52 protein-coding genes and 1 tRNA gene (2 of these 53 cut by a window edge) are annotated in these 56,706 nt (G+C 64.3%); 24 read left to right on the forward strand and 29 right to left on the reverse strand.

From position 1 onward, the window contains the following. On the reverse strand, window positions 1-150 hold the 5' portion of the coding sequence (gene rpsT, locus BM190_RS01365; RefSeq protein ID WP_018319466.1) for a 30S ribosomal protein S20. Its footprint begins 117 nt before the window's first position; 150 of the gene's 267 nt are visible here — the first part of the coding sequence; its start codon is at window positions 148-150; its stop codon lies off the left edge, out of view. 378 nt (window positions 151-528) lie between these two features. Here rpsT and BM190_RS01370 point away from each other — a divergent pair, with 378 nt between their 5' ends. From BM190_RS01370 to BM190_RS01380, 3 genes are all read left to right on the forward strand, one after another. Then, window positions 529-846, forward strand: a complete 318-nt coding sequence (locus BM190_RS01370; RefSeq protein WP_018319467.1) for a hypothetical protein — start codon at window positions 529-531, stop codon at window positions 844-846. A 175-nt stretch (window positions 847-1,021) separates the two neighbouring features. Then, window positions 1,022-1,678: a peptide-methionine (S)-S-oxide reductase MsrA gene (msrA, locus tag BM190_RS01375; protein ID WP_091962113.1), complete on the forward strand. Its 657-nt coding sequence runs from the start codon at window positions 1,022-1,024 to the stop codon at window positions 1,676-1,678. A gap of 266 nt (window positions 1,679-1,944) precedes the next feature. Next, window positions 1,945-2,688: a polysaccharide biosynthesis/export family protein gene (locus tag BM190_RS01380; RefSeq protein ID WP_018319469.1), complete on the forward strand. Its 744-nt coding sequence runs from the start codon at window positions 1,945-1,947 to the stop codon at window positions 2,686-2,688. A gap of 1 nt (window position 2,689) precedes the next feature. Here the strand turns inward: BM190_RS01380 and BM190_RS01385 are convergent, their stop codons facing one another. From BM190_RS01385 to BM190_RS01400, 4 genes are all read right to left on the reverse strand, one after another. Then, window positions 2,690-3,172, reverse strand: a complete 483-nt coding sequence (locus BM190_RS01385) for a hypothetical protein (protein WP_092251527.1) — start codon at window positions 3,170-3,172, stop codon at window positions 2,690-2,692. Between the two features lie 123 nt (window positions 3,173-3,295). Next, a complete protein-coding gene (locus BM190_RS01390; protein WP_092251528.1) occupies window positions 3,296-3,967 on the reverse strand; it encodes a dienelactone hydrolase family protein in 672 nt (223 codons plus the stop codon). 166 nt (window positions 3,968-4,133) lie between these two features. Next, window positions 4,134-4,472: a hypothetical protein gene (locus tag BM190_RS01395; RefSeq protein ID WP_092251926.1), complete on the reverse strand. Its 339-nt coding sequence runs from the start codon at window positions 4,470-4,472 to the stop codon at window positions 4,134-4,136. 23 nt (window positions 4,473-4,495) lie between these two features. Next, window positions 4,496-5,260, reverse strand: coding sequence for an alpha/beta fold hydrolase (locus BM190_RS01400; protein ID WP_092251529.1), 765 nt, complete (start codon window positions 5,258-5,260; stop codon window positions 4,496-4,498). Window positions 5,261-5,624: 364 nt separating this feature from the next. Between BM190_RS01400 and BM190_RS01405 the strand changes: the two genes are divergently transcribed. The 3 genes from BM190_RS01405 (at window position 5,625) to BM190_RS01415 (ending at window position 9,966) form a co-directional block, all read left to right on the forward strand. Further along, a complete protein-coding gene (locus tag BM190_RS01405; protein WP_018319474.1) occupies window positions 5,625-6,116 on the forward strand; it encodes a (2Fe-2S)-binding protein in 492 nt (163 codons plus the stop codon). Continuing rightward, window positions 6,113-8,407, forward strand: a complete 2,295-nt coding sequence (locus BM190_RS01410; RefSeq protein ID WP_092251530.1) for a xanthine dehydrogenase family protein molybdopterin-binding subunit — start codon at window positions 6,113-6,115, stop codon at window positions 8,405-8,407. The genes BM190_RS01405 and BM190_RS01410 overlap by 4 nt, the downstream gene beginning before the upstream one ends. 464 nt (window positions 8,408-8,871) lie before the next feature. Then, window positions 8,872-9,966 (forward strand): HD-GYP domain-containing protein, encoded by a 1,095-nt coding sequence (locus tag BM190_RS01415; protein ID WP_092251531.1) that lies wholly within the window; start codon window positions 8,872-8,874, stop codon window positions 9,964-9,966. 134 nt (window positions 9,967-10,100) lie between these two features. On the opposite strand, the gene BM190_RS01420 is transcribed toward BM190_RS01415, so the two are convergent. After that, on the reverse strand, window positions 10,101-11,681 hold the full coding sequence (locus BM190_RS01420; RefSeq protein ID WP_092251928.1) for an AMP-binding protein: 1,581 nt from the start codon (window positions 11,679-11,681) through the stop codon (window positions 10,101-10,103). Between the two features lie 131 nt (window positions 11,682-11,812). Then, the gene (locus tag BM190_RS01425) at window positions 11,813-12,223 is read right to left on the reverse strand and encodes a VOC family protein (RefSeq protein ID WP_092251532.1); all 411 of its coding nucleotides are present in this window, start codon (window positions 12,221-12,223) and stop codon (window positions 11,813-11,815) included. Between the two features lie 125 nt (window positions 12,224-12,348). On the opposite strand from BM190_RS01425, the gene BM190_RS01430 reads away from it, so the two are divergent. Next, window positions 12,349-13,323, forward strand: a complete 975-nt coding sequence (locus BM190_RS01430; protein WP_018319479.1) for a Bug family tripartite tricarboxylate transporter substrate binding protein — start codon at window positions 12,349-12,351, stop codon at window positions 13,321-13,323. A 149-nt stretch (window positions 13,324-13,472) separates the two neighbouring features. Next, window positions 13,473-13,751 (forward strand): DUF3551 domain-containing protein, encoded by a 279-nt coding sequence (locus tag BM190_RS01435; protein WP_018319480.1) that lies wholly within the window; start codon window positions 13,473-13,475, stop codon window positions 13,749-13,751. Between the two features lie 12 nt (window positions 13,752-13,763). Here BM190_RS01435 and BM190_RS01440 read toward each other — a convergent pair whose 3' ends face one another. After that, window positions 13,764-15,011: a S1C family serine protease gene (locus tag BM190_RS01440; protein WP_092251533.1), complete on the reverse strand. Its 1,248-nt coding sequence runs from the start codon at window positions 15,009-15,011 to the stop codon at window positions 13,764-13,766. A gap of 194 nt (window positions 15,012-15,205) precedes the next feature. On the opposite strand from BM190_RS01440, the gene BM190_RS01445 reads away from it, so the two are divergent. From BM190_RS01445 to BM190_RS01465, 5 genes are all read left to right on the forward strand, one after another. After that, a complete protein-coding gene (locus tag BM190_RS01445; RefSeq protein ID WP_092251534.1) occupies window positions 15,206-15,823 on the forward strand; it encodes a hypothetical protein in 618 nt (205 codons plus the stop codon). Further along, window positions 15,810-16,184 carry a winged helix-turn-helix domain-containing protein gene (locus BM190_RS01450; RefSeq protein WP_026202187.1) on the forward strand — a complete coding sequence of 125 codons (375 nt, stop codon included), beginning with the start codon at window positions 15,810-15,812 and terminating at the stop codon, window positions 16,182-16,184. The genes BM190_RS01445 and BM190_RS01450 overlap by 14 nt, the downstream gene beginning before the upstream one ends. 29 nt (window positions 16,185-16,213) lie before the next feature. Next, the gene (locus BM190_RS01455) at window positions 16,214-16,954 is read left to right on the forward strand and encodes a di-trans,poly-cis-decaprenylcistransferase (protein ID WP_092251535.1); all 741 of its coding nucleotides are present in this window, start codon (window positions 16,214-16,216) and stop codon (window positions 16,952-16,954) included. A gap of 122 nt (window positions 16,955-17,076) precedes the next feature. After that, window positions 17,077-17,613 carry a GNAT family N-acetyltransferase gene (locus BM190_RS01460; RefSeq protein WP_018319485.1) on the forward strand — a complete coding sequence of 179 codons (537 nt, stop codon included), beginning with the start codon at window positions 17,077-17,079 and terminating at the stop codon, window positions 17,611-17,613. Between the two features lie 79 nt (window positions 17,614-17,692). After that, entirely contained in the window at window positions 17,693-18,178 is a 486-nt protein-coding gene (locus tag BM190_RS01465) for a Crp/Fnr family transcriptional regulator (protein WP_018319486.1), read from the forward strand. Here the strand turns inward: BM190_RS01465 and BM190_RS01470 are convergent. Beyond that, window positions 18,117-18,944, reverse strand: a complete 828-nt coding sequence (locus BM190_RS01470; protein ID WP_092251536.1) for a metallophosphoesterase family protein — start codon at window positions 18,942-18,944, stop codon at window positions 18,117-18,119. The genes BM190_RS01465 and BM190_RS01470 overlap by 62 nt on opposite strands. A gap of 202 nt (window positions 18,945-19,146) precedes the next feature. On the opposite strand from BM190_RS01470, the gene BM190_RS01475 reads away from it, so the two are divergent. Beyond that, the gene (locus tag BM190_RS01475) at window positions 19,147-19,833 is read left to right on the forward strand and encodes a DNA-3-methyladenine glycosylase I (RefSeq protein WP_092251537.1); all 687 of its coding nucleotides are present in this window, start codon (window positions 19,147-19,149) and stop codon (window positions 19,831-19,833) included. A 200-nt stretch (window positions 19,834-20,033) separates the two neighbouring features. Continuing rightward, complete coding sequence (locus tag BM190_RS01480) at window positions 20,034-20,327, forward strand: hypothetical protein (protein WP_018319488.1); 294 nt, start codon at window positions 20,034-20,036, stop codon at window positions 20,325-20,327. Between the two features lie 99 nt (window positions 20,328-20,426). Here the strand turns inward: BM190_RS01480 and BM190_RS01485 are convergent, their stop codons facing one another. Both BM190_RS01485 and dinB read right to left on the reverse strand, forming a co-directional pair. Next, entirely contained in the window at window positions 20,427-21,839 is a 1,413-nt protein-coding gene (locus tag BM190_RS01485; protein ID WP_092251538.1) for a sensor histidine kinase, read from the reverse strand. 104 nt (window positions 21,840-21,943) lie between these two features. Then, entirely contained in the window at window positions 21,944-23,044 is a 1,101-nt protein-coding gene (gene dinB, locus BM190_RS01490; RefSeq protein WP_092251539.1) for a DNA polymerase IV, read from the reverse strand. A 43-nt stretch (window positions 23,045-23,087) separates the two neighbouring features. On the opposite strand from dinB, the gene BM190_RS01495 reads away from it, so the two are divergent. The 4 genes from BM190_RS01495 to BM190_RS01510 all read left to right on the forward strand — a co-directional run bounded on the left by BM190_RS01495 (window position 23,088) and on the right by BM190_RS01510 (window position 26,980). Next, window positions 23,088-23,531 carry a TspO/MBR family protein gene (locus BM190_RS01495; protein WP_092251540.1) on the forward strand — a complete coding sequence of 148 codons (444 nt, stop codon included), beginning with the start codon at window positions 23,088-23,090 and terminating at the stop codon, window positions 23,529-23,531. A gap of 94 nt (window positions 23,532-23,625) precedes the next feature. Next, window positions 23,626-23,835, forward strand: coding sequence for a hypothetical protein (locus BM190_RS01500; RefSeq protein WP_038949391.1), 210 nt, complete (start codon window positions 23,626-23,628; stop codon window positions 23,833-23,835). 488 nt (window positions 23,836-24,323) lie between these two features. Then, the gene (locus tag BM190_RS01505) at window positions 24,324-26,801 is read left to right on the forward strand and encodes a polyamine aminopropyltransferase (protein ID WP_244550562.1); all 2,478 of its coding nucleotides are present in this window, start codon (window positions 24,324-24,326) and stop codon (window positions 26,799-26,801) included. Further along, a complete protein-coding gene (locus BM190_RS01510; protein WP_092251542.1) occupies window positions 26,798-26,980 on the forward strand; it encodes a hypothetical protein in 183 nt (60 codons plus the stop codon). The genes BM190_RS01505 and BM190_RS01510 overlap by 4 nt, the downstream gene beginning before the upstream one ends. Here BM190_RS01510 and BM190_RS01515 read toward each other — a convergent pair. The 13 genes from BM190_RS01515 to BM190_RS01575 all read right to left on the reverse strand — a co-directional run bounded on the left by BM190_RS01515 (window position 26,951) and on the right by BM190_RS01575 (window position 44,815). Next, window positions 26,951-27,027 (reverse strand) — tRNA-Arg (locus BM190_RS01515). The genes BM190_RS01510 and BM190_RS01515 overlap by 30 nt on opposite strands. Before the next feature lie 60 nt (window positions 27,028-27,087). After that, a complete protein-coding gene (locus BM190_RS01520) occupies window positions 27,088-28,077 on the reverse strand; it encodes a sensor domain-containing diguanylate cyclase (RefSeq protein ID WP_244550574.1) in 990 nt (329 codons plus the stop codon). A 113-nt stretch (window positions 28,078-28,190) separates the two neighbouring features. After that, the gene (locus BM190_RS01525; RefSeq protein ID WP_177236846.1) at window positions 28,191-31,313 is read right to left on the reverse strand and encodes a bifunctional diguanylate cyclase/phosphodiesterase; all 3,123 of its coding nucleotides are present in this window, start codon (window positions 31,311-31,313) and stop codon (window positions 28,191-28,193) included. Window positions 31,314-31,487: 174 nt separating this feature from the next. Beyond that, the gene (locus tag BM190_RS01530; protein ID WP_177236847.1) at window positions 31,488-32,573 is read right to left on the reverse strand and encodes a branched-chain amino acid ABC transporter permease; all 1,086 of its coding nucleotides are present in this window, start codon (window positions 32,571-32,573) and stop codon (window positions 31,488-31,490) included. Beyond that, window positions 32,570-33,580 carry a branched-chain amino acid ABC transporter permease gene (locus BM190_RS01535; RefSeq protein ID WP_018319497.1) on the reverse strand — a complete coding sequence of 337 codons (1,011 nt, stop codon included), beginning with the start codon at window positions 33,578-33,580 and terminating at the stop codon, window positions 32,570-32,572. The genes BM190_RS01530 and BM190_RS01535 overlap by 4 nt, the downstream gene beginning before the upstream one ends. Then, window positions 33,577-34,299: a branched-chain amino acid ABC transporter ATP-binding protein gene (locus BM190_RS01540; RefSeq protein WP_092251545.1), complete on the reverse strand. Its 723-nt coding sequence runs from the start codon at window positions 34,297-34,299 to the stop codon at window positions 33,577-33,579. Before BM190_RS01540 ends, BM190_RS01535 begins: the two co-directional genes overlap by 4 nt. Then, entirely contained in the window at window positions 34,296-35,072 is a 777-nt protein-coding gene (locus BM190_RS01545; protein WP_092251546.1) for an ABC transporter ATP-binding protein, read from the reverse strand. Before BM190_RS01545 ends, BM190_RS01540 begins: the two co-directional genes overlap by 4 nt. A gap of 165 nt (window positions 35,073-35,237) precedes the next feature. Continuing rightward, window positions 35,238-36,422 carry a substrate-binding domain-containing protein gene (locus BM190_RS01550; protein ID WP_177236848.1) on the reverse strand — a complete coding sequence of 395 codons (1,185 nt, stop codon included), beginning with the start codon at window positions 36,420-36,422 and terminating at the stop codon, window positions 35,238-35,240. A 106-nt stretch (window positions 36,423-36,528) separates the two neighbouring features. After that, window positions 36,529-38,556, reverse strand: a complete 2,028-nt coding sequence (locus BM190_RS01555) for an acyl CoA:acetate/3-ketoacid CoA transferase (RefSeq protein WP_092251548.1) — start codon at window positions 38,554-38,556, stop codon at window positions 36,529-36,531. A gap of 122 nt (window positions 38,557-38,678) precedes the next feature. Then, a complete protein-coding gene (locus BM190_RS01560) occupies window positions 38,679-39,989 on the reverse strand; it encodes an MFS transporter (RefSeq protein WP_177236849.1) in 1,311 nt (436 codons plus the stop codon). A 199-nt stretch (window positions 39,990-40,188) separates the two neighbouring features. Further along, window positions 40,189-41,631 carry a sigma-54 interaction domain-containing protein gene (locus BM190_RS01565; protein ID WP_092251549.1) on the reverse strand — a complete coding sequence of 481 codons (1,443 nt, stop codon included), beginning with the start codon at window positions 41,629-41,631 and terminating at the stop codon, window positions 40,189-40,191. Between the two features lie 259 nt (window positions 41,632-41,890). Further along, entirely contained in the window at window positions 41,891-43,627 is a 1,737-nt protein-coding gene (locus BM190_RS01570; protein WP_177236885.1) for a putative bifunctional diguanylate cyclase/phosphodiesterase, read from the reverse strand. Window positions 43,628-43,849: 222 nt separating this feature from the next. After that, on the reverse strand, window positions 43,850-44,815 hold the full coding sequence (locus BM190_RS01575) for a sensor histidine kinase (RefSeq protein WP_092251551.1): 966 nt from the start codon (window positions 44,813-44,815) through the stop codon (window positions 43,850-43,852). Between the two features lie 179 nt (window positions 44,816-44,994). Between BM190_RS01575 and BM190_RS01580 the strand changes: the two genes are divergently transcribed. Next, window positions 44,995-45,834 (forward strand): SDR family NAD(P)-dependent oxidoreductase, encoded by an 840-nt coding sequence (locus BM190_RS01580; RefSeq protein WP_018319506.1) that lies wholly within the window; start codon window positions 44,995-44,997, stop codon window positions 45,832-45,834. Between the two features lie 270 nt (window positions 45,835-46,104). Here the strand turns inward: BM190_RS01580 and BM190_RS01585 are convergent, their stop codons facing one another. Together BM190_RS01585 and BM190_RS01590 are read right to left on the reverse strand one after the other, a co-directional pair. Continuing rightward, entirely contained in the window at window positions 46,105-47,481 is a 1,377-nt protein-coding gene (locus BM190_RS01585) for a cytochrome P450 (protein WP_092251552.1), read from the reverse strand. A gap of 148 nt (window positions 47,482-47,629) precedes the next feature. Next, window positions 47,630-48,865: an LLM class flavin-dependent oxidoreductase gene (locus tag BM190_RS01590; protein ID WP_092251553.1), complete on the reverse strand. Its 1,236-nt coding sequence runs from the start codon at window positions 48,863-48,865 to the stop codon at window positions 47,630-47,632. A 361-nt stretch (window positions 48,866-49,226) separates the two neighbouring features. Here BM190_RS01590 and BM190_RS01595 point away from each other — a divergent pair, with 361 nt between their 5' ends. Together BM190_RS01595 and BM190_RS01600 are read left to right on the forward strand one after the other, a co-directional pair. Further along, on the forward strand, window positions 49,227-50,633 hold the full coding sequence (locus BM190_RS01595) for an MFS transporter (protein ID WP_092251554.1): 1,407 nt from the start codon (window positions 49,227-49,229) through the stop codon (window positions 50,631-50,633). A gap of 146 nt (window positions 50,634-50,779) precedes the next feature. Further along, window positions 50,780-51,973: an extracellular catalytic domain type 1 short-chain-length polyhydroxyalkanoate depolymerase gene (locus BM190_RS01600; RefSeq protein ID WP_092251934.1), complete on the forward strand. Its 1,194-nt coding sequence runs from the start codon at window positions 50,780-50,782 to the stop codon at window positions 51,971-51,973. A 1-nt stretch (window position 51,974) separates the two neighbouring features. Here the strand turns inward: BM190_RS01600 and BM190_RS01605 are convergent, their stop codons facing one another. Then, the gene (locus BM190_RS01605; protein WP_244550563.1) at window positions 51,975-52,277 is read right to left on the reverse strand and encodes a hypothetical protein; all 303 of its coding nucleotides are present in this window, start codon (window positions 52,275-52,277) and stop codon (window positions 51,975-51,977) included. 137 nt (window positions 52,278-52,414) lie between these two features. On the opposite strand from BM190_RS01605, the gene BM190_RS01610 reads away from it, so the two are divergent. After that, window positions 52,415-52,783 (forward strand): winged helix-turn-helix transcriptional regulator, encoded by a 369-nt coding sequence (locus tag BM190_RS01610; protein ID WP_092251556.1) that lies wholly within the window; start codon window positions 52,415-52,417, stop codon window positions 52,781-52,783. Between the two features lie 3 nt (window positions 52,784-52,786). Here the strand turns inward: BM190_RS01610 and BM190_RS01615 are convergent, their stop codons facing one another. Continuing rightward, the gene (locus BM190_RS01615) at window positions 52,787-53,467 is read right to left on the reverse strand and encodes an MBL fold metallo-hydrolase (RefSeq protein WP_018319513.1); all 681 of its coding nucleotides are present in this window, start codon (window positions 53,465-53,467) and stop codon (window positions 52,787-52,789) included. A 162-nt stretch (window positions 53,468-53,629) separates the two neighbouring features. Here BM190_RS01615 and BM190_RS01620 point away from each other — a divergent pair, with 162 nt between their 5' ends. After that, window positions 53,630-55,228, forward strand: a complete 1,599-nt coding sequence (locus tag BM190_RS01620) for an alpha-amylase family glycosyl hydrolase (protein ID WP_092251557.1) — start codon at window positions 53,630-53,632, stop codon at window positions 55,226-55,228. Window positions 55,229-55,407: 179 nt separating this feature from the next. On the opposite strand, the gene BM190_RS01625 is transcribed toward BM190_RS01620, so the two are convergent. Then, window positions 55,408-56,706 carry the 3' portion of an alpha-amylase family protein gene (locus tag BM190_RS01625; protein WP_092251558.1) on the reverse strand. The gene runs 402 nt beyond the window's last position, so only the last 1,299 of its 1,701 coding nucleotides appear in the window; its start codon lies beyond the right edge, outside the window; its stop codon occupies window positions 55,408-55,410.

Below are 56,706 nucleotides of genomic sequence, written 5' to 3' on the forward strand. Positions count from 1 at the left end.
CGCCTTCACGGCAGCGGCGCGGTCGCCGGTCGCGATGGCTTCTTCGACGTTACGCACGGCACCGCGCATCTGCGTGCGGCGCGACTTGTTGACGGCGGTGCGGCGGGCGATCTTGCGCGTCGCTTTCTTGGCGGAAGTGGTATTGGCCATGGTCTCAATATCCTTTGCGGGTACCGGTCGCGTCTTGGTCGGGTAGCGCCGGCTTGCTTGACCGCGGAATCGACGCTCGGATTTAGGGTGTTCGGTTGCTGGGCTGTCCCCGGAACATGAGGCCGCAAAGAGCTCTAAGCTCAAGGAGCCTGCAACTGCTCAAAGAACAGCGGCGGCAGGATTGCGCCCGCCGCCAGTTGGCGCCCTTATAGAGAGGGTCTTCGGCACCGTCAACGCTTTCCAGGCTGGAAAAGCGGCCTCCGGGGCCGTCCAGGGGCGTCGTAACGCCCTGAAGAGGTTGAATTTCTGCCGTCTCCCGGCTATTGGCTGGCGGCGTTTTGTCGGCTCCTCCGATCGGACGACCATATAAGGTGAGGCATGATCCGCGGTTTTTTCCGACTGATTGGGCTGTTGCTGCTCGCTGGCGGGTTCATCTTCATGGTCTATGACGGTGCCCGCTGGGTGGCCGACCAGACCCTCAGATTCACCCGGTTCGGCCAGTTCTGGAACGACATCAATCAGGCCAGCCAAGCGGCATTCCGCACCTGGGTCGAGGCCAAGGCGCCCTGGCTCTGGACCTCGGTGATCCGCCTGCTGCTGGATCAGCCGGTGTTCGCCGTCCTCGGCATTCTCGGCATCCTGCTGATGATCCTGTTCCGGCCGCGGAAACCGCTGATCGGCTATTCCCGGGATTGATCTTCAATCCCCCGGGATTGATCCTCAATTCCCGCCGGGATTGAGTGCTCGCCAGCCGCGCGGCGTAACAAGGCTGCCCACGCCAGCGTAGATCCCTATATTCCCACCTGATCGCGAGCACGCCGCCTGAACATCTGGCTCGGGCGACGGACGGCTCGTCTGCGGAGATCCAATCATGCTGTTCATGCGCAAGACCACCGCGTTGCCGAGCGCAGCCGAGGCGCTGCCCGGCCGTGCGCAAGCCATTCCGACCGCGACCTTCCATTTCGTCAACGGCAGCAAGCTCAAGCCGCCTTATCCCGCCGGCCTCGAGCAGGCCGTGTTCGGGCTCGGCTGCTTCTGGGGCGCCGAGCGCAAGTTCTGGCAGCTCGGCGATGGCATCTACACCACCGCCGTCGGCTATGCCGGCGGCCACACGCCGAACCCGACCTATGAAGAGACCTGCTCGGGACGCACCGGTCACACCGAAGTGGTGCTGGTCGTGTTCGATCCGAACAGGATTTCTTACGAGACGCTGCTGAAGACGTTCTGGGAGAGCCACAACCCGACGCAGGGCATGCGTCAGGGCAACGATGTCGGCACGCAATATCGTAGCGCGATCTATACCTATTCCGATGCGCAGAAGAAGGCGGCCGATGAGTCGAAGGCGCTCTATCAGAAGGCGCTCGCAGCCAAGGGCCTCGGTGCCATCACCACCGAGATCGCGCCATCAGGCGAATTCTATTTCGCCGAGGACTATCATCAGCAATATCTGGCGAAGAATCCCGCCGGCTATTGCGGCTTAGGGGGCACCGGCGTGTCCTGCCCGATCGGCGTCGGTGTGAGCGCGTAAGCGAGACGACACATCTTGCTTACCCTCCCCTGGAGGGGGAGGGTCGCTACGCATGCAGCGAAGCGGAATGCGTAGCGGGGTGGGGTGACAGTCTCTCCACATCCAACAGCGCGCCAGTGGAGAGATCGCCCCACCCCGCTCGCGCTGCGCGCGATCGACCCTCCCCCTCCAGGGGAGGGTGCGACGGTCACAGCCGCCCCGCTCAACGCTTTATTAACCATAACCGGTGCATCACTTAAGCCGTCTCGTTTCGAGGGATTGGTCCGGTGCCGGTTGCACGCGCGTTTCGATGGTCGATCTTGGCAGCGTCCCTGGCAGCGTCCGCCGCGCTGACCCTTGGCGGCTGCATGCAGACCGCCGGCCCCGTCGCGGTGATGCAGCCCCGCGCCGATCTCGATTCCATGGCCTATGGCCAGCCCTACAATGCGCCGCAACCGGTTGTCGTCGCCGACGGCGGCGGCGCCATCGGCGCGCTGCGCAATTCCTTTGCCTCTTCGCCCGCACCCATGCCGGTCGGTTACGCCGCGCCGATGGCGCCGGTGCGCTACGACGCCTCCTACCATCTCGACGCCGGCGACAAGCTCCGCGTCGTGGTCTACGGCCAGGAAGGTCTCACCAACAGCTACGCCATCGATGCGGGCGGCTCCATCACCATGCCGCTGATCGGCGCGGTGCCAGCCCGCGGCCGCACCACGGCGGGCCTTGCCGGCGAGATCGCCGCGCGCTTGCGCAATGGTTACATCCGCGAGCCCTCGGTCGCGGTCGAGATCGAGGCCTATCGCCCGTTCTTCATTCTCGGCGAAGTCACCGCGCCCGGCCAATATCCGTACGTGCCGAACATGACGGTCGAGAGCGCGGTCGCGATCGCCGGCGGCTTCTCGCCTCGCGCCAAACGCGACGTGGTCACCATCACGCACACCGAGAACGGCGGCTCCATGCGCGCCGTGGTGCCGCTCGGCACTCCCTTGAATCCCGGCGACACCGTGTTCGTCGGCGAGCGCTGGTTCTAGCTCACCGCCTGAAATCCAGCCGCCCCTCCGGAAAGCATCCGTCGATCCTGTTAGCGTCGACCACGCGCCCGACCCATGGCCGTGTGATCGCCGGCGTGGTCAGGTTGATATATTTTCCGACCAGCCGATCCGCGCCCTCGCGCGCGGCCTCGATCAGACCGTGCCGGCGGCCATTGTCCCAGTCGAAGCGCAGATAGATCCGGCTGCCCGTGATGCGCACTTCCGCGCGCCCTTGTTTCCACTTCTCCGCGGTGTCGCCGGCGATGGTCGGATCGGCGCCGCCATTCCAGCGGCTCGCCCAGCTGCCTTCGAGCGGATCGGATGGCGCCGCGATCGCTGTCCAGGCCGCCGCATTGCCGTCCGCGGCGTCGCCAGCCAGCCTGGCCGTCGCGGCATAATCCATCACCTCGGAATCATCGGGTGAGGGGACATCCATGGTTCCGAACGGATTGCGGATGACGAGGTGCGTGATGGCTTGCTGCATGGCAATCTCCCGGCGTGAGCTGGCTTGATTGGCCAGCTCTATCGCCGGGCGGCAGGATCCGGCCACCCGATTTCCGCGAGAGGACGCAGCGTGGTTGTCTCTCCTTGTGGAGAGAGTTCGTCCCTATTTCAAATGCTTCGCGAAAAAGTCCATGCTGCGCGGCCAGGCGATGTCGGCGCTGGCCTTGTCGTAGCTCGCGCGCTCGTCGCAATGGAAGCCGTGCTGGGCGCCCGGATAGACGAACACCTCCACGTCCGGCCGCTTCGACTTGATGGTCTCGACGTCGGTCAAGGGGATGCCCGCATCCTTCTCGCCGAAATGCATTTGCGTCGGCACCTTCGGCGTCTCGTCGGCGAAGCGCACGACCGCGCCGCCGTAATAGCCGATCGCAGCCTTCAGTCCCGACAGCCGCGTCGCCGCGACAAAGGCGATGCTGCCGCCCAAGCAAAAGCCGATGATGCCCACCGGGCCCACGCTCTTCACCGCATCGATCGCGGCCTGGGTGTCGCGCAGCATCGCGGCCCAATCGGGGCTGGCGACGAACTTGCGCGCTTCGGCGACCTCATCGGGCGAATAGCCCGACTGGAAGCCCGGCGCGGTCCGGTCGAAGATCGAGGGCGCGATCGCGACATAGCCTTCCCCGGCGAGGCGGTCGCAGACCGAGCGGATGTGGTGATTGACGCCAAAGATCTCCTGGATCACCACCACCGCGCCCTTCGGCGTGCCATCGGGATCGGCGCGATAGGCGCCAAACTGGAAATTGTCGGAGGCCGTCAGCTTGATGTCTTGTCCCACGCGGGTTGTCCTTCTTGGTTGTCACGGAATTCACTCTCTTCCCTCATCCTGAGGAGCGCGCTCTTCGCGCGCGTCTCGAAGGATGCAAGGCCGGGATGCAGCGGCGGGGGGCCTTTCATCCTTCGAGACGCTTGCTGCGCAAGCTCCTCAGGATGAGGGGCGGTACCTATTCCCACATCCAGTTCTCGCCGTAATCCTCCTTCCATCCTGCCAACCGTCCATGACGGAATTGCAGGAACAGGCGGTGGCGGTAGGGGATCAAGCCGCTGCCGCCGATGTTGCGAAGCGCGAGATAGATCTCGTTGCCGGGAGGCCCGCGCACATATTGCAGCGGCTGCCCAAGGGCGCGCGCGGTCTGCTCGGCATCCATGCCGAAGGCGAGCGGCGTGTTATTCGACAAGGTCGTGACGAAGGGCTGGCGCGGCGGCACTGTGCCGAACGGTTCGGCCTGCGCTGCCGACAACAGCGCCGCCATTGCGCCCGCCGCGAAGATCGCTCGCATCATGGTCGCCGTCCTCATTGCCTAGCCTAGGCCGGCAAGTTCTTCAGGAAAGGCACGACCGCGTCAACAAAAGCCTTGGGCTGATCGATGTTGACGGCGTGGCCGGCCGCGGGGATCACGACCTTTTGTGCGCCCGGGATTTTTGCGGCCATGTAATCGGACGCGGCGAGGAACGGCGTGTCGTCGGCGCCGACCACGATCAGGCAGGGCACCTTGATGTCGGGCAGCAGCTCGATCACGCGCGCATCCCGCTGGGTCAGCATGCCGCGTGCGGCGAGCGCCAACCCCCTGGCGTTGCGATGGCTGGCGGTAGCGCGTTCGCGCGTCGCCGATTTCAGCATGTCGAGACCTTCGCGATCGAGCTTGTCGGCCGTGCCAAGCGCCCGCGCGTTCCAGGCCTCGCGGGCGTCGTCCTTCTTGAAGCCGGGCCCGGTATCGATGATCAGCAGCGCACGGGCGGCTTGCGGATAGGTGCGATAGAACGCGAGCGACATGTAGCCGCCGAGCGAGAGGCCGCCGATGATGGCACGCTCAGCGCCGACCGCGTCGAGGATCGCCGCCATGTCGTCGACGGTCAGAGTTTCGCTGTAGGCGTTGGGATCATCGGGATAATCGGACTGGCCGTGGCCGCGCATGTCCCACAGGATCAGCGTGTGATCCTTCGCGAGCGCATCGACCTGCCCATGCCACATCGCCGACGTCGAGGAATAGCCGTGGGTGAGCAGCAATGGCGGACCGTTGCCGTGGACCTCGTAATAGATGTTGACACCGTCCCGATTGATCTTTGGCATTGCTTCCGCCTCTTTCTTTTTGTTTTAGCCGTGATCTCAGTGTTTCATCCTCCCCTGGAGGGGAGGGTAAGGTTCGTGGTTGGCTGCATTCTACGTCGCCAAGTTACCTGGAAGAAACTGCCTGAACGCGATGGCACGCATGTCTGACGCACGCGCTATTGTGTCCAGTCGCTGCGTCGGCGTCGTTGGCGCGGCGCACAACGAGCAAGTCTAGAAGCGGTTTTTTCGACTCGTTCCAAATTGCATTTGCCACGGCACCCGAACCCGATCATGCTCGCGGCCAAGGCTGACGCCAGCCCGGTGGGCGTCCGCCATTCAAGTTGCCGCCGTAAGCGGCTTCATGCACCGGCAGGGGAAGACGCCTATGCCAACTCTCACCATCAACGGGCGGAGTCTGTCCGTGGATGCGGCGAACGACACGCCGCTCCTCTGGGCAATCCGCGAGCAATTGCAGATGACCGGCACCAAGTTCGGCTGCGGTGCCGGGTTGTGCGGGGCTTGCACCGTGCACGTCAACGGCGAAGCCGTGCGCTCGTGCCAGACCATGCTCAGTGATGTCGCCGGCAAGAAGATCACCACCATCGAAGGCCTCTCCGCCAAGGGCGATCATCCCTTGCAGAAGGCGTGGGTTGCCGAGCAGGTGCCGCAATGCGGCTACTGCCAGTCCGGGCAGATCATGCAGGCGGCCTCGCTGCTGTCGAAGAATCCCAATCCGACCAAGGAAGAGGTCGTCGCGCATATGGACGGCAATCTCTGCCGCTGCATGACCTATTCGCGGATCCAGAAGGCGATCATGCGCGCCGCATCCGAGATGCGCACCGCATCCGCCACCTCCACCGAACGGAGGCCCACATGAATCGGCACGTCAAGAACGTCACCCCCGCGACGACCGATCTCAGCCGCCGCTCCTTCCTCGTCGGCACCGCCGCAAGCGGCCTCGTGCTCGGCTATGCCGGCGTGCCCGGCATCGATTCAGCCTCGGCCGCGGCTCCCGCGAATTTCGAGCCGAGCGTCTGGTACGCGATCGCGCCGGATGGTCTCGTCACCGTGACCTGCGGCAAGGCCGACATGGGCCAGCACATCGCCTCCACCATGGCCCAGATCGTCTGCGAGGAGTTGGGCGCGAAATGGAGCGACATGCGCGTGCAGCTCGCCTCCAACGATCCGAAGTTCAACGATCCTGTGCTCGGCGCGCAGATCACCGGCGGCAGCTGGTCGACCATGATGAACTTCGAGGCGATGAGCCGGGCGGGTGCGGCCGGCCGCATCGCGTTGACGGAGGCCGCCGCCGCCGCCATGGGACTGCCGCCCTACTTCAAGGACCAGCTCGTGGTCCGCGACTCCGTGATCTCGCATCCGAAGTCGAAGAAGCAGATGACCTTTGCCGAGATCGTCAAGAGCGGCAAGGCGACGAAAACCTTCACGCCGGACGAGTTGAAGTCGATCAAGCTGAAGACGCCGGACCAATACACCATGATCGGCGTGTCGGTGCCGCAGCTCGACATCCCCTCCAAGACCAACGGCACGGCCAAGTACGGCATCGACGTGATGTTGCCGGGCATGGCCTACGGCAAGGTGGTGACCCCGCCGGTACGCTTCGGCGCCACCGTGAAGTCGGTCGACGACAGCGACGCCAAGAAGGTGCCCGGCTTCATGAAGGCCGTCATCCTCGACGACAAGACTGGAACCACCTCCGGCTGGGTCGTCGCGGTCGCCAGCACCTACGCCAACGCGCGCAAGGCGGCGGATGCGCTGAAGATCGCCTATGACGGCGGTCCGAACGCAAAACTGTCGAGCCAGTCGCTGCTGGACGAGGCCAAGCGGCTTCAGGGCCTGGAGGATTCCGGCCAGTTCTTCGTCAAGGACGGCGATCCGAACGCGGCCTTCGGTTCGGCGGCCAAGGTGGTGGAAGCCGAGTACACCACCAGCATCAACATCCACGCGCCGCTGGAGCCGATGAACGCCACTGCGGAGTTCAAGGGCGACATCCTGCACATCTATTCCGGCAACCAGTTCGCGACGCGCTCCGGCGCGATCGCTGCGGGTGCGGCCGGGATCGATCCGAAGTTCGTCGTCATGCATCAGCATTGGCTCGGCGGCGGCTTTGGCCGCCGGCTCGATGCCGACATGATGATTCCGGCGGTGCAGGCGGCGAAGGCGGTCGGCAAGCCGGTCAAGGTGATCTACTCGCGCGAGAACGACATGACGATGGATTTCTCGCGTCCGCTCACCTACCAAAAGGTCAAGGCCGGCGTGGACGGCGACGGCAAGCTCGTCGCGCTCAGCCACGACGTGGTCTCGGCCTGGCCGACCGCGCGCTGGGGAATCCCCGATTTCCTGACGCCCTCGGTCGACAAGAAGGGTCCGCTCGACAGCTTCACGGTCAACGGCGCCGACTTCTTCTACACCGTGCCCAACCATTATGTGCGCGCGATCAAGAACGAGCTCGCGCACAACGCCACGCCGTCCGGCCAGCTCCGCTCGGTGGCGCCGGGCTGGACCTTCTGGGCGGTCGAAAGCATGATCGACGAGATCGCGGCTGCCACGGGCAAGGATCCCGCGCAGTTCCGCATCTCGCTGCTCGACGGCGCCGGCAAGAACGACGGCGGCGCGCAGCGGCTGCGCAACACACTGCTCGCCGCGATGGGACTGTCGGGCTACGGCACCAGGCCATTGCCGAAAGGCGAGGGCATGGGGGTCGCCTGCGTCTCGTCGCAGGAGCGCGCGACTGCGAGCTGGACGGCGTGCGTCGCCCATGTCGCGGTGGCGCCGTCGGGTGCGGTCACCGTGAAGAAGCTCACGGTCGCAACCGACGTCGGCACGCAGGTGCATCCCGACAACATCCGCGCCCAGGTCGAGGGCGCGGCGCTGTGGGGCCTGTCGCTAGCGATGTACGAGAAGGCGACGCTGAAGGACGGTGGCATCGAGCAGACCAATTTCGATAGCTACACGCCCTTGCGCATGAGCCAGATGCCCGAGGTCGCGGTTACCGTGATCGCCAATGGCGAGAAGGCCACCGGCGTCGGCGAGCCCGCGGTCACCGTGGTCGCCCCCGCCATCGGCAACGCCATCTTCAACGCCTCAGGCGCCCGCGTGCGGGCACTGCCGATCACGGCGGAGGCCGTGAAGGCGAGCATGAAGGCGTAAGGCCGAGCGCGATTGCAGAATGAGATCATCCGCCGGAGGGCAACCTCCGGCGGATTTGTTTTGGTGGCTGTCTCCCCAATCTCGATGTCATGCCCGCGAAGGCGGGGCATCCAGTACGTCGCGGCTTCTCGGTTCCGGCCGCAGCGCCTCGGCGTACTGGGTCGCCCGGTCCCGGCTCCGCCGAGGCTCACACGAGTGCTCGGCGCGCCGAAGCTTCAGCGAAGGCGGCAAGCCGGGCGATGACAGTGGGGGAGCGCACTCAAAATTCCCCTTATCTTTCAATGCCCCTTCTACTGTGCATGGGGGTTGTTGTTTTCGCGATTTTTGCCGTTCCCCTTCCGGAACGGAAATCCGTAAAATTGCACCCAATTCCAGAAGGTTCCATTGAGCACGCCTCTTAAGGGCCGGAGAACCTGATCCGGCTTAGGCTGACGCCAAATCCAATCCCGTGCTTTGGGGAAGTCATGAACGCCTCAGCCAAAACCGCCGCCAAACGCCGGCTTCTGCTCGCCTCCGACCGGAGCGACGAGAGCACCGAGCTCGCCAGCATCCTGAAGGCGGTCGGCGATGTCTCGACGGTGACGACGCAGGGCATTCCCGAGCAGCCCTCACGCGATCTCTCCGGCCTCGTGGTCGATATCAACCTGCGCTCGCCCGAGAGCGTGCAGCGGGTGCGCAACAAGCTGCGCGGCGATGCCTATCGTTCGATGCCGCGGCTGTTCGTGCTTGCCGATGCCCTGCATCACGGCACCATGCAGGCCTGGGCGCTGGGCGCCACCGACACGATCTCGCGGCCGCTCCAGGCGGACGCCATCCTTCAGCGTATCCGCGCTGCCTTCCCGGACACCGCCGCCTATGACGCGACCGACCGCGGCAAGACGCTCAACCGCGGCGTCGAGGCGGCGCACGCGGTGCTGGCGAAGATGTTCGAGAAGCTGCCGCTCGGCGTGCCCCTGACCTTCGACGACGTGATCGCCGCCGAGAGCAAGATCCTGAAGGCGATCAAGCACTCCTCGCTGCGCGAATGGCTCACCACGGTGGGCTGCCACCATGTCGGCAGCTACCGGCACTGCCTGTTCGTCACCGGCTTCGCCGTCTCCTTCGCGCAGCACCTCGGCATGCGCGAGGACGACCAGCGCCGGTTGACCCGCGCTGCGCTGCTGCACGATGTCGGCAAGGCCTTCGTTCCCTCCGCGCTGCTCGACAAGCCCGGCAAGCTCACCGACGAGGAGATGGCCGAGGTCCGCCAGCATCCGCGCCGCGGCTATGACGCGCTCGCAGCGCAAGGCGGCTTCCCGCCGGAGATGCTCGACGTCGTGCTGCATCACCACGAATTCCTCGACGGCTCCGGCTATCCGAACGGCCTGTCGTCGAACCAGATCAGCGACATCGTCCGTTTGACGACGATCGTCGACATTTATGCCGCGCTGGTCGAGAAACGCGCTTACCGCATGCCCTTCACGCATTCCCGTGCGTTCGGGATGATGGAAGGCATGGGCGGCAAGCTCGATCAGCAGCTGCTGCAGGCGTTCAGGCCTGTGGCGCTGGGGTCGTTCTAACGCGACGTTCTCCGCTGCCGTAGGGTGGGCAAAGGCGCAAAGCGCCGTGCCCACGAGCTCTCTCCGATCACACTTTGAATGGTGGGCACGCTTCGCTTTGCCCACCCTACGGCAGCGCGCCGTGTGGCCGTGCGCTACCCCACCATCTTCCGCAGCTCCGCCTTCGCCACCTTCTCCAGCGTCGAGCGCGGCATGTCGTCGACGAGCCTGATCTCGCGCGGCACCTTGAAGTCGGCAAGGCCCTTGCGGCAGGCTTCCATGACGCGCGCGTGCAGATCTGGCGCAGCACCGGCGACGCCGCCTTGCGGGATGATGAAGACGACCGGTACCTCGTCCAGCATCGGATGCGACTTCGCCACCACGGCGGCCTCGCGCACGCCCGGCACCAGCGCAATCACCTGCTCGATCTCGGAGGCCGCGACGTTCTCGCCGCCGACCTTCAGCATGTCCTTGGCGCGGTCGCCGAACTTGATGGTGCCGTTCGCGAGTCGCTCGACGCGGTCGCCGGTGAGGAAGAAGCCGTGCGCGTCAAAGCTCTCGCGCGTCGCTTTCTCGTTGTGCAGATATTCGGCGAACAGCGACAGGCCGGGGATGCCCTTGATCGCGAGATTGCCGGTGTCGCCGACCTCGGTCGGCCGTCCCTCGTCGTCGGTGATGCGGATTTCATATTCCGGCGCCGCGCGGCCGATCGACATCGGTATGTTGGGCTGGTCGACCTCGCCGACGATGCCGTGGGTGATGGTCTCGGTCATGCCCCACCAGCCGATCATCTTGATCCCGAAGGCGGCAAAGGCCGGCGGCTCGTTGATCGCGGTGCCCCACAGGCGGAATTTGTGATCTCTCGGGATCTCCTGCTCGAGCAGCGCCTTCATGCAGAACGGAATCGTCGAGGTCCAGGTCGCGCCGTGCTCGCGCGCGACGCCCCAGAACCGGCTCGCGGAGAAGCGCGGCTGGATCACGCAGGTGGCGCCGACCCACAGCGTTGCCAGCATGGAGTAGGCGAGGGCATTGGTGTGGAACAGCGGCAGATAGGTCTGGTGCACGTCGCTGGCGTGCAGGTCCTCGTGCGCGGCGTTGATCTTGGCGCCCCACAGCGCGTTGGCATGGGTCCACAGCACGGCCTTGGGGCGCGAGGTCGTGCCCGAGGTGTACTGCACGCTGCACGGCGCCAGCGGATCGGCCACGCGCCTGGGGCGGTCGGCACTGTCGGCGAACAGGGATTCAAAACTGTCGCCGCGCGAGACGCCGTGCGCGGGCGCTGCGCCCGCATCATGCGAGGTCACTGCCATCCAGCTTATGTTGCGGCAGTTCTGCGCGACAATCTCCGCATAGGCTGGCTGCGTGATCGCGGCGACCGCGCCGCAATGATCGGCAAAATACGCGATCTCGGCCGGCGCCGAGCGGGTGTTGGTGGTGACCGCAATGGCTCCTAACTCGACACAGGCAAACCAGGCGAGCAGCGCTTCGATGCAATTATCCAGATGAATGAGCACATATTCGCCCGGCTTGACGCCGCGCCGTGCCAGCCCTGCCGCGAGCGCGCCGACCCGCTCGTGAAATTCGCCATAGCTCCAGCGCTGCGCCGGCGCATCGAACGGCGCCCAGATCAGGAACGGATGGTCACGCCGGACCTCGGCGCGCATCCTCAAGAGCCAGGGCACGTCGAGCCCGTCGAATGGGCCGACGATCCCGGCTGCGGTCTGTTGAAGTGGCATGGATCCTCCCCGTGCAGCCTGCATCTTGATGGCGGCTGTCTTCTGATGATTGCGTCTTCCTGCCATCGGACGGCGCCGGGCGCAAATCGGGATGAGTGCATCGTACCTTGTGAGACGCGCGCACTCTCTCCTCAATCCCCGTACGACGAGATCTCGATCAGGCTGCCGTCCGGATCCCGGCAATAGACCGAGCGCAGCGTGCCGCGCGCACCCTGCTTGGGAACCGGGCCTTCCTCGATCGCGATGCCGTGTGCCTGCAAATGCGCCACCACCTCGTCGGGCGCGGCGGAGGTGAGGAAGCAGAGGTCCTCGCTGCCGGCGGTCGCCTGGTCGGCGGTAAACCACTCCACCTTGTCGGCGTCGCGCGGCCGGATGTTGATCTTCTGGTTACCAAAGTGAAGCGAAGTCCGCGGCGCTTTGCCGCCGCCGGGATCGAACACCTTGACTTCCATGCCGAGAATTCTGCGGTACCACTCCGCGCTGGCCGCGACATCGGCGACGTTGATTACGAGATGATCGAGGGCCTCGACTTTAACAGGCATGTCTTATCCTTTCGTCGTGATGCGCCCCGTGCACTTTCCGCGCTCCGCAAGCTTTGTTACAACCCCACCGACGCCGGGTTCAAGCAATCTGGCTTCAAGAACAACACGTTGGGAGAACCCTTGAGATGATCACTCGCCGTACCGCGCTGGGCCTGCTCGCCGCCAGTCCGCTTGCAGCCACCCCGCTGTCGAAGGCCTTTGCAGCCGATTATCCGGCCCGCCCGGTGAAATGGGTGGTCGGCTATCCGCCGGGCGGGGCCACCGACATCCTGGCGCGGCTGATCGGCCAGCGCCTGTCGGAAAAGCTCGGCCAGCAATTCGTGATCGAGAACAAGCCGGGTGCCGGCAACAACATCGCCACCGAATCGGTCATCAATGCCGAGCCCGACGGCTACACGCTGCAGCTGGTCAATCCGGCCAACTACATCAACGCCTCGCTCTACACCAATCTGAAGTTCAACTTCGTGCGCGACATGGCGCCGGTCGCCTCGTTCCAACGCGTGCCGAACGTGATGACCGTCAACAAGGACGTGCCGGCCAAGAACGTCGCCGAGTTCATCGAATACGTGAAGGCCAATCCGGGCAAGGTCAACATGGCCTCGTCCGGCAACGGCACCTCGGTGCATCTGTCCGGCGAGATGTTCATGGCCATGACCGGCTGCAAGATGCAGCACGTGCCTTATCGCGGCGCCGCGCCCGCGATCACCGACATGCTCGCCGGCCAGGTGCAGGTGATCTTCGACAACATGCCTTCGATCATCCAGCACATCCGCTCCGGCTCGCTTCGCGCCATCGGGGTCACCACCACGGAACGCTCGGCGCAGCTGCCTGACGTGCAGCCGATCGCCGACACCGTCAAGGGCTATGAGGCCAGCGCACTGTTCGGCATGGGCGCGCCGAAGAACACGCCGAAGGAGATCATCGCCAAGCTCAACGCCGAGGTCAACGCGGTGATCAAGGAGCCCGACATGGCCAAGCGTCTGGTCGAGCTCGGCGGCGAGCCGCGGGTGCAGACTCCCGAGGCGTTTGGCGAGGAGATCAAGGCCGAGACCGAGAAGTGGAAGAAGGTCGTCGAGTTCGCCGGCCTAAAGGTCGAGTAGCGGCCTTGTGATCGTGAGGATAGGAGCCCTGCCGTTTGGCAGGGCTTTTTTCTTGCGTGCCTCGTTTCGTTGATCTGGAATAAAACCGCGTTGCGAAACCTGATAATAGATGGCGCCGTATCTCGGGCCAGCTAGAGAGGAGTTGGATCATGCGCAAGAAGCAATTGATGCTGCTGACGTTCAGCGCGGCGGTCCTCGCGGGTTTCGCCACCGTCACGCCCGCGGCTGCGCGCGACTATCCATGGTGCGCCCAGGGCGGTGACTATGATTATCCCGGCGAATGCGCCTACGCTACCTACGAACAATGCCAGGCCAGCGTGTCCGGCCGGCTCTTGTACTGCGATCGCAATCCGCGCTTCGCCTACGGCCAGGTGCTGCCGGCGCAACCGCGGCCGCCGCGGCGCGTGCGGCCCGTCGCTCCGTACTGAGGGCGGAGCGGTTTACCGCTTCGCGTCCGCCTGCTCCGTGCCGGTACACGAGATCAGCATCGTGTAGGCGCGGGCGTTGGCGGCGATGTCGGCTGTCTTCAGTTCGCCCTTGGGCTCTGCGGTCTGGTAGGGCACCACGGAGTTGTCGAGGAAGTCGCGCAACGCGCCGGTCTTGATGGCAAAGTTGATATTCTCCGTCAGCTGCCCGGTCTCCTTGATCATCCTGAGCGCGTTGAGCTTGGCAACGACGATGCCGGCGACCTGGCCGGACAAGTCGAACAAGGGGCCCCCACTGTTGCCCGCTTGAACAGCCGCGCTGATCTGCAAGCGTCCGGTGTGATTGCGGAAGCCGCTGAGTGAGCTGACGATTCCCGTCGTCACGGTCAGGTCGGAGGAGAGATAGCCGTGCAGCGGGAAGCCGATGGCCACCACTGAATCGCCGGAGTGCATCGAGCGGTCCCGGATCTTCGCAAAATCCTTGAATACTGCCGTCGCCGGCGCCTGCAGCAGCGCGAGATCGTTTGTCGCGTCGCTGGAGACGACGCGCAGAACCATCGCGGCCTCGCCGGCGAGATTGCCCTTGATATCTCCGGTGCAGCTATCGATCACGTGACTGTTGGTGACGACATGCCCGTTGGGGCTGACTACAAAACCAGTGCCGGTGAAGGTTCCGGTTCGTCCCGGTTTGGCGGGAGGCGCACCTTGCTTGTCGCCGGCCACTGCGGGCTTCGCCGCAACCTTGGTGAAGTCGCCGGCCTTGTCGAGCCCGTCGGCTTTCACCTTGCTCACGCAATTGGCCAATGCCGCGATCACCGGCCCGGTCGATGTCAGGTCGAAATTCAGCACGGTGCGGCCGCTGGTTGCGACCATCAGGCTTGCCTTTTGAAACGTACGCACCACGTTGGCGGGCATGACCGCCGTGAGCATGTTCGGCTGATTGGCCGTGGCGAACAGTCTCGCCTGCTCCTGTCCGTCGAAGATGACGTCGATCGCGGCGTTCTCACCTTGCTTGAAGCGGTAGCTCGGGCTCGCAAAGGCCAGCGACCAGGTGCCGACAGCGTTGTAGCCGACAACCAGGATAACGCCGTTGAGGTAAGGCGTCGTCGCGGCGCAATGGGAGAAGGCGCCGGTCTGGTCGTTGCTGAAGGCGCCGCCGATCCAGTTGCCGACATTGACGCTGCCGAACGGTCCCGCCGCATTAGCGGCTCCGGCGATACCTATTTGCAATAGAGATGCGAGAATAAATGACTTGAGCCACATACCAGCCCCCGGACGCTTTTGGACCGCATCTTATCTACGGGAGCGGGGCGTGCGCAACCGGCAGTTGTCTGTGCCGGCGGAATCCTCTCGCGGCGACTTTCAGGCTTGCGTTTGCTTTGCAATGCCATATACTTTGCATTACAAAGTAACGGGACGAGCAATCCCGGAAACACGGGCGGAGCGAGGTTCTGGCGTTGCGCGATCTCGACAAGGCACTGGCCGACATCGTGGCGATCCGCAGCCAGATTGCGGCCGGCACGGCATTCCGCGGCTATGGCCCCGCGACGATGGCGGCGACCGGCGCTGTCGCGCTGCTCACCGCGATCCTGCAATTCTGGCTGCTGGGCGATCCCAACAGCGAGCCGCTCGGCTTCTTCTTCGGTTGGTTCGTTGCCGCCGCGCTGTCCGGCCTGATCATCGGGATCGAGATGCGCGCGCGTTCGCGCCGCCATCATTCGGGTCTGGCCGACGCCATGATCCACCAGGCGGTCGAGCAGTTTCTGCCGGCGGGCGTTGCCGGTGTGCTGCTCGCGGTGGTGATGTGGAAGTTCGCGGGCGAGACGCTGTGGCTGCTTCCGGGCCTGTGGCAGATCCTGGTGTCGCTCGGCATCTTCGCTTCCGTCCGCTCGCTGCCGCGCACCGTCGCGCTCGCCGGCGCGTGGTATTTCGTGTCCGGCTTCGCCGTGGTGGTGCTCGCGAGCCAGACGCACACGCTGTCGCCATGGACCATGGGCCTGCCCTTCGTGATCGGGCAGTCGGTGATGGCGGGCATTCTCTATGTCGCATCTGGAGACCATGATGTTGAAGGCTGACAGCGCGCCTTTCTCCTATGAAGGGCTCGACCGCGTGATCCACGAGAAGGCGAGGCTCGGGCTTCTGACCTCGTTGATGGCGCATCCCAAGGGGTTGGCATTCGCCGACCTCAAGCAGCTGTGCGGCCTCACCGACGGCAATCTCAGCCGGCATCTCGGCGTGCTGCAGGAGGCCGGCCTCGTCGAGGTGACCAAGGGCTACGAGGGCAACCGCCCGCACACCACCTGCCGCCTCACCAAGGCCGGGCGCCGCCGTTTCCTCGACTATCTCGCCGTGCTCGAACGCCTGGTGCGCGACGCTGCGAAAGCCGCCGGCCGCGAGGCGCCGCCGCTCGGCCGCCTCGGTATCGTCTCGACCTGATCCCCCCCTTTTTGACCGGAGACTTTGCAATGCAAAGTGACCTTGCGTCCCGCAACGAAAAGCTTCATGTCGGCATCATCATGGACGGCAACGGACGATGGGCGACGCGGCGGGGCCTGTCGCGCGTGCGCGGCCACGAGGCCGGCGTCGAAACCATCCGCCGCATCGTCGAGGCCGCGCCGAAACAGGGCATAGGCACGCTGACGCTCTACGCCTTCTCGACCGACAATTGGCGGAGACCAAAGGCCGAGGTCGCGGCGCTGATGACCCTGCTGCGCTTCTATCTCGCCAACGAGGTGCAGAGCCTGGTCAAGAACGGCGTGCGCCTCACCGTGATCGGCCGCCGCGACCGCTTGCCTGACGGCATCGCCAATGCGATCACGCGAGCCGAAGACGCGACAGTTGAAGGCTCAACGCTGCACTTGCGTATCGCCGTCGACTATTCCGCGCGTGATGCCATCCTCAATGCCGCGGCGAAGGCGGCCGCGCTGACGAGCCTCACCCGCGAAGCCTTCTCGCAGCTCGTCACCGGCGAAGCCGGCCTGCGCGACGTCGATCTCATCATCCGCACCTCGGGCGAGAAGCGACTGTCAGACTTCCTGCTCTGGGAAGGCGCTTATGCCGAGCTGCACTTCACTGAGCGGATGTGGCCTGAATTCGACGCCAGCGATCTCGCCGCCGCCCTGGCCTCCTTCCACGGCCGCGAGCGCCGCTTCGGCGGCCTTCAGGCGATCGTGCCCGAGGAGGTGCCTTCGCTCTCCCGTGTGTGACGCGCGGCACATGAAAACGAGCTGTTCGTTTTCATCCGTATGATTGGCAGCTCCGTCCAAGCGGACGGTGAGCGGCCTCGGCTAGGTCTGCAAGTCCCAGCAACCTGCCGAGAGCATCACGCATGTCACAGCTGTTTCCGGGAGCCGTCGTCGAGCCGGTCGAACTGGCCGACGCAAACGGCATGGTCTGCATCAGGACCGCGAGCGCATCCGACGTGGAGAATCTGTCGGTCTATTTCACCGGCCTTTCCACGACATCGCGCAACAAGCGCTTCAGTGGTGCGCGTTCCGACCTCGGCGTGGTCGCGGCCGAATGCATCGCCAAGAGCGGCGGTCTCGACAACTTCACCTTGCTCGCCGAGCTCAGGGAGGAGGGACGGGGCAGGATCATCGGCGAAGCGCTATACGCGTACGATGCGACGGCCCGGCACGGCGAATTTGCGATCTCGGTTGCCGATGCCTTCCAGCGCATGGGGCTCGGCCTTCAGATGATGACGGCGATGGAAACGCGCGCGATTGATCTCGGGCATGAGATGATCGCTGCCGAGACCGCGCGGGCGAATGCTGAGATGCGCGGCCTCGCCAGGAAAGCGGGATTCAACGATACCGGGCTCGGAGACTGGCAGTCGGTTCATCTAGCCAAGCGCCTGTCGCGCTAGCGGGGGTCTTGCCGAAAATTTGAGCAAGCAGGCGATGCCGATCGTGCTCTACTGTCTCCCGTGATCGGAGCTTTCAGCGATGCGCGCAGTCTTGGACTATTGCCGCGGCGGAACGGAACGGCAGGTGGCGGCCGGCACGTTGATCGTCACCGAGGGTGGCACCAGCGGCCATCTCTACGTGCTGATGAAGGGCAGGCTCGAGGTGCTTAAGGGCGAGATGGTGGTCGCCACCGTCGCCGAGCCAGGCGCGGTGCTGGGTGAAATGTCCGTGCTGCTCGAGCAGCCGCATACCGCGACGGTGCGGGCCTGCACCGACGCGGTCATCTACGAATTCGAGGATGCAGCATCGGTTCTCAGGCAGGAGCCGGGCGTCGCGCTGTTGATCGCGCGGATGCTGGCACAGCGGCTCAACGTCGCCAACACCTATCTCGCCGATCTCAAGCGGCAATATGCCGGTCACGGCACGCATCTGGCCATGGTTGGCGAAGTGCTCCAGAGCATGATCAACTTGCCGCCGCTTGAGGTCTCGCCAGGGTCGGATCGGCAATCCGATCCAAGAATGTGAGCCAGTCGGCCGGCGCCTCGATAGGGGCAGCGGGCCGCTTCAGCGGCGCGCCGAGGTCGATCCATTGGGCTTCGCCAGCCGCGAGCCAGAACGCCTGGTCTGCGTCGAGGTCCAGCACGATGCAGGTCGGTGGCCGGCCCGGCTGCAGTCCGGCGTTGAACACCCAGGTCTCGCCCAGCCGGTCGAACCACGAGCCGTCCTTGATGAAAGGCGACTGATGCACATGACCCGAGATCACCATCGAAGGCTGGTACTGCGTGATCCATTGCGCCAGCTCGACATCGCCGAAGAACCGCTTGCCGCCCCAGCTGGTCGGTGAATCGGCCGGTGGCGCGTGATGTGCCCAGATCCAACGCCGCGGCCGGAGGGCCGCAGCGTCTCCGAGCTGCGTGGCGATGAGCTGCTTAATTTGTGGTCCGTCCCACCACGGGCAAACCGTCAACAGCGTGTCGCCGATGGTGAAGCTGTCGCCGTCACAGGCAATGCCCAGCTCCCGCACCTCCGAGATCCAGCGCGAGATCTTCTCGCCTTCTGCACTGCGCTCGTCGAGGTCGTGATTGCCCGAGCAGAGGATCACGCGCGTCTTCGCGGCAAGCAGCGCGAGGTACCTCTTCACGACCACGATCTGCGCGCGAAAATCCACCGTTGAGCCGATGTCGAGCGCATCGCCGGCGAAGATCACGAGGTCGAATTGCGGCGCCGCGCTGACCAGCCAGTCGAACTGGGGCAGCGAATAGTGCAGGTCGGCGACGACCAGGCAGCGCATCGAAATCCGTTCGGAGCAGGTTGAAATGTCTGGAAATTCCAAAAATCACGAAGCAAGAAGCAGGCCAGCTCGGCCCGTCCTTCCGGCCAGGCAACAGGCGAAGGCATGCGCCGGCCGGCGCGCCGCCGAGACCCGGCGCCGCAGGGCTGGACCGGATCGCCGAATTCTGATGTCGTGGCGTGCCCTCAATTGCCCGTGTCAGATGCCCCCCTTCAAGACCATTCGCGCCCGCGCCGAGAAACGCAAGGGCGGACCCAAGGCCCTGGAAAAGCTGATGCCGGCGAAGCCCGACCTGAAGCGTCTGGCGAAGCTCGGCGACGATCGCATCCTGGCGGAGATGACGAAGCGTGTGTTCTGCGCCGGCTTTGCCTGGAGCGTGATCGAGACGAAATGGGACGGATTTGAAGACGCTTTCCTGCGTTTCCAGCCGGCCAAGCTCAGCTTCCAGCCCGAGGATTATTGGGAAGGCCTGCTGCGCGATGCGCGCATCGTGCGCAATGGTGCCAAGATCATGTCGGTGCGCGACAACGCTGCCTTCGTGCAGGAGATCGCGAAGGAGCACGGCAGCTTCGGCAAGTTTCTGGCGAAGTGGCCGTCGTCCGACGAGATCGGCCTGCTCGATCTCATGACCAAGCGCGGCAGCCGGCTCGGCGGCAATACCGGGCAGATGCTGCTGCGCTTCGTCGGGTGGGACGGCTTTGCGACCTCCGCAGACGTGGTGGCTTGCCTGCGCGATGCCGGTCTCGACATTGCCGAAGAGGTCAAGTCGAAGCGGGATCTCGCCAAGGTGCAGGCGCAGTTCAATGCCTGGGCCGAGGAGACCGGCCTGCCCTACACATATCTGTCACGCATCTGCGCGCTCTCGGTCGGTGAAAGCCGCAGCGCGTAGCAGGTCCCCCGATAAATCGTGTGCATCTTGTGGCGATCTCGTGCCGCGAGCGCGGCAGATGCAGCGCCCGATCACGAAATACATTTCTCGGGAACATTTGAGCGCAGCACCTGTTCGGAGTCGAGCCAGGCGGACAAAGGCGCAGGGAACGCGTGCTCCCGCCCTGGCCAACGAAACCGGACACAGAAACGGAGCAGCTCATGAAGCTCACATCCGAACAGGTGAAGCAGACCGTCAACCAACTCGGCGCTCAGGTGCTGCCCGACGAACACCCGGCCATGCCGCAACTCAACAGCATGTTCGGCGAGCATACCTTCTTCGTCGACGAAATGGGCCTCAAGGTCCTCGAACCCACACCATCGCTCGGTGCCGACCGCCAGAGCGGCGAAGTCGTCAGCCTCGCCGATTGGGGCGATTCCGACCTGACGCGCCTGATGGCGCACGAGCCCGAGCCGACCGGCGTGATCGTGGTGTTCGAGCACGTGAGGCATTGATTGCCCCGAGCGGGTCGAATTCCATCGGTGACGGGGCCTGAAAATCCCGTCACCATCGGCCGCGTGCCGCCTTGTGAGGCGGCTCCAGGAGCCGCAGCATCATGCTTCGATCGGAATTTCGATCGCGATCTGAGTCCCTGGACCCTTCCTGCTCTCTAGTCGCAGGCGCCCGTTCAGCGACGAGGCCACCAAATTGAATGCGATGTGCAGCCCGAGGCCGGCATGTCCGCTCTCACGACCGGTGGTGACGAACGGATCGAAGATCCGCGCCTGTAATTCCTCGGGTATCCCAACTCCGTCGTCGGCGCAGACCAGCCGGACCCGTTTCGCGTCCGGCTGGCTGACGGTGATTGCGAATCTGCCGTCTCTCTTGTCCGGGTACGCATGCCCTGCGGTATTGAGGGCGAGATTGCTGATCACCTGGGCGAGCGCTCCGGGGTAGCTGTTGAGCTTGATGCCCGCCGGGCATTGGACGTCGACCGCCAGAGCATGATGCGATAGCAGCGGCCCAAGCTTGGACATCAGCTCAGCCAGCCAATCCTTAAGCTCGAACGTGCGCCGGTCTTCATCGGCCTGGTGGACTGCGACCTGCCTGAAGCTGTGCACCATCTCGGATGCGCGATGCAGATTGTCGAAGGTCAGGTCGAGCCCCTGCTTGAGCCTGTCAATTCCCTTGGTCAGATCGGATCGGCGCACCGACGCTCCGCCCAATGCGTCGGCCATTGTCTGCAGATCGGTCTGCATGGTGGTCGAGGTCGTCAGGGCGAGGCCAAGCGGGGTGCTGACCTCGTGAGCGACACCGGCCACCAATCGACCAAGCGAGGCGAGTTTTTCTGCCTGCACCAGATGTTCCTGGGTCGCGCGCAGATCTCGCAGCGATTTCTCCGAGCGTTCCTTCTCCCGCTGCAGCGCCTCCGACGTTCGGAATTGCTTTCGCGCCCGGTATTCGCGCGCGGCCACGGCGTAGAGCGACAATGCGTAGGCGTTGCCGACGAGAGAATGATTGATGAATCGCAGGCCGATCGGCATCGTCGGTGCGAACGTCTCGGCGACCAGCAGCGCCAGCCACGACAACAGGCAGAAAATCGCCAGCGAGCCGATCCGCAATGGCAGCATGGTGGAGACGAACAGAATGATCATCATCATGCCGGGGGCGGCAAAGGTGAAGCCCGACGGCAGGACGAGATAGATGCTCGGAAGGATGCAGCCGGGAATGACGCAGTAGACGAGGAAAATCGTCTCCGCCCATGGCTTCATCAATCGCCGTGACAGTAACGCGGTCAGCGGGAGCAGCACGAACAGGGCGGTGCCGCCACGGATGGCCAGCGTGGTTGGAACGACTGCGGGATAGAGCACCCAATCCCAGAGGGTGTAGCCGGCATAGGTGGCGGCGCCGAGCAGCATCGCGATCTGCGTCCACCCGAGACTGCCTCGGACGTATTGGTCGACAAACCGGCGCTCCTCGATGCGGTCTTCGAAGCGCAAACCGAGGCGTATCAATAGAGCAAGCATTCCAGCATCAATCGCGAAAAACCGTGTTCTGGTGTCTCTACGACAGGTTTTGAGCCGCGTCGCGGATAAAGATGTCGCGTTCGCCGAGGGCCTGCCGGCCCCGTTCAAATGCCCAAGGTCAGCTGCGGCTCCGCCTCGTCCCCGATCTGGAGCGCGGACAGCGAGACACCCAGCAGCCTGACGCGCTTGGGCAATGGCATCTCGACTTCGAGCAGGCCGCACGCCAGCCGCTCCAGATCGTCCCGCCCCGCGACCGCCGCTGCGACAGACCTGCTGCGTGTGATGATCTCGAAGTCGGCAAACTTGATCTTCAGCGTGACGGTGCGGCCGCGATTGCCGGTCGCCTCGCAATGCCGCCAGACCTTGTCGACGAGAGGTCTTAGCTCGGCGGCGAGCGCGTCATATTCGGCAAGGTCGGTCGAGAACGTGGTCTCCGCGCCGATGGACTTGCGGATCCGGTTGGCCCGGACCGGCCGATCGTCGACGCCGCGTGAGATCCAGTAATAGTACGCACCTGACTTGCCGAAATTCGCATTCATGAACTCCAGCGTCTGGTTGCGAATGTCGAGACCGGTGAACAGGCCGAGCGCGTTCATCTTCGCAGCCGTCGCCGGGCCTATGCCGTGGAACCTGCCGACCGGCAGCGTCTCGACGAAAGCCGGCCCCATCTCAGGCGAGATCACGAACTGGCCGTTGGGCTTGCGATGATCGGAGGCGAGCTTGGCCAGAAACTTGTTGTAGGAGATGCCCGCCGACGCGTTGAGGTCAGTCTCGGCCTTGATCTTCCCGCGGATCTTCAGCGCGATGTCGCGCGCCAGCGGGATTCCTTGCAGGTTCTCTGTCACATCGAGATAGGCCTCGTCGAGCGACAAGGGTTCGATGATGGGCGTGTGCTCGGCAAAGATGTCGCGGATCTGCCTGGAGATCGCCTTGTAGACCTCGAAACGCGGCTTGACGAAGATCAGATCGGGACACTGCCGCTTCGCAGTGACCGATGGCATCGCGGAGCGAACGCCGAACTGGCGGGCCTCGTAGCTGGCGGCCGCGACGACGCCGCGTTCCGCGGAGCCTCCGACCGCGACCGGCCTGCCGCGCAGCTCCGGATTATCGCGCTGCTCCACCGACGCATAGAAGGCATCCATGTCGATATGGATGATCTTGCGGACGGGCGAGGCTTCGCCGGTCACCGTGTCGGATTCGCTCATGGAAGGATGATACAATTGCGCGATGAAATGCGCGAGGTGATGGATGCTGCAGCTGTTGTTGTTCGTGGTGGGCGTGGTCGGCACCGGCTGGCTGATCGGCGCAACCAATCTCCCCGGAGACTGGTATGCCGGCCTCGCCAAACCGGCGTTCGTGCCACCGAACTGGGCGTTCCCGGTGGCCTGGACCCTGCTCTACATCATGATCGCCATCGCGGGCTGGCGGACCTTTCGCCGTGAAGCCGGGGGCAAAGCGATGACGGCCTGGGCTGCGCAACTGGCGCTCAACTTCGCCTGGTCTCCGGTCATGTTCACGATGCACCAGATCGGCGCTGCGCTCGTCATTCTCATCGGCCTGTTCGTCGCGATCGTGACCTATATCAGTCTCGAGGCATCACGAGACAGGCTGGCCGCCGCATTGTTCGTGCCCTACGCAGCCTGGGTCGCGTTTGCCGGCGTGCTCAATGCGGCCATCTGGCGTTTGAATTGAGGCGTTCAGTCTCGACCAGTTCAAAGAGCAATCTCAGGCTTGTGAGTGGCAAGCATGGTCGCGCGACCTAATATGAGCGCACGGAGGACAGCCAATGCAATACAGCTCCGAGCTCATTCACACGATGCGTCAAGCGCTGGAGACCGTGATGGCGAGCGTACCGGCCCATCAATCGGTGTTCGGCCTGAAAGCGGCTGTGGCCGAATGCATCCTAAATGCCGCCGCACATGGCCAGACGTCATATGACGGGCTGGTCTCGTCCGCCTCCGACCAGCTCCAGGCGATTGTCGCGATGCTGACGTGAGCGTCGGCCTGAAACGGCCGTAGGACTGGCGCGCCACGGCCGATGAAGATGGGCACTATTGCTTCGCCGTAGCGCTATGACGCGGCGGCCGGCGACGCGATCACGCCCGATAACCAGCGACGGACTGCGATCTTGTGCTACGCCTCATAGGCTGTTGTCCTCCCGATTTCGCGGTTGCGGCCATTTCGATCAATCTCGGGAACAGCGCGGTGGGCCAAGAAGAGGCATCGCTATCTTCCCCGCTCGTCAAGAATGTTTAGGGCACGGACCTGTTTCCGAGTTACGGTCGCTTAGTTTGAAAAGCCGCACGGCACAGTCCGTTAACTCGGCACGATTTTCGCCAAGCCTTTAGAGACCGTTAAGTTAAGAAGACATTCTCCTAAAAGTTGTAAGGCGCCCAAACAGGCAACCAGATGTTAGGAAACGCTGTCCAGTGTTGGCCAGAACGGATCCAATTTTTCGCCGATGACCAACTAAGGGTGAATGCCGTGCCGGCAAGTCTCAGGATTCCAGGCCGCTACTATTTTGCAATTTTTGTCTTGGCCTGCGCTACTCTTTCTTTCCAGATCCTGATCACGCGCTTTTTTAGCGTGATGCTATACTACCACTTCGCGTTCGCGGCCATTTCGCTTGCGATGCTCGGACTGACGCGCGGCGCGATGGAGGTCTACAACAACGCCGAGCGTTACGGGCCCGAGGCAGTGGGCCCCGAGTTCGCACGCCACGCCTCGTGGTTCGCAGTCTCGGGTGTTGGCGCGATGGTCGCCTTCCTCTGCGTGCCTCTCGTGATTCCTGCAGTCCTCGCGCAGGGCGCTCTCGCGCTTGCGGCCCTGGCATTCGTGATCCCCTTCAGCGAAAGCGGCATCTGCATCACGCTGCTGCTCACGCGTCTTCCGTATGCCGGTGGCTGGCTCTATGCCGCGGATCTGACCGGGGCCGCGTTCGGATGCCTCGGCATCATCTTCGCTTTGCTCGTCGTCGATCCCGTCAGCGCCACGTTGTGGCTCGGTGCCTTTGCCGCAGGTGCGGGCTGGATGGTGGTCCGCAGCGGCGGCGATGTCGGCAGCCGGCGACTGAGCGGTGTGGTCGCGCTGACGCTGGCGACTACGGCCGCCCTGCATACTGGTCTTGATGTTGCTGGCAAAAGTCACCTTGGAGTGTTCTGGGCCAAGGGGCGGGAGGAGACCGGGACACTGTTCGAGCGCTGGAACACATATTCCCGTGTACGAGTGAGGCCGCTCGGAGAGACAGTTCCGTTCGGCTGGGGCTTTGCCCGCGATCCCAAGGTAAAGATCGACCAGAACTATCTGGATATCGACTCCGACGCGGCTACCGTCATCACCCGGCACGACGGCGATCTCGACAAGCTGTCCTATCTGAAAGACGACGTTATCAATGCGGCCTACCTAGTTCAGCCGCCAACAGACGTGGCTGTCATCGGCGTCGGCGGCGGGCGCGACATCCTTTCTGCACTTTTGTTTGGCGCGAAGCGCATCCGCGGAATCGAGATCAACCCCGCCATTTTCGAGGTCCTGACCGACAAATTCGCCGAATTCTCCGGCCATCTTGATCGTCAGCCGGGTGTGAAGCTGGTGAACGCCGAAGCACGCAGCTACATCAATCATTCTTCCGATCGGTATGATCTCGTCCAGATTTCGCTGATCGACACCTGGGCCGCCACGGCCGCCGGCGGGCTGACGCTGACGGAAAATCGCCTCTATACCGTGGAGGCCTGGGGCGACTTCTACCGTGCCTTGAAGCCCGGCGGGCTGCTGTCGATCTCGCGTTGGTACGATCCCACGAATCATAGCGGAGAATTTTACCGGCTTGTGGCGATCGCCGCCAACGCACTACAGCGGCACGGTGTACCCGTGGGCGAACTCGCGCGGCATGTGATCGCCGTCAACGCTGGTCCTATCGTGACCGTCATCACCCGCCCCGACGCCGTCACGGACGCCGAATGGCAAAGCGCGCGGGTAAGACTTGCTGCACAGGGCTTCAAGATTATCCTGGCACCCGACGTCGCTTTCGACGCCATCACTTCTAAATTGCTCTCCGGCAACGCAGGCCCTGCTTTCTTGGCGTCATTGCCGGAGAATATCACCGCTTCGACCGACGATAGTCCGTTCTTCTTCTTCACGCAGCGCTTTACGAATTTCATCACCAAACCGTCGTCCACCGTCACGAACAACAATGTGGCCATCAGCATGATCTTGCTGGTGCTCGGTGTCGCGCTCGGCGCTTGCGCATATTATATCGTCGTTCCGTTTGTGCGTCTGGCACGACAGATGCCGCTATCGAGACTGACGCCGCCGGTGGTCTATTTCAGCGCGATCGGCCTCGGATTTATGCTGATCGAAGTCTCGCAGATGCAGCGGTTAATGGTCTTTCTCGGACATCCCGTTTACGGATTGAGCGTCGTTCTCTTCACCATTCTCATCTTCAGCGGTATCGGCAGTGCGACGGTTGGTGCGCTAACCCCTCATCGCGGCGTAGTGCTCGGCCGGGTGGCTGCTCTCCTCGTCACGCTCACCGTGGCGGGCTTCCTTACACCGCTGGTGAGCACCTGGGCGCGGTCGGAAGCGACCGACATCCGGATACTGATCTCCGTCTCCTTGTTAGCGCCGCCGGCGTTCTGCATGGGCATGATGTTCCCGCTCGGCTTAAGCATCTGGCGCCGCCACTCGGAAATACTTCCGTTCCTTTGGAGCGCCAACGGCATTACCTCGATGCTAGCCTCGGTGCTGGGCGTGACCCTTTCCATCCTGTTCGGCATCGCCTCGACATATGCGTTGGGCGTCGCCCTCTACGTTGTCTCTGCCGCCCTGCTCGCCCTCAGGCGTAAGGAAAGTCATCCCGTTCTGCCTGTGGTCGAGCTGATCCAGGGACCAGGACTGGTACCGGACGACGTTGCCTCTCCGATCGGTTCGCCCATTCCGTCGCCGCAGGCCGCCGCGAGGACGTGAACGAGCTGATCGCGCTCGCGAAGGCGAAGTCCGGCGCGATCAATGTCGGGGTGTCGGGGAACGGTACGACCAATCATCTCGCCGGCGAGGACGCAGCGCCCGCGAAAACGCCCGCGCGCGTCCTTAACATCACCAGTTTTGTACCGACGTGGCGCACCCGACACGATTCGAACGTGTGACCTTTGCCTTCGGAGGGCAACGCTCTATCCAGCTGAGCTACGGGTGCAGTGCTCGCTCATTTAGCCGATTGGCGCGGGGCGGGCAACCGGTTCTCGCCACATTGCGCTTAAGCGGTTTTGCGCTGGAAAGGGCCTGGAACCGCTGCGGCCTCCCTACCGAGGCTTGCGAATTCGGCGAGCACCCTTTCGGCGCAGATGACGCGGTTGCGGCCGAGGCGTTTGGCCACATAGAGCGCCTCGTCGGCCGCGCCCAGCAGCCGGTCGGGCCCGCCATCGGCGCCGCCGGGAATGTGGCTGGCGACCCCGACGCTGAGGGTGACGTGGTCGCCGGCGCCGATGGCGCCATGGGCGATCCGCAAGGCGATGACGGCGCAGCGGATCTCGTCGGCGATGACGCAGGCGGTATCGCAATCCATGTCCGGCAGGATCAGCGCGAACTCCTCGCCGCCATAACGGCTGGCGAGATCGAGCGGGCGCACGGCATGCCGGCTGACGACCGAAGCGACCGCGCGCAGGCATTCGTCGCCGATCTGGTGGCCGTGGTGGTCGTTGAACAGCTTGAAATGATCGACGTCGACGAACAGCAGCGCAAGCGGCTTCTGCGTGCGATGGGCGCGGGCCCATTCGGTCATCAGCATCTGGTCGAACGAGCGGCGGTTCGACAGGCCGGTCAACCCGTCCTTGGTGGCGAGCTCCTTCAGCGCCATCTCGGCGCGCTTCTGGTCGGTGAGGTCGCGCAGCGTCTCCACCACGGCGATCAGATGGCCGGCCTCGTCGTGGATCGGGCCGGCGTCGATGGCGAGATAAAGCTGGCTGCCGAGCTTCGGCATCGTGCACCAGTTTTCCGCGGAAAAGCCGAGCCCGTTATGGCCGCGCGCGGCGTATTCCGAATAGAACTCCGGAAGCCGCTCGGGCCGGTCGAGCGCGACGAGATCGGCAAGGCAGGGGCGTCTCGTCTCGTAGAAGGCCTGCCAGTGCTTGTTGGTGCCGATCACCTCGGATGCGGCGAGGCCGGTCAACCGCTCGCAGGCCCTGTTCCAGATCACGACGCGGCGCTTGGGATCGATCACGAAGGTCGGCACCACCAGATGCTGCATCAGCCGCACGGCATAGGAATCCGCGACGTCGACCGTCTTGGCCGAAATCTTCGCCGAAGGCTTGCGCGAAGACTTGGCCGACGTCTTGCTCGACGACTTCACAGATTTCGTCATCAGGCCACCGCCGCCACCGGCAAGGCTCCGGGCAAGCCATTGCCCGAGCCGAACAGTTTCCGCACCTCGCTGGCCGGCTTCGGCGGGCTGAACAGATAGCCCTGCATCTGCGTGCAGCCGAGCGCGCGCAGCATCTCGCGCTGCGCCTCGGTCTCGACGCCCTCGGCGACCGTGGTCATGCTGCTGGCGGCCGCGATGTTCACCACCGCCTGCACGATCACGGGTGCACCGCTCGTCTCCGCGATGTCGGCGACGAAGCAGCGATCGATCTTGATCTTGTCGAACGGGAAGCGCTTGAGATAGCTGAGCGAGGAGTAGCCGGTGCCGAAATCGTCGAGCGCGATGCGTACGCCGATCGAGCGGAGCTGGTGCAGGATCGAGAGCGCAGCTTCGTCGTCGCGGATCAGCACGGCCTCGGTGATCTCGAGCTCGAGCCGGCGCGGGTCCAGCCCGGAGGCGGCGAGTGCGCCCGCGATCCGCAGCGCCAGCGTGTCGCATTTGAGCTGCACCGGCGACACGTTGACCGCGACGCGGATATGCGTCGGCCAGGTCGCGGCCTCGTTGCAGGCCATGCGCAGCACCCAGTCGCCGAGCTCGTTGATCAGGCCGGTGTCCTCGGCGACGGGAATGAACTCGGCCGGCGAGACCATGCCGCGTTCGGGATGGCGCCAGCGCAGCAATGCCTCGCAGCCCGCCACGTCGTTGGTGCGCAGGTCGACCAGCGGCTGATAGTGAATCTCGAAGCCGCCGTTCACCAGGGCCTGCCGCAGATCCTGCTCCATGCTCAGGCGCGCCTTGGCGTAGGCATCCATCTCCGGCTCGAAGAAGCGGTGGGTGCGGCGCCCCTCGGCCTTGGCGCCGTACATCGCGAGATCGGCGTTCTTGATGAGCTGGTCGAGATCGGTGCCGTCCTGCGGCGCCAGCGCGATCCCGATGCTCGCGTCGGTGGAGAGCTGATGGCCGAGACAGTGATAGGGCTGTCGGATCGCCTCGTAGATCCGCGTCACGAAGGCCAGCACGTCGGCAGGGGACTGGATGCCGGTCTGGATCACGGCGAACTCGTCGCCGCCGAGCCGCGCGATCAGGTCGTCCTGCTTGAGGCAGCCGCGGAGGCGGCCTGCGATCGCCTTCAACAGCTCGTCGCCAACGTGGTGGCCGAGCGAATCGTTGATGCCCTTGAATTCGTCGACGTCGATGTAGAGCAGCGCGAACTGCGCGCCATCGGCGACCTTCGCCAGCTCGCGTTCGATCTGCTCGCGGAACAGCGTGCGGTTCGGCAGGTCGGTCAGCGCATCGTAATGCGCCATATGCGCGATCTTTTCGTGGGCGCGCCGCCGCTCGGTGACGTCCTCGACGACATTGATGATGTAGCGCGGCTCGCCGGACTTGTCGCGGATGCCGATCCGGGTCGAGGTGATATAGCGCCGGCCGGTGGCCGGGGTATTCCAGATGTGCTCATCCAGGAACAGGCCGTTCGGCGATTGCAGCAGCTTGTCGTCGTCCCGGGTGATGATCTCGGCGTCTTCCGTCGGGTAAAGGTCGAACGCGCTCTTGCCGACGATCGTCTCCGGCGTTTCGCCGAGCTGTTGCTCGGCCACCTGGTTGGCCAGGAGGTAGCGCCGCGTTCGGGCATCCTTCACGGTGATCCGCGAAGGAATATGGTCGATGATCTCGCGCAGGAAGGTGTGGTTGCGATCGCGCTCCTGTTCCAGATGGCGGCGATCGGTGATGTCTTCGATCGTCGCGACCCAGCCGCCCTGGGCGAGCGGGGTGTTGATGACCTGGAAGGCGCGGCCATTGGCCAGTTGATGAATTCGCGTGGAGACCGTGCCTTCGGCGACGACCCTCATGACGTCAGCGCAAAATTCCTCGACGTCGCCGTCAAACGCGCCGCGCTCCTGACGATGATACATCGCCTCGCGGATGTGACAGCCGGGCTTGATGACGTCGTGGGAGAGGCCGAACATGTCGGCGTAGCGTCGGTTGCAGGTGACGATGGTGCCGCTCGCGTCGTAGAGGATCAGCCCCTGCGTCATGTTGTTCAAGGCGGTGTCGAGCCGCAGTCGCTCCGCTTCCAGCCGTTCCTGCGCTTCGCGGTTCTGCCGGTTGATCAGGCGGATGATCAGATAGAGGATCAGCGCGATCACGGCAGCCGAAAGCGCGGCGGTCGTGACCATGAAGCCGGTCTGCTGCCGCCAGTCCGCGAGGGCCGCGACTGTCGTGTTGGTGGCGACGATGACCAGCGGAAAATGCGTCAGCGACGCCGCTGAGCCGAGCCGCTCCTCGCCGTCGAGCGGGCTCCTGACGCGGAGCGTCTGCTGACCGCCCTTGGTCAGCACCTTCCGCATCAGCGGTGCATCCTTGAAGCTCCGTCCGATCAGCTCCTCATGATGCGGATAACGCGCCAGCATCTTGCCTTCGCGATCGAACAGCGAGATGGCCGTGCCCTCGGCAAGCGCGACCGATGCGAAATAATGCTGGTAGCTGTCTGGATCGATCCGGCGGACCATCGCGCCGAGGAAGGTGCCGTCCGCACCGTTCAAGCGGCGCGCCACGATCGTGGTCCATTTGTTGATGATGAAGCTGCGGACTGATTCCAGCAGCACCGGTTCGGACTGCGGATTGGTCTTGAATGTCTGAAAGTAGGCCCGCGACGAAACGTTGATCTTGGGCAGGGGCTGGGCCCGCGACCAGTTGATCAGCTCGCCGTCGGCATCGTAGATCGCGATATCGCCGAGGTAAGACACGGAGCTGATCTTGCTGCGCAGCATCTGGTTCGCCGCAGCCCCGGACATGCGCTCGCGGAACATCGCCGGCGAGGTGATCTCCGTCAGGCTCATCTGATTGATCAGATCGGCGGCGACGACGTCGGAGTCCTCGAACTGCTGATCAAAATGCCGGGCGATCAGCTGGACCGTGTTTTCCAGCTCGCGCTCGCGGTTGGCCAGGGTGCGCTCGCGAAATTCACCGACGGCCACGGCCGTCACACCGAAGATGCCCGCGACCAGCAACACGCCGCACAGGATCAGCCACAGGACAGGACCACGTCGCGCCAAGGCCTCCCAGCCGTTCCTTGCGGCTAGAGACATTCCGGCTGCCACCGTGGAAAAGACCTGGCGCATTCCCCCTCCCTGGAGGAACACGAATACACCGCACAAATGGCCTAAACCTTAGGAAAGCCAGTTACCTAAGCATTAATCCAGTTGCGCAATCGCGCCCGTATGCAGCAGAGCGGGAATCGCGTCGTGGTTGTGCGGTGGGTATAGCAATCGCCGCACTGCATCATTAATCGCGCCTTAATGCGAACTGCCGGCGCTCTTGCCGCCAGCGGGATTACGCAGCCGCCCGACCACGCCGGTCGGGAAGAAGTAGACGCTGGCGATGAACAGCAGGCCGAGCCACAGCAGCCAGCGGTCGGGATGCAGCAGCCCCGGCAGCAGCGGCAAGCCGGCCTCCGACGCCGCCGTGGAGGCGACGCCCATCAGCGACTGCAAATAGTTCTGGGCGAGGATGAAGATGGTGGCGCCGATGATCGCGCCGTAGATCGTGCCCATGCCGCCGATCACGACCATCAGCAGGATGTCCAGCATGATCGAGAAGCTGAGCGAGGTGTCGGGACCGGCATAGCGCAGCCACAGCGCATTCAGGATGCCGGCACTGGCGGCGACCAGCGCGGCGATGCAGTTGGCATAGGTCAGGTGGAACACCGTGCGGAAGCCGAGTGCCTCGGCGCGAAAGCGATTCTCGCGGATTGCCTGCAGCACACGCCCGAACGGCGAGTTCACGACGCGCAGCAGTGCGAGGATCATCAGGGCCGAGATGGCGAACACCAGGTAGTAGGTCAGGATCCGGCCGTTGACCTCGAAGCCGACCAGGCTCTTTGGGATCAGCACCGTGCCGGGGCGGAGCAACTGGGGCAGCTGGAAGCTGCGCCCGTCCTCGCCGCCGGTCAGCCAGGACAGCTGCGAAGCCAGCACCTGGAAGGCGGAGGCGACCGCGAGCGTGATCATGGCAAAGAAGATCGCGGCGACCCGCAGCGAAAACAGCCCGATGGCGAGCGCGAGCAGGGCCGCGAGCGGTAGGCCGACGACGATGCCGGTGGCGACCGCCGCCCAATTCGGGCCCATCCCGTACAGCGCGATGGCGATCGCGTAGCTGCCGATGCCGTAGAACATGGTGTGGGCGAACGACACCGAGCCGGTATAGCCGAGCAGGAGGTCGTAGGAGGCGACCAGCGCGGCGAAGACGCAGATCTTGGCGGCGACGTTCAATGCCTTGGCACCCGGAAACAGGAACGGCGTCGCCGCCAGCGCCAGGATGATGACGACGAGAACGAGGGTGAGGATTCGGCTACGCGGCGGATCGCCTGACAGGATCATCATCGGCTGGTCACCGCATAGAGGCCGCGCGGCCGCCACATCAGAATGGCGACCATCAGCAGGATGTTGGAGACGAGGGCAAGTTTCGGCACCAGGAAGCCGCCGTAATTGGCAACCATGGCCACGAGGATCGCACCGATGAAGCAGCCGCCGATCGACCCCAAGCCGCCGATGATGACCACGATGAAGATCAAGACGGTGAGGTCGTCGCTCATGGAGGCATGGACCTGCTCGCGATAGAGCGCCCACATCACGCCGCCGAGGCCGGCCAGCGCCGATCCCGTCATGAACACGCCAAGAAACAGCCGGCGGATGCGATAGCCGAGCGCTTCCACCATCTCGCGGTTCTCCACGCCGGCGCGGATCAGGAGCCCGAGCTTGGTGCGGTTGAGCACGAGCTGGATCGCGATGAAGACGGCAAGGCCGATCAGCATCGCCAGCACGCGGTATTTGGCGATCGCGACGTCGCCGAGGATGAAGGAGCCGCGCAGCGAGGCCGGTAGCGGCATCGGGATGATCTGCGGCCCCCACAGCGCATAGAGGGTCTGCTCGGCGACGATCAGGCCGCCGGTGGTCATCAGGATCTGCTTCAGGTGCTGGCCGTAGACCGGCAGGATCAGCACGCGCTCGACGACGAGGCCAAGGGCGCCCGACACCGCCATCGAGAGCAGAGCGGCCGGCGCCAGCACGGCGAGGTTCATCCAAAGCGAATCCGCCTGAATGGAGGCTGCGAACGGCGCCAGCACCAGGGTCGCGACATAGGCGCCGACGGCGATGAAGGCGCCGTGGCCGAAATTGAGCACGTCCATCAGGCCGAACACCAGCGTCAGGCCCGAGGCCATGATGAAGATCATCATGCCCATGGCGAGGCTCGCGGCGGTCAGCGTCAGCCAGGTGCTGGGCGAGCCGATCAGCGGGATGGTCACGAGTGCGAGCGCGACCGGCAGCAGGATCGGCGCGATGTCGCGCTTCGGCTTCGGCAGCGGATCGGTTGCGGCAAGGTCAGTCACTGATGCGCCTCCAGGCTCAAGCCGAGCAGCCGCTCCTGTAGCGGCACGTCGGCGGCGAGCGCCGCCATCTCGCCGCGATGGACGATGGTGCCGTTGTCCATCACGAGCACGTTGTCGCCGAGCTCGCGGGCGGCAAAGAAATTCTGCTCGACCAGGAGGATGGTTGCGCCCTTGCGCTTGATCTCCTTCAGGCACTCGATCAGCGCCATCACGATCGCCGGCGCGAGCCCCTTGGTCGGTTCGTCGATCAGCAAGAGCTTGCGCGGCTCGATGATGGCGCGCGCGATCGAGAGCATCTGTTTCTGCCCGCCCGAGAGGCTTCCCGCCCGCGACAGCCAGAACCGCCGCAGCGCCGGGAAGAAACCAAAAATCCAGTCGAGCTGCTTGTCGTCCAGCGGCCCGTCGCGCGCCGCCAGCACCAGGTTTTCCTTCACGGTGAGATCGGAGAACACCGCCATGCTCTCCGGAACGTATCCGACACCGAGCCTTGCGATGTCGGGCGTGGCACGGCCCTCGATACGATCGCCGGAGAGGCTGATCTCGCCCGATGAAGCTTGCCACAGCCCCATGATGGTACGCAGCGTCGTGGTCTTGCCGGCGCCGTTGCGGCCGAGCAGCATCGTGGTCTGCCCCTGCGGGACGGCGAGGTCGATGCCCTGGAGGATGTGGTAGCGGCCGATATGTGTGTGGACGCCGGAGAGTTTCAGGAGATCGGTCATGCCGCGCTCCCTGCAGCTGTCTTGGGCGCGACACCGAGATAGGCTTCCTGCACGATCGGCGAGGCGATCACTTCGGCAGGCGGGCCGTCGGCGACGAGCTGGCCGTTATGCAGCACGATGATGCGGTCGGCGAGCGAGCGCACCACGTCCATCTTGTGCTCGACGAGAAGGATGATCTTGCTCCTGTCCTGCTTGAGCTGCGCGATCAGGTTGAGCACCACAGGCACCTCGTCGATGCTCATGCCGGCGGTCGGCTCGTCGAACATGAACACTTTCGGCTCCAGCGCGATCATCAGCGCCACCTCGAGCTTGCGCTGGTCGCCATGCGACAGCGCGGTCGCGGCGACGCCGCGGCGGCTGCCGAGCGCGACCTGGTCGAGGATGGCGTCGGCGTGGGCGATCAGCTCGCGGCGCACCATCCAGGGCCGCAGCATGTCGTAATGGGTGCCGTTCGCCGCCTGCACTGCGAGGCGGACGTTCTCTTCCACGGTGAGGTTCGGAAAGAGGTTTGTCAGTTGGAATGCGCGCCCGAGGCCGGCGCGCGTCCGCATCGGCGCGGAGTGCTGGGTGATGTCGGTGCCGTCGAAGAGGATGCTGCCGTTCGAGGCGCGTAGCTGGCCCGAGATCAGATTGAAATAGGTGGTCTTGCCGGCGCCGTTCGGCCCGACGATCGCGGTAAGCTCGCCCGGACGGAACGTGCAGGTCACGCTGTTGACCGCAACATGGCCGCCGAAGCGGATGGTGAGGTCGCGAGTTTCGAGGGTGAGCGTCATTGTTTGGCAAATGATGAGATGAGGAAGTATCCGCGATCACAGTGGGCTCCCTCCCCCGCTTGCGGGGGAGGGGTGGGGAGAGGGTATTTCCGCACGCGAGAACCCCCAAGGGGAGAGAGCCCTCTCCCGGCTCCCCCGCAAGCGGGGGAGGTGAAGTAAGAAACGTCAGCGCTTGTTGCGAACGGGAACGTCCATATCCTCGATCTTCAGCTCGCGCACCGGCTCGAGCACGGCCCAGGCGACGTTCGGATCGACCTTGACCTTGAAGGCGTACATGCTCTGCAGCGCCTGATGGTCTTCCTTCCGGAACACCATCTTGCCCTTCGGCGTGTCGAACTCCAGGCCTTCCATCGCCGTGATCAGCTTCTCGCTGTCGGTCGACTTCGCCTTGGTGACGGCGGCGACGACGGACATCGCGGCGGCAAAGCCGCCCGCGGTGAAGAAGTCCGGCGGCGCGTTGAAGCGCTTCTGGTGCTCGGCGACGAGCCAGTCGTTCACAGGGTTTTTCGGAATCTCGTAGAAATAATAGGTCGCGCCTTCCATGCCGGGCAGGCCCTTATAGGCGGCGAGCGCCGGCAGGATGTTGCCGCCGGTGGAGAGCTCGATGCCGTAGCGCTTCGGGTCCATGTCTTGCAGCTTGGCCAGCGGATTGCCGGCGCCGGCCCAGATCACCCAGATGACCTTGCGGCCCGGCTTGTCCTTCAGCGCGTCGAACAGGCGCTGGCCGACCGCGGTGAAGTCGGTGGTCGAGGTCGGGGCATATTCTTCGGCAGCGAGCGTCGCGCCGGTCTTGGCGAGTGCCTCCTTGAAGGCGGCGACGCCATCGCGGCCGAACGCATAGTCCTGCGCCAGCGTTGCGACGGTGACGCCCTGCTTGCCGATCGCGACCGCATTGGAGATCGCGTCCTGCGAGGAGTTGCGCGCGGTGCGAAAGATGTAGCGATTCCACTTCTCGCCGGTAATCTGGTCCGCGACGGCGGGCTCGACGATCAGGATCTTCTTGTTCTCCTCGGCGACCGGGAGAATGGCGAGCGCCGCAGCCGACGAGGTCGTGCCGATCGCGATGTCGGCCTTGTCGTCCTGATAGGCTTCGGCGAGCGCGGCCTTGGCGAGGTCCGGCTTGCCCTGGTCGTCCTTGGTGATGATGACGATCTTGCGGCCATCGAGGGTCATCGTGCCCTTGGTGGCGTATTCGAAGCCCATCTTCAGGCCGGTCTCGGTCTGCTTGGCGTAGGCCTCGAGCGGACCGGTCTTGCCGTAGATCAGCGCGACCTTGAGATCGTCGGCCTGCACGGAGGTGCCCGCAGCGAGTCCGAGAATGGTTGTTGTTATGATGAGTGATCGACGCACGATGGTCCCTCCTGATTTAACGTTTCTCGGCAACAGCGATTTGCATAACACTACGAACATTGCAATTGAACCTTCCGGCCGAGCGCGTCGGCCTTTCGAGCATGCATCATTTTTGGGCTGGCCGCGCATCGCCGGCTCCCTCGGCCTGACGCCGATCCGACTGCGCCTCATCAGCGCTTTCGAAAATGTGCGGCGCGACGCCGCGCTTCTCCAGGGCTTCGCCGAGCTTGATGCGCAGGAAGCCCGACGTGGTGTAGCGCGACACGCCGGAATAGAAGCGATCGACCAGGCTGCGCACCATCGCCGAATAATCGTCCATCAACTCCGGCAGGATGGAAAAATTGTCATAATTGACGATGGCGTAGACCCGGCGGCCAAGCGGAGCGAGCCTGGCTTCGACGATACCAGCGATGGTGTCGATCTCGGCCTTGCTGCGTAGCGGATAGCGCTCGAGATTGACGAAGAACAGGTTCTGCTGCTCGTCCAGCGTGAAGCGCTGGTCGAGCGGGATGGTGAGCAGGCGCTCGCGCAAATCCATCAGACCTTCGCGGAAGATGCGATCGTCCATCAGCGCCGGGTCGCGCGGGATCAGCGGCTTGAAGTCCATCAGGCGCAGAATGTCGCGCTCGATGTCGATGCCGGGCGCGACTTCCGTGAGCTCGAGCCCGTCGGGCCTGAGCTCGAACACGCAGCGCTCGGTGACATAAAGCGTGCGCTGCTTGCGCGCGGCCGCGAACGGGCCGCTGAAGGTGACGTGCTCGACGCGGTCGACGAACTTGCGTGATGTGGCCTCGTCGAGAATGACGAGCTTGCCGTCCTTCACGGCGATGCGCTGCTTGCCCGCGCCGAAGGTGCCGACGAAGATGACCTCCTTGGCGTTCTGGCTGATGTTGATGAAGCCGCCGGCGCCGGCAAGCTTCGGCCCGAACTTGCTGACATTGAGGTTGCCGGCGCGATCGACCTGGGCGAGCCCGAGGAAGGCGGCGTCCAAGCCGCCGCCGTCGTAGAAGTCGAACTGATAAGGCTGGTCGATCACCGCCTGGGTGTTGATCGCCGCGCCGAAATCGATGCCGCTCGCGGGGATGCCGCCGATCACGCCCGGTTCGGCCGTCAACGTGATGAGGTCGATAATCCGCTCCTCATTGGCGACGGAGGCGATCCCCTCGGGCATGCCGATGCCGAGATTGACGACGCTGTTGGCCTTCAGCTCCAGGGCGGCGCGACGGGCGATGATCTTGCGCTCGCTGACCGGCATCACCGGCAGCGAGGCGGCACGGACGCGGATCTCGCTGGAGAAGGCCGGATTGTATTGCGTGCCGAAGGTCTGCCAGTGATTCTCGGGCCTCGCCACCACGACGCAGTCGACGAGGATGCCGGGAATCTTGACTTGGCGTGGGTTGAGGCTGCCGGCCTCGGCCACGCGTTCGACCTGGGCAATGACGATGCCGCCGGAATTATGCGCTGCCATCGCGATGGCGAGCGCTTCCAGCGTCAGCGCCTCCTTCTCCATGGTAAGGTTGCCGTCGGGATCGCCCGTCGTGGCGCGGATGATCCCGACTTGAATCGGAAACGTCTTGTAGAGCAGGCATTCTTCGCCGTCGATCTTGATCAGTTCCACAAGCTCTTCGGTGGTGCGCGCATTCAGCTTGCCGCCGCCCTGCCGCGGATCGACGAAGGTGCCCATGCCGACGCGGGTGATGTGGCCGGGCCGGTGCGCCGCGATGTCGCGAAACAGATGCGTGATCACGCCCTGCGGCAGATTATAGGCCTCGATCTGGCTCGCGATCGCAAGCTGCTGCAATTTCGGCGCAAGGCCCCAATGTCCGCCGATCACGCGGCGGACCAAGCCTTCATGCGCGAAATGGTTGAGGCCGCGATTCTTGCCGTCGCCCTGGCCCGCCGCGTAGACCAGCGTCAGATTGCGCGGCTTGCCCTGCGTATAGGGGGCATCGCCCTCGTGGGAGAGATAGAGCTCTTCCAGTGCGATCGCGATCTCCTCGGCAAAGCCGATGCCGACGAAGCCGCCGGTCGCGACCGTGTCGCCGTCACGGATCAGCATGACGGCTTCCGCCGCGGTGACGACTTTGCCCTTCTCGGAATTGCGCAAATAGGGCAAGGCAGGATGCTGGCTCATGGCATTCCCTCCCATGTCTGTTGCGGACCGCATGCCGGCTCTTCTCGTTTGCCTCTATTCGTATCGCGCGGAGCGGCTGGCGACCAGCCACTCCGGCGTCGCGGGGGCCGCACTCAGCCCGTTCAGGGCTGGGCGACCTTGCGTGTTTCGGTGGCGAAATAGACCGAGACGATGGTGATCAGCGCCAGCGCGATCATGTAGAGCGAGATCGGCCAGGTCGCCGGCGCGTAGGCCGTCATCAGTCCCGTCGCGATCAGCGGCGACAGCGCGCCGGCGAAGATCGAGGCCAGGTTGTAGCCGAGCGAGACGCCGCTGTAGCGCACCTTGGTGCCGAACAGCTCCGACAGGAAGCTCGCCTGCGGGCCGTACATCGCGGCATGACCGATGGCGAGGCCGAGCACGATCGCGATCCAGGCATATTGCGGGTTCCTGGTCGCCAGCAGCGTGAACAGCGGGAACGACATCAGCGCCGAGAACACCGCGCCGAAAATGTAGATCGGTCGCCGCCCGAGCCGGTCGGAGAGTGCACCGAAGGCCGGGATGGTGAAGGTCTCGATCGCCGCGCCGATCAGCACGCCATTGAGCATGTCCTGCTTGTTCATGCCGAGCGATTGCGTGGCATAGGCGAGCACGAAGGTCGCGTAGATGTAGAAGAAGCCGTTTTCGGCGAAGCGCGCGCCCATCGCGAGCAGGATGTTCTTGGGATACATCCTGATCGCCTCCAGGATCGGCATCTTCACTTCCTGCTTGGTATCCTTGACCTTCTGGAACTCCGGGGATTCGGCGATGGTGAAGCGGATCCACAGGCCGACCAGCACCAGCGCGATCGAGAACAGGAAGGGGATGCGCCAGCCCCACGCCAGCAGCTGCGCGTCGGTCAGCATCGCCGATACCACCGAAAAGACCAGCGTGCCGAGCACGAGGCCGAGCGGTGCGCCGAGCTGCGGCCAGCTGCCGTAAAAGCCCTTCTTGTCCTCGGGCGCATGCTCGACCGCCATCAGCACCGCACCGCCCCATTCGCCGCCAAGGCCAAAGCCCTGGATCAGGCGGCACGTGACGAGCAGGACCGCGGCCCAGATGCCCGCGGTCTCGTAGGTCGGCAGGAATCCGATCGCCGCGGTCGCCACGCCCATGATCAGCAGCGTCAGATAGAGCATGGTCTTGCGGCCGATCTTGTCGCCGTAATGCCCGAACACGACGCCGCCGAGCGGGCGCGCGACGAAGCCGAGCGCGTAGGTCGCGAACGCCAGCAGTGTTCCCATCATGGGGTCGAAGGTCGGAAAGAACAGCTTGTTGAAGATCAGCGCCGCGGCGGTGCCGTAGAGGAAGAAGTCATACCACTCGATGGCGGTGCCGATCAGGCTCGCGGTGGCGACTGTGACATGCGAGGGCTGCTTCGCCTGAAGCTGATGGACCGAGATCGCTTCACTCATCCTTGCGTCCTCCCTGATTTGCGAAATGCGCATGTGCAGCATGCGTCATTGTGCAAAGCGAAGAGCAAGGTCCGCGCCAGATGCTGTTGGCTCGCGCAAACCGGCTTAAATTCCGGCAATTTCCGCATTGGTGCCCGGACAGAGCCGTTCGGTGCCTTGTCCGGAATCCGAGACTCCGGACAGTCCATTGTCTCGAAACTCAGACGGAGGCCGGCCCTGCGGCGAGGCCGAACTTGGCGAGTTTCTTGTAGAAGGTCGCGCGCGAGATCCGCAGCATCCTGGCGGCCTCGGAGATCTGGCCGTTGCTGGCGGCGAGCGCCTGCTCGAGCGTGTGCTTCTCGAATTCGGCCTCGGCTTCGGCATAGGGCACCACGGGTCCGGCCGGGCGCGCGGATGCTGAGGGCCTGACGTCGGAGCCGACGGGAAGAATGCGGGCGACGTCCTCGCCTGTCAGCCGGCCGGAATCGCTCAGGATCAGCGCCCGCTCCAGGATGTTGCGGAGCTCGCGGACGTTGCCCGGCCAGTCATAGCGTGCCAGCGCGGAAAGCGCGCTCGGCGTGATCTTCGCCTTGACGTAATCGCCGGAGGCGCTGATGTCCTCGAGCAGCCGGGCGCAGATGTCGGGGAGATCATCCAGGCACTGCCGCAGCGGCGGCAAATCAATCGAGAGCACGTTCAGGCGATAATAGAGGTCGGGCCGGAACGCGCCGTCGCTGACGCGCTTGCGCAAATCCACATTGGTCGCCGCCACCACGCGCACGTCGACTTTCGAGATCTTGTCCGAGCCGAGCGGCTCGATCTCGCGCTCCTGCAGCACGCGCAGCAGCTTGGCCTGCAATTGCAGCGGCATCTCGCCGATCTCGTCGAGGAACAGCGTGCCGCCGTCGGCGATCCGGAATTTTCCTTCGCGTCCCCTGCGGTCGGCGCCGGTATAGGCGCCCGGCGCGGTGCCGAAGAACTCCGATTCGATCAGCGTGTCGGGAATCGCGGCGACATTGACGCTGACGAACGGCTTCTCCGCACGCGAGGAGGCGTTGTGGATCGCCTGCGCCAGCATCTCCTTGCCCGTTCCGGTCTCGCCGGTGAGCAGCACGGTGACGCTTTGCCGGGCGGCGCGGCTTGCAAGCTGCTTGGCCTGCGCGATACCAGGCGTGGTGCCGACGTAGTCGGCGAAGGTGAAGCGCGCCGCCCGGGCGTTGGACAACTGCCGCCGCGCCAGCCGCAGATCGCTCTCGAGCTGGGCGACGCGGGCAAGCAGGGGTTTGAGGCTTTCGAGGTGGTCATAGAGCACGAAGCCGATCGCGCCGATCACGGTGCCGTTCTCGTCCTCGATCGGCATGCGCGTGACCACGAGCTGCTCGCCGCCGAGCTCCATGATGTCGAGCAGGATCGGTTCGCCGGTCTCGGCCACCTTGCGCATCAGGCTGTTCGGGATGACCTCCTCGATCGGCCGGCCGATTGCCTCACTGGTCCGCTTGAGGCCGAGCGCCGCGAGATATTTTTCATTGACGTAGACGACGCGCCCGCCGCGGTCGATCGCGATCGCGCCCTCGCAGAGCTTCTCCAGCCGCTCGAACAGCGTCTCCATCGCGCGCGCGCGGAGATAGGCGGGATCGCTGATCGAGGCGGAAGAGGCGGACATGACATATCCCGGGGGAAGTCTGTCTGTGTATTAGCAAAAGGGCGTCGATTTCAAAGGGGGAATTGGTCGGTCGCGAGGCGCCCCATACTCAGTCGTCGTCCCGGACAAGCGAAGCGTAGATCCGGGACCCATACCCACATGGCATAGTTTGGCGAACATTCGGAGTTGGCAGCTTACTCCATACCACGCCCTGGGGTGATGGGTCCCGGGTTCGCTTCGCGCCCCGGGACGACAGCGGTAATGTTGTCCCGCTTGCACCCTACCTTCGATAGCCGCTCGCCCGCGAATAGCCCTGGCGGTTCTGTTGGTGCGGGCGGCTTAAGACGCTGGCGCGCGACTCGCTCGAGGCCGGCGTCGCGAGCTTGAGCTCCTCCAGGAAGATCGGGCGCGAGAAGTAATAGCCCTGGGCGTAGCGGATCTTGGTCGCGGCCTGGAGATAGGCGAGCTCCTCGTAGGATTCGAGGCCTTCGGCGATCACGGTCATGCCGAGCGCTTCGCTCAAGGACTCGATCGCGCGCAGGATGCCCTGGCTGCGCGGGCGCTTATGGATGTCGGTGATGAAGGAGCGGTCGATCTTGATCTCGTCGGCGGTGATGTCGGCCAGCGCCGAGAGCGAGGAATAGCCGGTGCCGAAATCGTCGATCGAGATGCCGACGCCGAGCTTGCGGAACATCGGCAGGATCTCGTCCTGGAAATGATTCTTGGCGACGAAGGCGTCTTCGGTCACCTCGATCATGAAGCGCTGCGGAAAGCCGGTGTCGTCCAGCGCCCGCGCGAAGCTGCGCATGAATTCGGGGTTGCCGGCCTGCTTGGCCGCGACGTTGATGCTGATGGTCGCTTCCGCGCCGAACGTCTCGTTGATCAGGTCGATCGATTTGACGATTTCGGCGAGCACGAGATGGGTCAATTCGTCGATCAGCCCGAGCTCGCTGGCAAGATTGATGAAGGATCCCGGCGCCTGGATCACGCCTTCGTCGTCGCGCAAACGGACCAGGGCCTCGATGCCCTTCACCGCCTGGGTGCGGATGTCGACCTTGGACTGGAAGGCGCAGCAGAAGCGCTTTTCCAGGATAGCGAGCCGCAGCGACTGCTCGATCTTCATCCGCGCCAGCGCCTCGCGCTCCATGCTGGAATCGAAGAAGGCTGCCGATCCCTTGCCGTCGTTCTTGATGCGGTACATCGCGATGTCGGCATTCTGGCGCAGCGTCTCGAAGCTGCGTCCGTGATCGGGATAGAGGCTGATGCCGACCGAGGTGGAGGCAAAGAGTTCCGAATGGTCGATGAAGAACGGCGCCGTCAGCCGCTCCAGCGTCGATTGCATGAATTCGGCGACTTCCTCCTGGCTCTGGATCGGAGAGAGCAGCAGCAGGAATTCATCGCCGGAGATGCGCGACAGCATGTCGGAATCGCGCAAGTCGCGCCCGAGCCGCTTCGACAGCTCGACCAGCAGCGCATCGCCGACGGCGTGGCCGTAATAGTCGTTGATGTGCTTGAAATTGTCGACGTCGAGGAAGGCCAGCGCGAAACGCTCGCCGCCGCCATTCTCCGCCAGCAGATTGTTGGCGTGATGTTCGATCACGCGCCGCGAGGGCAATCCCGTCAGCTCGTCGAAATAGGCCGAGCGGAACAGCTGGTCCTCGAAATTCTTCTGCTCGGTGATGTCGGAGGACGCCGAGATCAGCAGCTCGCGTCCGGCGAGGCGAACGGGACGGTGGGTCGTGAGCAGCACCTGGCGCGCGGCGCCGCCGTGAAGCGCCTCCTCGGTGACGACAGCCTGGCCGGCGCTCAGCGCCTGGCGGCAGGCTTCGCGGCGCTGCGCAAGATCGGGTGAAGGGCGACTGCCGTCCATGCCGAGCTGCGCGGCGGCGGCATCGTTAACCAGCAGAAGCTCGCCATGCGCATCCTGCACGGTGAGGCCGGCCGGCAGCATTCTAACGATTTCCTTGAGAAAACCGAGCTCGGCTTCAGTCGCGCCGGAATATTGGTTGTCGTTCATAGAAGTCATGAATCTTGTTGTTTCAGCGCGCCTTTGCAATGGGCGCGATCTTGCGCGGTTCCCTCTTAGGTTTGGTTAAGGGGTACGGAGAAATACGGGGGTGTTTTGGAGAAAACTTGCGGCGATGCGACGCGCGCAGAAAATCGTCATTAACAGAGGGTCAACAGCCCATGCGAAACTGCGGGCGGGGTGCGCGGGCCGGCTTTCGCTTGACGCGCGATGCTATTCGCTTCGGGGGATGCGGCACTGCATGATGCAATGCAGCCCGGTCTTCAAGTAAGAGATCTCGGTCCTGCCATCGAAGGACGACAGTGCCGATTTCAGCAGCTTGGTGCCGAAGCCGGGCTCGGAGACCTTGTCCACGCTCGGACCCTCGGTCTCGTCCCAGGTGATGATCAGGCGGTCGTCGCTGACGGTCCATGACACCTGCAGCAGACCGCGCGGCGCGGAGAACGCGCCGTACTTGCCCGCATTGGTGGCCAGCTCGTGAAACATCAATGACAGCGTGACCGCGAGCTTCGGCGGCAGGAATAGGCGGTCGCCATTGAGGGTGAAGCGGACATGGCCATAGGGCCCGAGCTCCGAGATCAGGAGGTCGCGGATGTCACAGCCGGCCTTGTCGATCCGCGAGATCAGATCGTCGGTCGCGGCCAGCGAGCGCAACCGCGGATCGACCCGGTCCCAGACCTGGGGGTGGTCGTGCAGCACCTGGTGCAGCACGGCGTGCACCGTCGATAGCTTGTTCTTCAGCCGGTGCTGGAGCTCGTCGACCAGCAGCTTGCGATACTCTTCTTCCTCGATCAGGCGCTTGGAGATCCGGCGCTGCTCCGCCAGCATGGTGCGATAGTGCTCGACACCCCAGATGGTGAGCGCACAGACCGCCCAATACAGTGCCAGCAGGGCAAACCGCGCCCGATCGGCAAAGGCATCGCCGAAATTCACGACGACGCCGAGCATGCCGCCGACCAGCGCGGTCACGATTCCGATCCGGAAGCCCCCGAACGCGGCGGCAAAGAACACGGCCGGAAAGTAGGGGGTGAAGTAGACGTCGGGCCGCACATGGGCGAGGGCCCAGCGCGTCAGCGTCGCAATCAGCAGGCAGGCCACTGCAAAGGCAATGCTCAGACCAAGCGATGGCGGCGCCGCACCCTGCCAACCCCTGCGGAATTCCTCGATCAGCTTCCCCATGCGCAGCCCAGTTGCGATATGCGTTCGAAAATCGAGCGGCCCATCAGGATGTTACGCATCCCGTCCGCGCAAGCATAGCTTGCCTTGCCGCAGACAGGCAGAGATAGTGGCCACCGCTGCAATGGCAGCGGCCGATGTTCGCCATTTGGCATCAAATCGTTCGAAAACAGGAACATTCCATGGGCAGGCTGGACGGCAAGGTTGCGGTGATTACGGGGGCGACGAGCGGGATCGGATTGCGCACTGCGGAAGTCTTCGTTGCCGAAGGTGCCAAAATTGTGATCGCGGGGCGGCGTCTACCGGAGGGCGAGGCTCTGGCCAAGCAGCTCGGCGCCAACTGCATCTTCCGCCAGACCGACGTGACGGTCGAAGCACAGATGCAGGCGCTGATCGCGCTCGCCGTGGACAAGTTCGGCCGGATCGACTGCCTGTTCAACAATGCCGGCGGCCCGGCGCAGACCGGCGGCATCGAAGGCCTTGAGGTCGAGCGCTTCGATGCGGCGATGGCGACGCTGGTGCGCAGCGTCATGCTCGGCATGAAGCACGCCGCGCCCCACATGAAGAGGCAGGGCTCAGGCAGCATCATCAACAATGGCAGCATCGCAGGCCGCCTCGCCGGCTTCTCATCCTCGATGGTCTATAGCGCGGCCAAGGCGGCGGTGATCCATCTCACCAAATGCGTGGCGATGGAGCTCGGCGAGTCCAACGTGCGCGTCAACGCGATCTCGCCGGGCGCGATCGCGACCGGAATCTTCGGCAAGGCGCTCGGGCTCTCGACCGATGCTGCGGAGAAGACGCCGGCGGTGATGCGCGAGGTCTACAAGACCGCGCAGCCGATCCCGCGCGCGGGCCTTCCCGATGACATCGCCCAGGCCGCGGTGTTCCTGGCCAGCGACGAATCCAGCTTCATCAACGGCCACGACCTCGTCGTGGATGGCGCCATGACCGGCGGCCGCAACTGGAGCCAGCAGCAGCAGGGCTATGTGGCCTTGCGCAAGGCGTTCGATCAGGGGGCGTAAGCGACGGAGACGGTGCCGTAGGGTGGGCAAAGGCGCGCTCTTCGCGCGCCGTGCCCACCAACCCGTTCCATAGCGGCAAATCGTGGGCACGGCGCTCTGCGCCTTTGCCCACCCTACGAGATCTCGTGCCCCGGACGCAGCGCAGCGCCCCCGGCGATGCGAAGCATCGTCCGGTGCGGTGCGCTGCAGAGCCGGGGCCCATCTCTCCACCTACTCGATCGCAGCATTCTGGGTCCCGGCTAGCGCTTCGCGCGTCCGGGACACGTGAGGCTAAACCGCCCGCACTCTCACCCGCAACCCGTCCCGCGGCTTCGGGATCGGCCACATCTGCCAGTCCGGCTTGTAACCGGGCTCCAGCGACACCTCGATGTTCTGCAAGAAGTGCCGCGCGAAGCATTTTGCCTGCATGTAGGCGAAGTGCAGCCCGAGGCACATATGCGCGCCGCCGCCGAACGGGACCCAGGCGAAGCGGTGGCGACCCCGTTGCGCCTCTTCGGTGAAGCGCAATGGATCGAAGCGATCCGGCTCCGGCCAGATGTCCTTCATGTGATGGGTATAGAGCGGATTGACGCCGACTGCGGTGCCGGCGGGAATCGTAAAGCCCTTGAAGGTGAAATCGCGCATGGCGCGGCGCGGCATCGAGGGTACCGGCGGCTTGATCCGCAGCGCTTCCTTGAACGCCATCTCGGACAGCGGCATTCTTTCGAGATCGTCGAAGCTGCTGGGCGCGCCTGGCGCGAGCCCGAGCGCGAGAACTTCCGCGCGTAGCCTGTCCTGCCAGTCCGGATTGGCGGCGAGCTCGCCGATGAAGGAGGTCAGCGACGAGGTCAGCGTGTCGTGCGCCGCCATCATCAGGAAGCTCATATGGTCGATGATGTCCTGCTCGGAGAGCAGCGCGCCGTCCTCATGGGTGGCGCGGCAGAGCTGCGAGAACAGATCATCGCCGCCATGATTGCCGCGGCGAAGCGGGATCTGCTCGCGAAAATAGGCGACGATGCGTTTGCGCCCCCTGACGCCGGCGGCCATCTGGGTGCCGGGAAGGGGGCGGCGGATCGGCGCGACAGCGGCGGCGACCATGTCGACGAAGGCGCGGTTGATCTCGTCGACCTCCGGCCCGATATCGGCGCCGAGGAAGGACGCTGCGGCGAGGTCCAGCGTGAGCTGCTTCATCGCGGGGTAGAGCTGCATCTCGCCGGGCTTGGCCTTCCACTGGGCGACCCGCGCGGAGATGCCGCGGTCGAGATCAGCGAGATAGGATTTCATCGGCCCGGACTTGAACGCGACCGACAGCGCCTTGCGGTGCAGCCGGTGCTCGTCGAAATCGAGCAGCATCAATCCGCGCGGAAACAACAGGCCGAGCACCTTGTTCCAGCCGTGGGTCGAGGAGAACAGCTTTTGCTGGTCGAACATCACGAGCTCGTTGGCCTCGGGCCCGAGCAGCACGACATTGGTCTCGCCGAACACATGGGTGCGGTAGACCGGGCCGTATTTGGCGCCGTTCGCCTCGATGTGGCCCTTGGGATCGGCCAGCACCTGGAAGGTCTTGCCGATGATCGGCCATCCCTCGTCGCCGGGAATGTGCGTCAGGGCGTTGCGCTTGGGCGCGGTATAGTCGGGCGCCGGTGCGGCCACATTCTGCATCGACATGACGATTGCTCCGGTTGGCAGGCGCCGCGAACATAGCACGATCCGGCCGCGATGAGCTGCGGTCGTCTTACGCACAAAATCGTCACACCCACCGCCGTCGTCCCGGGTTCGCGCCACGCGCCCCCCGGGACGACGAGTGGAGTGCGTCCTACCGCTTCGCCGCTTCCTTCTGCAGATCCGGCGCATTGACGGCGGGGATGGCGACGCGGCCGGGGCCGGTCATCTTCAGCGCCTCGGCGGCCTTCTCGTTCTCCATGATCTTGGCCATCACGGCCTGGCCCGCACGCTCGAAGATGGCGCGGTTCTCGATCACGAATTTTTGCGACCTGCGCAGGCCATCGATATAGCCGTTGATCTCCGGCACGACGTAGCGCGCCACCATGTCCCAGCTCCGGCGCGTCGCTTCCGGATTGGCCCAGTCGTGCACGAAACCGATGATGGCGCCGACGCCGCCGGAGACCTGCATCACGTTCTTGATGGTTTTGACGAGATCGTCGGGCGTGCCGATGGTGGAGGCCGCGCCCTCGACGAAGGCGGTCTTGTCCACGGCTTCGTCGGGCGAGGAGAACGCAGTGAGGCCCGGCCGCTGCAGCGTACCGACATTATATTCGTTGTGCCAGCGCATCAGCCCGACGCCGGCTTCCTTGCGCGCCTGCTCGCGGGTCTCGGCGATGTGGAAGGTCAGCAGCACGCGCCAGTCGGCACGGTCGACCTTGGTGCCGTGCTTCTTCGCGGCGTCCTCCGCAAACTGCCATTGCTGCTGCAGCGACATCAGCCCCTGCGTCGTCATCGAGCCCAGCGAGATGATGCCGATGCCGTATTTGCCGGCCAGCGTCATGCCGGAGGGCGAGATCTGCGAGGCCACGACGAACGGCATCTCCGCCTGCAACGGCAGGATCTGCAGCGCGGCGTCGTTCATCGTGAACCAGTCGCTCTTCGCCGTGACGCGCTCGCCGTTGAAGAGGCGGCGGATGATTCCGATGGCCTCGTCCTGGCGGTCACGCTGCGTCATCGGGTCGATGCCGAGCGTGTGTGCGTCGGAGGCAAGCGCGCCGGGGCCGGAGCCGAAGATGGCGCGGCCGCCGGTCATGTGGTCGAGCTGCACCATGCGCTGGGCGACATTGTAGGGATGATGATAGGGCAGCGACACCACGCCGGTGCCGAGCTTGATCCGCTTGGTGCGCTCGCCGGCCGCGGCCAGGAACATCTCGGGCGAGGCGATCATCTCCCAGCCCGAGGAATGATGCTCGCCGCACCAGAACTCGTCATAGCCGAGCGCATCGAGCTGCTCGACCAGGTCGAGATCGCGCCGGAACTGGAGCATCGGATGCTCCCCGATCGGGTGATGCGGGGCAAGGAAGGCTCCGAACTTCAGGCGCGCCATGGCGTTCTCTCCGGCTTTGATTTTCTGTTTGTTGAGGCGGTGAAGCTACGTGCCGGAAGGCGCGAACGCAATCGCGCGGTGTCCCGCGCGGCGGAATGCAGGCATGCGTGCGTTGAGTCTTCCCCCTCGTTCTTACGGGGAGAGGGTTGGGGTGAGGGGCCACTTCGCCAAATTCGGTGGCATTGGGACTCGCGGAAGCTCCCCCGAATTCAAACTGCGTTTGAATCCCGCCTCTCCCCGCAAGTGGGGAGAGGCGAAACAGCCGTGCCTCGAACGAAGCACACGAATCCTACCTCCGAGGTAATCGTGACACCGCGTCAGACCTGAAATCATCGGCACGGTAATCCAGGGTCACGCGCCGATGCATCAGATCGTCACACAACAAATCGATTCGTCCCGCCGCTGGTGGGTGCTGGCCATCGTGGTGGCTGCCCAGTTCATGTTCGGCGTCGATGCCTTCATCGTGAACGTCGCCATTCCGACCATTGCGGTCGATCTGCAGGCTACGCCGGCGCAGATCGAATCCGTGATCGCGATCTACCTGATCGCCTACGCCACGCTTGTCGTCACCGGGGGCCGGCTTGGCGACGTCCACGGCACCAAGACTATCTTCCTGGCCGGCGTGCTCGGCTTTACGGCGACCTCGCTGTGGTGCGGGCTCGCGCAATCCGGCGTGGAGCTGATCATCGCCCGCCTGGCGCAGGGCGCGACCGCGGCGCTGATGGTGCCCCAGGTGCTGGCGACGCTTCATCTCCTGTTCACGGACGAATCGCGCAGCCGCGCCTTCGCGATCTACGGCATCGTGCTGGGGCTGGCCGGTGCCGCAGGCTTCCTGCTCGGCGGTCTGCTGGTCACGATTGATCTCGCTGGCACCGGCTGGCGTTCGGTGTTCTTCGTCAACGTTCCCTGCGGCCTCGTCATTGTGGCTGCCGCCTGGCGCATCATGCCGTCGGTGCCGCGGCGATCAGGGACGAGGCTCGACATCAAGGGCAGCATGGTCCTGTTCGCGGGGCTGCTGTGCCTGATCGGTCCGCTGCTGTTTGGTCACGATGTCGGCTGGGCTCCCTGGCTGTGGGCCGTGATGGCGATCGGCGGCGCCGTCCTCGTAGCGTTCCTGAAGCTCGAGCACGCAGTCGCGCGTGCCGGCGGCATGCCGTTGATCGACCTCACGCTGCTGGCGGATGCCGCTTTCTTGCGCGGGCTTGGCGCCGCCTTCTTTTTCTTCCTTGCCAATCTCTCCTTCTACCTCGTCATGACGCTGTTCATGCAGCGCGGCCTGAAGATCCCGCCGCTGTCGGCCGGCATGGCCTTCATCCCGCTCGCGCTGGCCTTCGTCGTGGCCTCGCGCCACAGCGGCGTGCGGGCGCGCCATCGCGGCACCAAGGTGTTGATCGAAGGCTGCGCGCTGCAGATCGCAGGCCTCGCCGCGCTCGCGCTTGTTGCAGCCTGTATCGATGCGCCATCGCCGCTTCTGCTCGCGCTCGTCATGATCATCTTCGGCTACGGTCAGGGACTGGTGATGGCGCCGCTCTCCGGCGCGGTGCTCTCGACCGTCAAGCCCGTCGCCGCAGGCTCGGCCTCCGGCATCTACGGCACCACGGCGCAGATCGGAAATGCGGCCGGAGTGGCCGCAATCGGCGCGGTATTCTTCGCCGTCGATGCCTTGCAATCAGCGCGCGCAGGATTTCTGGTCTCGCTTGCGCTGTTTGTGACATTAATCCTGATCTGCGCCGCATTTCTGTCGTGGATGCATCGCGCATCTGCATGAAGTTGAGGCATTGCGGTTAATACGTGCGGATTTCGGCGGGATTTCCCGTGATTTTCGTGGATGGACAGCGCACGGTCTTTTTATTTTGCAATGCAGCAACTATCTGGTTTGGCTGAACGTTGAAAGTCGCCCACCAGGAAGTTGCCGTGTCGTTAGCCAAAAATGTTGATCTGTTGAGACGTCTGCCGAGGCTGGACGGTCTGCGCTTTGCCGAGCTCGGCCGCAGCGCGGATGCGTCCAGTCCATTGGAAGAGGTCACCGGCTTTGGCGACAACCCGGGCGCCTTGCGCATGTTCGCGTTCGTGCCTGCGCAGTTGCAGAAGCCGCGCGCGCTGGTCGTCGTGCTGCATGGCTGCGGGCAGACGGCAGCCGGTTACGATCTCGGCGCGGGCTGGTCGACGCTCGCGCAGCACTATGGCTTCGCGCTGCTGATGCCCGAGCAGCAGCGGATCAACAACGGCAACACCTGCTTCAACTGGTTCAATCCGGAAGATACGGCGCGGGACAGCGGCGAGGCGCATTCGATCCGCGAGATGATCGCGCACATGGTCGAGGCGCATCGCATCGATCCCAGGCGCATCTTCATCACCGGCCTGTCGGCCGGCGGCGGCATGACGTCGGTGATGCTCGCGACCCATCCGGAAGTCTTCGCAGCCGGTGCGGTCATTGCCGGACTGCCCTATGGCATCGCCTCGAATTTGCGCGAGGCGCTGGACGGCATGTTTCATTCCCCGGTGCGTCCCGCGCGCGAGCTCGGCGATCTCGTGCGCAATGCCTCGGATTATCGCGGCCCCTGGCCGAAAATCTCGGTGTGGCACGGCAGCGCGGATCGCACCGTCAATCCCGGCAATGCCAACGAGATCGTCAAGCAGTGGCTCGATCTTCATGATCTGCCGGAAGCGCCGATGGCGGAGACCAATGTCGACGGCTATCCGCGCCAGGCGTGGTGGGGCAAGGACGGCGAGACGCTGGTCGAGTCCTACGCCATCACCGACATGGCGCACGGCACGCCGCTCGGGCTTGCCGACAACGACCAGCGGTACGGCGTGGAAGGCGCATTCCTGATCGAGGCCGGTATTTCCTCGTCCTATCACATCGCAAAGTTCTTCGGCCTCACTGGCTGGATTGCAGATGCTGCAAAGGCGGAGGCCAAGCCTACAAGCAAGTCTACAAGCAAGCCTGCCGCGCAGCCGGCCTTGACGCCCGCGCCGCATCTCGCCCGCTCGATCCGCGCCGCGGTCGCCGAACAGCCGGCCGAGCCGACGCGCGAGGAGGCTCGCGGCTTCGATCTCGGCCAGATCATCACGCGCGCACTGACCGCCGCGGGGCTGATGAAGTAGTTCAGGCCGTCTGACCGATCCATTCGATCGGCGTCACCGTCACCTCGCCGCCGGCGACCTTCCGCGTCATCTCCTGATAGGCTTTGAAGAAGTCGCGCGATTGCAGCGCTTTTTGCGCGGCATCGTCAGCGACGCTGGCGAGATGGAAATAGCTGCCGTCGTCGCGGTTCTTCAGGACACGATAGCCGATCCGGCCCGTCAACTCCGGATCGCCGTCGATCGCCTTGATGAAGCGGCCGACCTCCTGGTGCCAGGCCTCCGTCGTACCGTTCCTGAATTCATACTTGATCATGAAGTGCTTCATGTGACGCTCCCTGTTCGTCGTGTGCGTCATCATCTGCGGCTTGCAAGCGATCCTGCAAGTATGGACAAAATTGATAGTATGGACTTTTTCGACGTCGCTCCTATCCTGAGGTGTGGCTAACGCGTGGAGGAGACGACATGGCGAAGGCGAACCCGGCGCGCACCTGTCCGGTCGCGGCCTTTCAGAAGATGATCAGCGGCAAGTACAAGCTGCGCATCGTCTGGGATCTCAAGGACGGCCCGCGCCGCTATGGCGAGATCCGCAGCGGCCTTTTGCGCGGCGCGGAAGGCAGCGCCGAGATCACCCCGCGCGTGCTCAGTCGTGAATTGAAGGCCCTGACCGCGAGCGGCCTGATCGATCGCAAGGATTTCGGCGAGGTGCCGCCGAAGGTCGAGTATCGCCTGACCCGCAAGGGCAAGAGCTTCGTGCCCGTAGTCGCGGCGATCCGCGAATGGGGCGATCGTCACCTCAGTGAGACCGCCACGCTTGTGGACGCAGCGGAATAAACCTCACATCTCGCCGGTGATGAACGGATTGGTCATCCGCTCCTGGCCGATGCTGGAGCCGGCGCCGTGGCCGCAGATGAAGCCGACGTCGTCGCCGAGCGGCAGCAGTTTTGTCAAAATCGAGTTGATCAGCGTGGCGTGACTGCCGCCGGGCAAATCGGTGCGCCCGACCGAGCCGGCGAACAGGACGTCGCCGACATGAGCGAAGCGCAGCTCCTTGTTGAAGAACACCACGCTGCCGGGCGAGTGGCCGGGGCAGTGGAAAATATCGAATTGCAAGCTGCCGATCGACACGCTGTCGCCTTCGGCGAGCCAGCGGTCCGGCGCGAAATTGCGCACGCCGGTCATGCCGAAGCGTGCGCCGCTCTCGACCACATTGTCGAGCAGGAACTTGTCCGCTTCATGCGGCCCCTCGATCGGCACCTTCAGCGCATCGCGCAGATCGGCCGCGCCGCCGACATGGTCGATATGGCCGTGGGTCAGCCAGATCTTCTCCACGGTGACGCCGGTCTGCTTGATCGCGTCCAGGATCTTCGGCACGTCCCCGCCGGGATCGATCACCACGGCCTTCTTGCTGGGCTCGTCCCAGATGATGGTGCAGTTCTGCTCGAACAGCGTCACGGGAACGATGATCGCGCCGGCCTTGGCTTGCGAAGAGTCTTGGCTGTTATTTTGCTCGGTCATGGCGCCACAATGCCGATTTTTGCCAGGCCGCCAAGCAAAAGATTCGCCGCCGCGCCCGGGAACAATCGTCACACGGCCGTCCCAATTGGCCTGCCAATTCGAACCGGGGCGGTGTTGTCGCGTTCTCCCGCGCAAGACGCAGATTATGGGTGGTCTTCCCGCATGGCTCAGAGCAACGAAAACTGGTGGCGCGACGGCATCTTCTATCAGATCTACCCGCGCTCCTTTCAGGACTCGAACGGCGACGGCGTCGGCGATCTCGCCGGCATTTTGCAGCGGCTGCCTTACGTCAAATCGCTCGGCGTCGATGCGATCTGGCTGTCACCGATCTTCCCCTCACCGATGGAAGATTTCGGCTATGACATCGCCGACTATACCGGCATCGAGCCGCTGTTCGGCACGATGGAAGATTTCGATGCGCTGATCGCGGCCGCCCACGACAACGGCCTGAAGCTGATCCTCGACCTCGTGCCGAACCACACCTCGGACCAGCATCCCTGGTTCGTCGAGAGCCGCGCCTCGCGCGACAATCCCAAGCGCGACTGGTACATCTGGCGCGATCCGGCACCCGACGGCGGAGTGCCGAACAACTGGCTGTCCGAGTTCGGCGGCAGCGCGTGGCAGTTCGACGAGACCACGGGGCAATATTATTACCACGCCTTCCTCGCCCAGCAGCCGGACCTGAACTGGCGCAATCCCGACGTCCGCGCCGCGATCTACGACGTGATGCGGTTTTGGCTTGAGAAGGGCGTCGACGGCTTTCGCGTCGACGTGATCTGGCACCTGATCAAGGATGCCGAATTCCGCGACAACCCGCCCAATCCGCGTTACGTCGAGGGACGGCCACCGAATGAAAGGATCATGACGCAATACTCCACCGACCAGCCGGAGGTGCATGACGTGATCTCGCAGATGCGGCGTGTCACCAATGAATTCGGAGCCCGCGTGCTGATCGGCGAGATCTATCTGCCGCTGCACCGTCTCATGGCCTATTACGGCAACGATCTCACCGGCGCGCAGATGCCGTTCAATTTCGCGCTGCTCTCGACCTTCTGGAGCGCGCGCTCGATCGAGACGATCATCGAGGATTACGAGAAGGCGCTGCCGCGCGGCGCCTGGCCGAACTGGGTGCTCGGCAATCACGACCGCCCGCGGGTCGCAAGCCGCGTCGGGTCCGAGCAGGCCCGCGTCGCCGCCATGCTGCTGCTGACGCTGCGCGGCACGCCGACGCTCTATTACGGCGACGAGATCGGCATGCACCAGGTGGCGATCGCGCCGGAGGACGTCCGCGACCCCTTCGAGAAGAACGTGCCCGGCATCGGTGTCGGCCGCGACGGCTGCCGCACGCCGATGCAGTGGGATGCGACCGAATTCGCCGGCTTCTCGGCGGCGCGGCCGTGGCTGCCGCTGCCGGAGCACTATGTGCGCGACAATGTCGTCAATCTCGAAGCCGATGCGCGCTCGATCCTCAACCTCTACAAGCGCCTGATCACCCTGCGGAAGAGCGGTCCGCCGCTGGTCGCCGGCGATTATCATCCGATCGCGGCACAAGGCGATCTCCTGATCTATCGCCGCGAAGCCGAAGGGCAGGCGGTGATCGTGGCGCTCAATCTCGGCCCCGATCCGGTCGCGGTGACCACCAGCGCGATCCGTTTCGGCAGCGAGATCTTGCTGTCGACGTTTCTGGATCGCGACGGCGAGCGCATTGAAGGCGTGTTGGATCTGCGTGGCAATGAGGGGGTGATTGTCGCCCCACCCTAGCTGTCGTCCCGGACAAGCGCAGCGCAGATCCGGGACCCATCACCACAGGGAGTTGCTTTGCGAAGACTCGGAGTGACCAGCGCGCCCCACACTTCTCCCTGTGATTATAGGTCCCCGCTTTCGCGGGGACGACAGCGGAGGGTATGGCTGCGATGGAGTATAGCGATGCGTAGATACTCTTACCCCGGATGCTTCTTCCCCCGCACCGTATCCCCGTCGATATCGCTCCGCTTCAACAGATAATCCAGCCCGCCGACGCGGTACCAGCGATACCCATACGGCTCGAGCACGATCCGGTGCTGGCCGCGCTTGTCGGCGTGGCTGTGGTCCTCCGCGAGCAGATTGATCAGGTGCGCGCCGGCCTCGTCCGGCAGCCCGGCTGAGAACGCGATCTCGCGCGGCTTCTCGTCGAGATTATGCACGAACAGCACCGAATTGTTGCGCCAGTCGTAGCGCATGATGAACACGGCGGGATCGCGCACCGGAATGATGGCGAAGTCGCCCCAGCCGACCTCCGGCACTTCTTTCCGCATGCGGACGATGCGCTCGGTCCAGTTCAGCATCGAGTTGGGGTCGCGCCGCTGCTTGGCGACGTTGACGTGCGGGTAGCCGTAAGGCCCCTTGTCGATCACGGGGCAGGCCGGCTTGTTGCTCTTGGTGAAGCCGCCATGCGGTTCGGTCGACCATTGCATCGGCGTGCGCGCGCAATTGCGTTCCGGCAGTGAGAGATCGTCGCCCATCGCGATCTCGTCGCCATAGCGGATCACGGGTGTTCCCGGCAGCGTGCACATCAGGCTGTAGGCGAGCTCGAGCCGTCGGCGGTCGCCGCCGAGCATCGGCGCGAGTCGCCGCCTGATGCCGCGGTCGTACAGCTGCATATCCTTGTCGGGACCGAAATTCCTGAACACGGTGTCGCGCTGCGCCTTGGTCAGCCGTCCCAGATCGAGCTCGTCGTGATTGCGCAGGAACAGGCCCCATTGCGCGGTCGCCGGCCGCGGCTTGGTCGCCTTCAACGCCTTCGCCAACGGCCGCGAATCTGCGGATGCCAGCGCATAGAACAGGTGCTGGTTGACGTGGAAGTTGAACATCATGTGCATGCGGTCGGCATCGCGGCCGAAATATTCCATGTCCGTCTTCGGCAGCACATTGGCTTCGGCGAGGATGATGGCGTCGCCCTGCCGCCATTGCAGGAATTCGCGGAACGCGCGCAGCATGTCGTACTGCTCGACCGGCTTCTTCACCTTCGCGCCCTTCGTCGCGATCACGAAGGGCACGGCATCCATGCGGAAGCCGGAGACGCCGAGCTGGATCCAGAACCCCATGATCTTCAGGATCTCGGCCTGCACATGCGGGTTCGAGGTGTTGAGGTCGGGCTGGAAATCGTAGAAGCGGTGGAAGTAATACGCGCCCGCTTCCTTGTCGCGCGTCCAGGTCGTTTTCTGCACGCCGGGAAACACCATGCCCTTGTCGGCACCGGC

Origin of the sequence: Bradyrhizobium sp. Rc3b, from assembly GCF_900114915.1 — a bacterium.
Lineage (GTDB): Bacteria > Pseudomonadota > Alphaproteobacteria > Rhizobiales > Xanthobacteraceae > Bradyrhizobium.

Excerpts from the sequence above, each read along its gene's own strand:
- msrA (WP_091962113.1), top strand. The coding sequence starts at position 1,022 with ATGCTGTTCATGCGCAAGACCACCGCGTTGCCGAGCGCAGCCGAGGCG.
- BM190_RS01450 (WP_026202187.1), top strand. The coding sequence starts at position 15,810 with ATGTTGAAGGCTGACAGCGCGCCTTTCTCCTATGAAGGGCTCGACCGC.
- dinB (WP_092251539.1), bottom strand. The coding sequence starts at position 23,044 with ATGAGCGAATCCGACACGGTGACCGGCGAAGCCTCGCCCGTCCGCAAG.
- BM190_RS01475 (WP_092251537.1), top strand. The coding sequence starts at position 19,147 with ATGCCCCCCTTCAAGACCATTCGCGCCCGCGCCGAGAAACGCAAGGGC.
- BM190_RS01595 (WP_092251554.1), top strand. The coding sequence starts at position 49,227 with ATGCATCAGATCGTCACACAACAAATCGATTCGTCCCGCCGCTGGTGG.
- BM190_RS01440 (WP_092251533.1), bottom strand. The coding sequence starts at position 15,011 with ATGTGGCTCAAGTCATTTATTCTCGCATCTCTATTGCAAATAGGTATC.
- BM190_RS01415 (WP_092251531.1), top strand. The coding sequence starts at position 8,872 with ATGAACGCCTCAGCCAAAACCGCCGCCAAACGCCGGCTTCTGCTCGCC.
- BM190_RS01455 (WP_092251535.1), top strand. The coding sequence starts at position 16,214 with ATGCAAAGTGACCTTGCGTCCCGCAACGAAAAGCTTCATGTCGGCATC.
- BM190_RS01560 (WP_177236849.1), bottom strand. The coding sequence starts at position 39,989 with ATGAGTGAAGCGATCTCGGTCCATCAGCTTCAGGCGAAGCAGCCCTCG.
- BM190_RS01460 (WP_018319485.1), top strand. The coding sequence starts at position 17,077 with ATGTCACAGCTGTTTCCGGGAGCCGTCGTCGAGCCGGTCGAACTGGCC.
- BM190_RS01495 (WP_092251540.1), top strand. The coding sequence starts at position 23,088 with ATGCTGCAGCTGTTGTTGTTCGTGGTGGGCGTGGTCGGCACCGGCTGG.
- BM190_RS01590 (WP_092251553.1), bottom strand. The coding sequence starts at position 48,865 with ATGGCGCGCCTGAAGTTCGGAGCCTTCCTTGCCCCGCATCACCCGATC.
- BM190_RS01395 (WP_092251926.1), bottom strand. The coding sequence starts at position 4,472 with ATGATGCGAGCGATCTTCGCGGCGGGCGCAATGGCGGCGCTGTTGTCG.
- BM190_RS01470 (WP_092251536.1), bottom strand. The coding sequence starts at position 18,944 with ATGCGCTGCCTGGTCGTCGCCGACCTGCACTATTCGCTGCCCCAGTTC.
- BM190_RS01565 (WP_092251549.1), bottom strand. The coding sequence starts at position 41,631 with ATGTCCGCCTCTTCCGCCTCGATCAGCGATCCCGCCTATCTCCGCGCG.
- BM190_RS01410 (WP_092251530.1), top strand. The coding sequence starts at position 6,113 with ATGAATCGGCACGTCAAGAACGTCACCCCCGCGACGACCGATCTCAGC.
- BM190_RS01530 (WP_177236847.1), bottom strand. The coding sequence starts at position 32,573 with ATGATGATCCTGTCAGGCGATCCGCCGCGTAGCCGAATCCTCACCCTC.
- BM190_RS01545 (WP_092251546.1), bottom strand. The coding sequence starts at position 35,072 with ATGACGCTCACCCTCGAAACTCGCGACCTCACCATCCGCTTCGGCGGC.
- BM190_RS01370 (WP_018319467.1), top strand. The coding sequence starts at position 529 with ATGATCCGCGGTTTTTTCCGACTGATTGGGCTGTTGCTGCTCGCTGGC.
- BM190_RS01555 (WP_092251548.1), bottom strand. The coding sequence starts at position 38,556 with ATGAGCCAGCATCCTGCCTTGCCCTATTTGCGCAATTCCGAGAAGGGC.
- BM190_RS01480 (WP_018319488.1), top strand. The coding sequence starts at position 20,034 with ATGAAGCTCACATCCGAACAGGTGAAGCAGACCGTCAACCAACTCGGC.
- BM190_RS01400 (WP_092251529.1), bottom strand. The coding sequence starts at position 5,260 with ATGCCAAAGATCAATCGGGACGGTGTCAACATCTATTACGAGGTCCAC.
- BM190_RS01605 (WP_244550563.1), bottom strand. The coding sequence starts at position 52,277 with ATGAAGCACTTCATGATCAAGTATGAATTCAGGAACGGTACGACGGAG.
- BM190_RS01465 (WP_018319486.1), top strand. The coding sequence starts at position 17,693 with ATGCGCGCAGTCTTGGACTATTGCCGCGGCGGAACGGAACGGCAGGTG.
- BM190_RS01500 (WP_038949391.1), top strand. The coding sequence starts at position 23,626 with ATGCAATACAGCTCCGAGCTCATTCACACGATGCGTCAAGCGCTGGAG.
- BM190_RS01575 (WP_092251551.1), bottom strand. The coding sequence starts at position 44,815 with ATGGGGAAGCTGATCGAGGAATTCCGCAGGGGTTGGCAGGGTGCGGCG.
- BM190_RS01405 (WP_018319474.1), top strand. The coding sequence starts at position 5,625 with ATGCCAACTCTCACCATCAACGGGCGGAGTCTGTCCGTGGATGCGGCG.
- BM190_RS01425 (WP_092251532.1), bottom strand. The coding sequence starts at position 12,223 with ATGCCTGTTAAAGTCGAGGCCCTCGATCATCTCGTAATCAACGTCGCC.
- BM190_RS01585 (WP_092251552.1), bottom strand. The coding sequence starts at position 47,481 with ATGTCGATGCAGAATGTGGCCGCACCGGCGCCCGACTATACCGCGCCC.
- BM190_RS01520 (WP_244550574.1), bottom strand. The coding sequence starts at position 28,077 with ATGCAGCATCTGGTGGTGCCGACCTTCGTGATCGATCCCAAGCGCCGC.
- BM190_RS01435 (WP_018319480.1), top strand. The coding sequence starts at position 13,473 with ATGCGCAAGAAGCAATTGATGCTGCTGACGTTCAGCGCGGCGGTCCTC.
- BM190_RS01525 (WP_177236846.1), bottom strand. The coding sequence starts at position 31,313 with ATGCGCCAGGTCTTTTCCACGGTGGCAGCCGGAATGTCTCTAGCCGCA.
- BM190_RS01620 (WP_092251557.1), top strand. The coding sequence starts at position 53,630 with ATGGCTCAGAGCAACGAAAACTGGTGGCGCGACGGCATCTTCTATCAG.
- BM190_RS01610 (WP_092251556.1), top strand. The coding sequence starts at position 52,415 with ATGGCGAAGGCGAACCCGGCGCGCACCTGTCCGGTCGCGGCCTTTCAG.
- BM190_RS01570 (WP_177236885.1), bottom strand. The coding sequence starts at position 43,627 with ATGAACGACAACCAATATTCCGGCGCGACTGAAGCCGAGCTCGGTTTT.
- BM190_RS01420 (WP_092251928.1), bottom strand. The coding sequence starts at position 11,681 with ATGCCACTTCAACAGACCGCAGCCGGGATCGTCGGCCCATTCGACGGG.
- BM190_RS01385 (WP_092251527.1), bottom strand. The coding sequence starts at position 3,172 with ATGCAGCAAGCCATCACGCACCTCGTCATCCGCAATCCGTTCGGAACC.
- BM190_RS01485 (WP_092251538.1), bottom strand. The coding sequence starts at position 21,839 with ATGCTTGCTCTATTGATACGCCTCGGTTTGCGCTTCGAAGACCGCATC.
- BM190_RS01540 (WP_092251545.1), bottom strand. The coding sequence starts at position 34,299 with ATGACCGATCTCCTGAAACTCTCCGGCGTCCACACACATATCGGCCGC.
- BM190_RS01430 (WP_018319479.1), top strand. The coding sequence starts at position 12,349 with ATGATCACTCGCCGTACCGCGCTGGGCCTGCTCGCCGCCAGTCCGCTT.
- BM190_RS01615 (WP_018319513.1), bottom strand. The coding sequence starts at position 53,467 with ATGACCGAGCAAAATAACAGCCAAGACTCTTCGCAAGCCAAGGCCGGC.
- BM190_RS01580 (WP_018319506.1), top strand. The coding sequence starts at position 44,995 with ATGGGCAGGCTGGACGGCAAGGTTGCGGTGATTACGGGGGCGACGAGC.